Here is a 47,830-nt window from a genome sequence, read left to right as displayed (position 1 = left end):
CTCGGTGCGGCGACGGTAGGCGATCAGGTCGGCGATGGCGCCGATCTTCAGGCCATGAAGCTGGGCGAACGCCACCAGATCCGGGAGCCGGGCCATCGACCCGTCGTCCTTCATGATCTCGCAGATCACCCCGGCGGGGTTGAGGCCGGCCATGCGCGAGATGTCGACGGCCGCCTCGGTGTGGCCGGCACGGACCAGCACGCCGCCGTCCTTGGCCACCAACGGGAACACATGGCCGGGGGAGACCACGTCCTGCACGCCCTTGGTGGGGTCGACAGCCACGGCGATGGTGTGCGCCCGGTCGTGTGCGGAGATGCCGGTGGTGACGCCCTCGCGGGCCTCGATCGAGATGGTGAATGCGGTGCCGTGGCCCGACTGGTTGTCGGTGGACATGGGCGACAGGCGCAGCTGGCGGGCCCGCTCGGCGGTGATCGACAGGCAGATCAGGCCGCGAGCGTGCTTGGCCATGAAGTTGATCTGGTCCGGCGTGGCGAATTGCGCCGGGATGATCACGTCGCCTTCGTTCTCGCGGTCCTCAGCATCCACCAGGATGTAGGGCCGCCCATTGCGGGCGTCCTCGATGATCTCCTCGATGGGCGAGATGGCCGAGGAATCGCGGTCGCGGTCCAGGATCGTGGTGGTGTTGGGCGGGACGAGATAGGGGCGCTTCATCAGCCGGCTCGCATTCTGGCAAAGTCCATAATCTGGTCGGCGACGGTGGAGAGCTGCCAGGCGTCCTTGGCCTCGCAGGGGTCACCGGCCGCGTCGAACAGGTTGGTCGTCGCGTTGAGGGCCGCGCCGAACGGCGTCGGCCAGCCCCGCATGGCATGTATGATCGCCCGCAACGCCATCAAGGTGGCGCCCGCCGCCTGCCAACCGTCGCAAGTCACGATCGTCCCCACCGGGCGTCCCTGGAAATAGGGCGCGGCGTCGTCACGGGTGAGCTCCAGGGTGTCCAGGGCGTTCTTGATCACCCCGGAGAGCGAGCCGTGATAGCCGGGGGTGGCGACGATGACTCCATCGGCGCCACGGATAGCGTCGGCCAGTTCGGTCTGGGCCTCGGTGACGGCGCCAGGCCGGGGGTCGAAGATCGGCAGTCGGGCCAGGAACTCACCGCCCAGCAAGAGGGTGCGCGCGCCCGCCGCCTCGGCGGCGCGCAGGGAGACGGCCAAGGCCTTCTCGGTGGTGGAGCCCGGGCGGAAGGTGCCGCCGATCCCCACGATCAGGGGTCCGCTCACGTCGGCTCCGGGGCTGCGAAAATTTTCTTCAGCTCGGTCTTCACGATCTTCCCGTTGGCGTTGCGCGGCAGGGTCTCGGGCCAGAAGACCACCTTCACCGGCGCCTTGAACGCCGCCAGCCGGGTGCGGACGAAGGCGCGCAACTCGGCCTCCGTCGCCGTGCCGCCGGGCTTCAGGTGCACCACCGCGGCGGGCTCCTCGCCCAGGGTCTTGTGCGCAATGCCCACCAGCGCCGCGTCCATTACATCGGGATGGTCGTAGAGCACGTTCTCCACCTCCACGCAGTAGATGTTCTCCCCGCCGCGGATCAGCATGTCCTTGGCCCGGTCGATGATGAACAGGAAGCCTTCCTCGTCCAGCCGGGCCAGGTCGCCGGTGCGCAGCCAGCCATCGACGAAGGTCTCAGCGGTGGCCTCCGGCTTGTTCCAGTAGCCCTTCACCACCTGTGGGCCCTTGCACCAGAGCTCGCCCACCTCGCCAGTGGGAAGCTCGGTGAGGCCGTCCAGAGTCATGATCCGCATCTCGCCCACCGGGGCGGCGGGGCCGGCGCTGTCGGGGCGGTTCTCATAGTCGCGGCCCAGGTGCGAGGTGAAGGTGGCGGTGGTTTCGGTCATACCCCAGCCGTTGCCGGGCTGGGAGCCGGGGAACACCTCGGCGATCTTGCGCACCAGTTCCGGGGCCGACGGCGCGCCGCCATAGGTCACCGCCTGTAGCGAGGAGAGGTCGTACTTCGCCCGGGCCGGATGCTCGATGAGCTGCCAGGCGATGGTCGGCACCCCGCCGGTGGCGTTGATCCGCTCACGCTCAATCAGCCGCATGGCGGGCTCGGCGTCCCAGCGGCGCATCAGCACCAGCTTGCCGCCGGAATTCATCGTCGGGCCGAGCGTCGCCGAGAGGCCCGTGGCGTGGAACATGGGCACCACCAGCAGGGTGGTGCGCTGCGGCAGCTTGTGCGGATCGCTCTCCGGCAACGGCTGGCCGGCGCGCAGGAAGTTGCGGGCGGCGGAGATGCCCCCGGCGCCAATGTTCGAGACCATGTTGCGGTGGGTGCCCAGGGCGCCCTTGGGTTTTCCGGTGGTGCCGGAGGTGTAGAGGATGGTGGCGTCGTCCTCCGGACCCAGGGGCACGTCCGGCAGCGGCAGGTCCGGCAGGACGGCCCAGCCGTTCACCGGCCCGATCACCTCCTCCAGCCGGCGCACCCGCAGGTCGGTGGGGGTGTCCTTCAGCCGCGAGACGTAGACCCGGGTCAGCTGCGGGCAGGCGTCCATGTGCGCCGAGATGCGCTCCAGCCGCTCGTCGTCCACGAAGGCCACGGTGGTCCCGGAATCCGCCAGGCCGTACTCCAGCTCCGCCCCGGTCCACCAGGCGTTCAGCGGGGTGACGATGGCGCCTGCCAGGACGGCGGCCCAGAACACCACCGGCCACTCCGGCAGGTTGCGCATGATCACCGCCACGCGGTCGCCCTTCTTGACGCCGTCGGCCTGCAGCCGGTGAGCCAGCGTCAGGGTCGCGCGGGCGAAGGCCTCGTAGGTGGCGCGGTCGTCCTCATAGACCAGGAATTCACGATCGGCGAAGGCGCGGCCGTTGAGGAAGACGTGGCGCAGGGTGGGGGGCGCATTCTTCCACACCCGGGTGTCGATCCCGCAGATGGACAGCGTCTCCATCTCGAAGCGTGCGCCCGGCGCGGTGAGTTGCGCATGGGCCTGCGCGATCGACATGACCGGCCAGATGTCTGTCACTTGGTCAACTCCAACCCAACCCTCCGGCGCCCGACGCCGGACCTTCTCAGGCGGGCGCCCTGGCGTGGCCTCCGCCCGAGGCGGCGTAGGCCTGCTTAAGCTCCGCGAGCTCGGAGGCGTAGCGCTTCTCCGCCGCCTCGCGAAGCCTTGGGACGTGATAGGCCGGGAAAAGGTCGTTGTCGGGCCGGTAGTCCTTGAGGACCTGCTTTGCGACGGTGACCTTGTGCACCTCGGTCGGTCCGTCGGCGATGCCCATGACCAGGCTGGAGGTGACCATGTGCATGAACGGCATCTCGTTGGAGACCCCCAGCGCCCCGTGCAGGTGGGCGGCCTTGGTGGCGATGTCGTTGTAGACCCTGGGCATGGCCACCTTGATGGCGGCGATGTCCTTGCGGACCAGCTGGTAGTCCTTGTGCTTGTCGATCAGCCAGGCCGTGCGCATGACAAGCAGCCGGAACATCTCCAGCTGGATCCAGCTGTCGGCGATCTGCTCCTGCACCATCTGCAGGTCGGCCAGGCGGCCGTCGCGGGTGGTGCGCGAGACGGCGCGGCGGCACATAAGGTCCAGCGCATGCTTGCAGGCCCCCACCGTGCGCATGGCATGGTGCACCCGGCCGCCCCCCAGGCGGACCTGGGCGATGACGAAGGCCGCGCCGCGGTCGCCCAGCAGAGCGTCATAGGGCAGGCGCACGTCGGTGTAGCGGACGTAGCCCTCTGTGCCGTCGCCGATCTCGCCGCCGCCGCCCACCGCCACGTTGCGCAAGATCTCGACCCCGGGGCTGTCGGTGGGCACCAGGAAGATCGAGGTGCGCCGGTAGGGGTCCTTGGCGTCCGGATCGGTGACCGCGTAGAGCACCAGCACCTTGGAGTAGCGGGCGTTGGTGGAGAACCACTTCTCGCCGTTGATCACCCATTCGTCGCCGTCCAGCACCGCGCGGGTCTTGAAAGTGAGCGGGTCGGAGCCGCCGGTGGGCTCGGACATGGAGAAGGCCGAGCGGATGTCGCCGTTGAGCAGCGGCTGCAGCCAGCGTTCCTTCTGCGCGTCGGTGCCGTAGTGGGCGATGATCTCGGCGTTGCCGCTGTCGGGCGCCTGGCAGCCGAACACGGTGGGGGCCAGGCCATTGCGGCCCAGCTTCTCGTTCATCAGGGCTAGCTTCACCTGGCCAAAGCCCTGGCCGCCCAGCTCGGGGCCCAGGTGGCAGGCCCACAGGCCCTGGTCCTTCACCTTCTGCTGCAGCGGCTTGATGAACTTCTGCCGGCCGAGCTGGCCACGCACCGCCATGCCCAGGTGGGAGAGCGGCTCCACCTCCTCGCGCATGAACTCCTCGATCCAGTCGAGCTTCTTCTGGAATTCCGGATCGGTCTCGAAGTCCCAAGCCATGGCGTCCTCCCGGCGGCCCGTTGACGGGCCTTGTTCTTCGTAAGTCCGGTACGTTCGCCTCCGCTTTGGCCCGTGGCAAGCCCTTTCAAACGCGCGTTCGGACGCGACTAGAACGCCCCACCGCGGCCCTGGCCGGCGGCAAAGCGTCCGGCGCCTTGCCGAGCGGAACCGGAATGTAGGGTCTGCATCCCCACCTCGACCTCGTAGGCCTGGGCCTCATCCCAGCCGAGCGACCACTGTTTGAGGGCCGAGAGGCGGTCGTTGCGCAGGCACATCTGCGGGAAGGCCGCGATCTGGGCGGCCAGCTCCAGCGCCGCGTCCAACGCCCCGCCGCGGGGCGCCAGGCGGTTGGCGAGGCCGATGTCATAGGCCTCCTGGGCGCCCACCGGCCGGCCGGTGAGGATCAGGTCCATGGCCCGCGAGTGGCCGATCAGGCGCGGCAGGCGCACGGTGCCCAGGTCGATCAGCGGTACGCCGAAGCGACGGCAGAACACCCCGAACACCGCCCCCTCCGCCGCCACCCGCAGGTCGCACCAGGCCGCCACCTCGATGCCGCCGGCCACCGCATGGCCCTCCACCGCGGCGATCACCGGCTTGCCCAGCGCCAGGCGGGTGCAGCCCATGGGGCCGAAGTCGCCGTCGGGCTTGATGGGATTGCCGCCGCCCTCGCTGATCGCCTTCAGGTCGGCGCCCGCGCAGAACGCCCCGCCTCGCCCCTGCAACACCGCCACGTCGAGGCCCTCGTCGGCGTCGAACGCCTTGAAGGCGTCGTAGAGCTGCTGCGCGGTGGCCGCGTCCACGGCGTTGCGCCGCTCCGGCCGTTCGATGGTGACGATGAGGGTGCGGTCGCGCCGCTCGGCGCTCACGGTCGGCATGGCTAGGGTCCTTCGGTCAGGCTGGCGCATGGTCGGCCTTGCGACAGCGCGGAAGGCAAGGGCGAAAGGTGCGAGCGCCGGCGCCGGCGCCGGAGGATCGCGATGAGCAAGGCCAAGTCTCTGGGATTTTCCGCCGAGCGTCTGCAGCGGATCGACCGGTTCCTGCAGGACGGGTACGTCGGCCCCCGCCGCCTGGCCTGCGCCCAGTTCGTGCTCGCCCGGCAGGGCCAGGTGGTCCACCACAGCGTACAGGGCCAGCGGGACCTGGAGCGCGGCGCGGCGCTCACCAACGACACCGTCTTTCGCATCTATTCCATGAACAAGCCGGTCACCTGCGTGGCCCTGATGACCCGGGTGGAGGAGCCACCTATCCTATTCGGCGGGAGCTTCGGACCGTGGCCTACTCGGCCCTGACAGAGCCGAACGCCTGACCTCCTCGGCGACGCCGGCGGCGGTCTCGCTCTCCTCCACGCCCTGCGGCGGGCCCATGCCGGTGTCGGCCGCCTCGCCCCGGGGGTGGGTGACCAGCATGCGCGACTTGCGCCAGCCGCCCCAGCGGTAGTAGCCGGCCGCCAGCAGGCAGGAGACCAGGCTGCCGACCGGGAAACTGATCCAGATGGCGTCTGAGCCCAGGTAGGGGGTGAGCACGTTGGCCAGCGGCACCCGCACGCCCCACAGCGCGATGATCATGGCCAGCAGCGGCGGCCAGACCGCGCCGGTTGCCCGCACGATCCCGGAGAAGATGAACGCCATGCCGAAGGGGATGAAGCCCCACAGCACGATGGAGTTGATATGCACGGCGATGGGCAGCGACGGGCTGGAGGCCGGCAGGAAGGCGCGCAACACGAAGGGGTCGGCGAAATAGATGATGATGATCGGCGTGGCGGTGAAGACCGCCGCGTAGAACACCCCCGTGCGGGCGATCTGGGCCACCCGGTCCATGCGCCCTGCCCCGACGTTCTGGGCGGCCATGGAGGAGACCGCCGCCCCCAGGGCCATGGCCGGCATCTGCACATAGGTCCACAGCTGCACCGCCGCTCCATAGGCCGCGGCGGTCTGGGAGCCGTAGCCGTTGACCATGGTCATCATGGTCACCGCCGCCAGGCTGATGACCATCATCTGGAAGGCCATGGGCATGCCCTTGAAGACCAGGGTGCGGACGATGGTCAGGTCGGGGATCAGCAGGCGCCATTCGTTGGGCCGCAGCACCAAGATGCTGCCCGAGCGGTAGAGATAGACGAGCATGGCCGCCAGGGTGAGGGTCTGCGAGATCAGCGTCGCGGTGGCGGAGCCGGCGATGCCCATCCGCGGAAAGGGTCCGTAGCCGGTGATCAGCAAGGGGTTCAGGATGACGTCGAGGATCACCGCCATCAGCGAGAAGTAGAACGGTGTGCGCGAGTCGCCAGCGCCCCGCTGGGCCATCATCATGAACGAGAAGAAGTAGATGAACGGCATGGCTGCGAAGATAACCTGCAGGTAGGCGATCGCGTCGGCGCGGGCGTCCTGCGGCGTGCCCATGGCGCTGAGGATCGCCGGCGTCAGGGTGAAGCCCGCCACGCCTACGGCCAGGGACACCACGATGAAGAAGATGGTGGAGGTGCCCACCACCCGTTTGGCCAGCGCCTTGTCGTCCGCCCCGATCGCCTGGCCGATCATGATGTTGGCGGCCATGGTGATGCCGAACACCGCACCCAGCATGAGGAAGAAGATCTGGTTGGCGTTGGAGATGGCGGTAAGCGCCGCCTCGCCCAGCACGTGGCTGACCCAGATGGCGTTGGCCGAGCCGTTCACCGACTGCAGGATGTTGGCGCCCATCACCGGCAGGGCGAAGACGATCAGGGTCTTGCCGATGGGCCCGGTGGTCAGGTCCGGCCCACCGCGCCGGCCGGCCCACGCGCCGCCGGGGGGTTTCGCCGCCGTGTCTTTTTTGGCTTCCACGGCGAAGAGCTCCCTTCTGGCGCGCACTCGCGCCGACCGGCGAGACCTGCTCGCCCGGTGACAAATCAGCCCGGCTTCTCGGGGATATCCTCTTAAGTGTACGAGGCGCAAAGCGCCGCCTTCAAGCGGTGCGGCGGAAAATCGCGGGGCGTCCGCGGGGTTGAGCCCGCCGCGTTTCCTAGTATGAGGGCGCGGGGACGGGTGGACCATTGCGCGGCGCGACGCCGCCAACGCTTACGAAAGACCGCATGAAGATCCTGATTACGGGCGGCGCCGGCTTCATCGGATCGGCTGTGGTGCGCATGGCGGTCGCCGCCGGCCACGAGGTAGTGAACCTCGACGTCCTGACCTATTCCGCCAACCTCGAGAATGTCGCCAGCGTGGCGCAGAGCCCGCTCTACGCCTTTGCTCAGGCCGACATCTGTGACGCCGCCGCCGTTCAGTCGATCTTCGCCCGCCACCGCCCGGACGCGGTGATGCACCTGGCCGCGGAATCGCACAACGACCGGGCCATCGAGGGCCCGCTGGACTTCGTGCGCACCAATGTCATCGGCACCGCCATCCTGCTGGAAGCCGCCCGGGCGCACTGGTCCGAGCTGCCGGCCGAGCGGCAGGGGCAGTTCCGCTTCCACCACGTCTCCACCGACGAGGTGTTCGGCGCCCTGGGCGACGAGGGCGACTTCACCGAGGACACGCCCTATGACCCCAGCTCGCCCTACTCGGCGTCGAAGGCCGGGGCCGACCACTTGGTGCGCGCCTGGGGCCGGACCTATGGCCTGCCGGTGGTGCTGACCAACTGCGCCAACAACTACGGCCCTTTCCAGTTTCCCGAGAAGCTGATCCCGACGGTGATCACCCGGGCCCTGGAGGGCAAGTCGATCCCGGTCTATGGGGACGGTCGCCAGGTGCGTGACTGGCTGCACGTGGACGACCACGCCGACGCCCTGCTGCTGGTGCTGCAGAAGGGCCGGCTGAACGAGACCTACTGCATCGGCGGCGACTCCACGAAGCGTAACATCGAGGTGATCCGCACCCTTTGCGAGCACCTGGACCGGTTCGCCCCGGCCAACACGCCCCACGCCGACAAGATCGCCTTCGTCACCGACCGACCGGGCCACGACTTCCGCTACTCCATCGACGATTCGAAGCTGCAGGCCGAGCTCGGCTGGGCGCCGCGGCGCAACCTGGCTGAGGGGCTGGAGGACACCGTGCGCTGGTACGTCGACAACGGCGACTGGGTGGAGGGCATCCGCCAGCGGGGCTTCCACTCCGAGCGCCTGGGCCTGGTCAAGGCATGAGCGTGCGCATCCTGCAGTTCGGGACCACCGGCCAGGTCGCCCGCGAACTGCTGCGCAACGCGCCGGACTACGACGTGGCGATCACCGCCCTGTCCCGGGCCGAGTGCGACTTCACCGACCCTGAACTGGCCGCCCGGCTGGTCTTCCAGACGCGACCGGACCTGGTGATCGTGGCTGCGGCCTACACCGCCGTGGACCAGGCCGAGTCCGAGCGGGAGCTGGTCTACGAGATCAACGCCGAGACCCCGGCGGCCATCGCCGGCGTCTGTGGCGAGGACGGCCCGGCCCTGGTGCACTTCTCCACCGACTATGTGTTCGATGGCGACAAGGGCTCGCCCTACCTGGAAGACGATCCCACCAACCCGGTGAATTCCTACGGTGAATTCAAGCTCTCCGGCGAGCGCATGGTGCTGATCCGCCCGCGCACCCTGGTGCTGAGGACCTCCTGGGTGGTCTCCAGCCACGGCAAGAACTTCGTCAAGACCATGCTGCGGCTGGCCCAAGGCGATCAGCCGATCCGGGTGGTGGACGACCAGTTCGGGCGGCCCACCGCGGCCGCGGACTTGGCCCGGTTCGTGCTGTCGCAGGCCCAGCGCCTCAAGGACGCGAGGGCGGGCGACCCGGTGTTCGGCCTGTTTCACTTCGCCAACGCCGGCGAGGTGAGCTGGAAGGAGTTCGCGGAGGCGGTTTTCGACCAAGCCCTGGGCGACAAGGCGCCGAGCGTCGGGGCGATCACCACCGCCCAGCGCCCGACCCCGGCGCGGCGGCCGGTCCGCGGCACCCTGGACACCGGCAAACTCACGCGCGTCTTTGGCGTGGCGCCCAGGCCCTGGCGCGAAGCGCTAGCCGAGATCGTCGCCGACCTGAAGGCCGAGCAAGGGACCCCTGTGGCATGAGACGCGGCATCATCCTGGCCGGGGGCTCCGGCACCCGGCTGCACCCGTTGACCCTGGCGGTCTCAAAGCAGCTGCTGCCGGTCTACGACAAGCCGATGATCTACTACCCGCTGTCGGTGCTGCTGCTGGCCGGCATCCGCGAGATGCTGATCATCACCACGCCGGAGGACCAGTCTGGCTTCAAGCGCCTGTTGGGGGATGGGTCTCAGCTCGGCGTGCGGTTCGAGTACGTCATCCAGCCGACCCCCGGCGGCCTGGCCGAGGCCTATATCCTGGGCGAGGACTTCGTCGGCGGCGAGCCCAGCGTGATGATCCTGGGCGACAACATCTTCTTCGGCCAGAACTTCAGCCAGATGCTGCGCTCGGCCGACGCGCGCGAGGCCGGCGCCACGGTGTTCGGCTATCCGGTTCAGGACCCCGAGCGCTACGGGGTGGTGGAGCTGGGCCCCGATGGTCGCGCCATCGGCATTGAGGAAAAGCCCGCCAACCCGAAGTCCAACTACGCGGTCACCGGCCTCTATTTCTACGACGGCCGCGCCAGTCAGCTGGCCAAGACGCTGGTCCGCTCGGAGCGGGGCGAACTGGAGATCACCTCGCTGAACCAGCTCTATCTGGAGGCCGGCGAGCTGCATGTGGAGCTGCTGGGCCGCGGCTTCGCCTGGGAGGACGCCGGCACCCACGACAGTCTGATCCAGGCCGGGGAGTTGATCCGCACCTTCGAGCAGCGGCAGGGCCTGCGCATCGGCTGTCTGGAGGAGATCGCCTTCCACCACGGCTGGATCGACCGCGACCAGCTGCTCACCCTGGCCGCCGCCCAGGCCAAGAGCGGCTATGGCCAGTACCTGCTGGAACTGGCCGACCGGCCGCCGGGCTTCGACGAGCCCGCGGAATAACTCAGGCGCTGGCCAGCCGGCTCCTCGTGCGGCCATAGGCCAGGTAGACCAGCACCCCCAGGGCGTTCCAGACAAAGAAGCGGATGATGGTCGCGGCCGGCAGGCTGGCGAACAGGTAGAGGCAGCCGGCGATGGCCAGGGGCCCCACCAGCCACCACAGGGGCGTGCGGAACGGTCGGGCAAGGTCCGGGCTGCGCCGGCGCAGGATCATCATGCAGGCCGCCGTGGCGATGAAGGCCAGCAGGGTGCCGGCGTTGGCCAGAGCGGTGATCTCGCCCAGGGGCAGGACCCCGGCGATCAGGGCGGCGATCACCCCGGTGAGGATGGTCACCGGCGCCGGCACGCCCCGCGCCCCCACCGCCGACAGGCCCCGGGGCAGCAGGCCGTCGCGGGCCATGGCGAAGAAGATTCGGCTCTGGCCGTACATGAAGACCATGATCACGGTGGGCAGGGCGATCACCGCGGCGCCGGCGATCAAGGTGGCGGCCACCGGCTGGCCGAGGTCGCGCAGGATGAAGGCCAGGGGCTCGGCGCTCTTGGAGAACACCGCGAACGGGGAGGCGCCCAGGGCCGCGGCGGCGACCACCATGTAGATCGCCGTGCACGCCAGCATGGAGCCGATGATGCCGATGGTCAGGTCGCGGCTGGGATTCTTGGCCTCCTCCGCGGCGGTTGATATGGCGTCGAAGCCATAGAAGGCGAAGAAGATGATCGCGGCGGCCGCCATCACCCCGTGCTTGACCCCGTCGGCGCTGGCCTGGGCGCCGTAGCCGAAGGGCGCGAAGGGCTGGAAGTTGGCCGCATCGAAGTGCGGCAGGGTCAGCGCCACGAACCCGGCCAGGGCCACCAGCTTGACAATCACCAGCACGAAATTGACCGTGGCGCTTTCCCGGGTGCCCACCAGCAGCATGCCGGTGACGGCCAGGGCAATCACTACGGCGGGCAGGTTCACCAGGCCGCCGGCCTCGGGACCGGCCAAGAGGGCCGCGGGCACGCCCCAGCCGGCGCTCTGGATCAAGCCCGCCGCATAGCCCGCCCAACCCACCGAGACCGCCGCACAGACCACGGTGTATTCCAGGATCAGGCTCCAGCCGACGATCCAGGCCGCCAACTCGCCAAGCACCGCATAGGAGTAGGTGTAGGAACTGCCCGCCTGCGGGATCAGGGTGGCCATCTCCGCGTAGCAGAGGGCGGCGAAGGCGCAGACCGAACCGGCGATAGCGAAGGACAGGATCACCGCCGGGCCGGCGAGGCCCGAGGCCACCCCGGTCAGGGTGTAGATCCCAGTGCCGATGATCGCGCCGATGCCCAGGGCCATGAGGTGGGGCCAGCCGAGCGTCGCCTTCAGGCGCGCCTGGCCGTCGGCGCGGGCTCCGGCCTCGATGGGCCTTCGGCGTGTGGCGAAGCTCATGATCCCTCCGGGCTGCGAGCGCCACCATGGCCTGCTCCGCCTTGGCGGGACAAGCCTCGCGCCCTCTTGGCGTTCGGCACGGCATGGGCCAGCTTGGCCGCCGCCACCAAGCCGGAGAGCCCATGCGCCGCCTGATCCTCGCCGCCGTCCTCGCCCTGGCCGCCCCGCCCGCCCTGGCCGCCCCGCCCGCCCTGGCCCAGGACGCCGCCATGGCCAGTCTGGCCGCCGACTACGACGCCTTCGAGCGGGCCGAGAACCCCGGCCAGGCGGCCCGGGAGGGCGACCGCGCGGCGCTGGCCCGGCTGAGCGACATCAGCCTGGCTGGCGACCAACGGCGCATGGCCGCCCTGGAGGCCTTCCGCGGCCGGCTGGGCGCGGTGTCGACGGCCAGCCTGTCAACGGGCCAGCGGCTCAACCGCGACGTCCTGGCCTGGGAACTGGAAGGACGTCTGCGGGGTCTGGCGCTGGACGAGGCGCGCCTGGCCTTCTCCAGCGACAGCGGCTTCGACCAGGCGATCACTTACCTGGCGTCGACCACGTCGATCGACAGCGAGGCGGACGCTGTCGCCTGGATCACCCGGCTGCGCGCCGTGCCCGGCCACTACGCTGCGGGCATGGAGAACGCTCGCCGGGGCGCCAGACAGGGCTTCACCCAGGCGCGGATGACCAACGAGGCGGTGCTGGCGCGCGCCCGCGCCGCCGCCGCCCGGCCCGTCGACCGCGACCCCCTGCTGCAGCCCTTCGACGACGCCGCCGCGCGACTGCCGAAGGCGCGGCGGGATATTCTGCGCGGCCAGGCCGCCGGGGTGATCCGCGACCAGATCCGGCCGGTCCAGGGGCAGTTCGTCACCTTCCTGGAGCGCGAGGTGCTGCCCGCCAGCCGCAAGGGCCTGGGCGTGCGGTCCGCCACCGGCGGGGAGGCCTACTACCGCTGGGCGGTTCGCGACCACACCACCACCGACCTGACCCCGGCCCAGATCCACGCCCTGGGCCGATCCGAGGTGGCGCGCATCCGCGCGGAGATGGGCAAGGTGATGGCGGAGACCGGGTTCGCCGGGGACCTGGCGGCGTTCTTCGCCATGCTGCGCTCAGATCCGAGGTTCTACGCCAGGTCGCGGCAGGAACTGCTGGAGAAGGCGTCGGAAATCGCCAAGCGGGTGGACGACCGGCTGCCCCGCTACTTCGCCACCCTGCCCAGGCTCTCCTATGGCGTGCGGCCGGTGCCGGCGGAGATCGAGGAGGCCTACACCACCGGGCGCTACTTCTCCGGCAGCCCGAAGATGGGCGTCGCCGGCGGCTATATGGTCAACACCTCGCACCTGGACCAGCGGGCACTCTATGAGCTGCCGGCGTTGACGGTCCATGAGGCGGCGCCCGGCCACCACATCCAGATCGCCCTGGCTCAGGAGTTAAGTGACCTGCCGGCTTATCGGCGCAACGCCGGGGTCACCGCCTTCACCGAGGGCTGGGGACTCTATTCCGAGACCCTGGCCGGGGAGATGGGCATCTACCGCGACCCCTACGAGCGGTTCGGCAAGCTGTCGTACGAGATGTGGCGGGCCTGCCGGCTGGTCGCCGACACCGGCATCCACTGGCTGGGCTGGAGCCTGGAGGAGGCCCGCGCCTGCTTCACCGACAACACCGCGCTCAGCCCGCTCAACATCGAGGTGGAACTGGCCCGCTACGTCTCCTGGCCTGGCCAGGCGCTGGCCTACAAGGTGGGCGAACTGAAGATCCTGGCCTTGCGCCAGAAAGCCCGCGAAGCACTGGGCGAACGGTTCGATATCCGGCGGTTCCACGACGCCGTCCTGCTCAACGGCGCCCTGCCCCTGGCGCTACTTGAACAGCGCGTCGATGCCTGGATTGCAGCTGAACGAGCGTCGCCGCACAGCGCTCCCTGAACGTTGATCAGAAATAATCTGGCAACGTGGCCCTGATCAAGTATTTTGGGAATATCGCTTTTTTCGAGGGACCGGACACGGCCTTGGGGCGCGCACCGTTCGCGCCCGATTTTCGAAGGTCCAGGGGAGAATTTGACCATGAGTATCGCACGCTTTTCCGTGCTGGGCGCGCTGGCCAGCGCTAGCCTGCTCTACGGCTGCACCAGCGATGGCGCCGCGCCGAACGCGCTGCAGAACGCCTCGGTCGCGTCGACGACCGAGACCGCGACCGTGGCCATGCCGGCGACCGTCGACAACTTCATGCTGGTCGACCAGAACATGGAGGCCCATGAGCTCTATCGCCTGGCCGACGCCAAGGCGGTGGTGATCATCACCCACGGCAATGGCTGCCCCATCGTGCGCAACATGGGCCCGTCGCTGAAGACCCTGGAAGCCGCCTACGCTGGCAAGGGCGTCGAGTTCCTGATGCTGAATTCCAACCTCCAGGACAGCCGCGAGGCGGTCGCCAAGGAGGCCAAGGAGTTCGGCGTCACCATGCCAATCCTGATGGACCCCCACCAGCTGGTGGGTGAATCTCTGGGCGTGACCCGTACGGCGGAGATTTTCGTCATCGATCCGAAGACCTGGAAGGTCGCCTATCGCGGCCCGCTGGACGACCGGCTCGACTACGGGACGCAGAAGGCCAAGGCGACCCACACCTGGGGATCCGACGCCATCGAAGCGGTGCTGGCCGGCCGTATGGCCATGGCCGCCAACCGCGCCAGCCCCGGCTGCCTCGTCGACTTCCCCGAGCGGGCGAAGCAGGCGATGCACACCAAGATCAGCTACGCCAAGCAGGTGGCGCCGATCCTTGAGGCCAACTGCGTGGCCTGCCACCAGGAAGGCGGCATCGGCCCCTTCGCCATGACCAACTACGACATGGTCAAGGGCTTCTCGCCGATGATCCGCGAGGTGATCCGCACCGACCGGATGCCGCCCTACAACGCCGATCCGCACACCAACAAGTTCTCCGACAACAAGAACCTGACGGCGGCTGAGGTGAAGACCCTGGTCCACTGGATCGAGGCCGGCTCGCCGCGCGGCGAGGGCGCAGATCCCCTGGCCGCCAAGCGCCGGGTCGCCGAAGAGTGGCCCCTGGGCAAGCCCGACCTGATCCTCAACGTGCCGTCCTACACGATCCCGGCGTCGGGCGTGGTGGACTACCAGCGGCCGCACATCGTCAACCCGCTGACCGAAGGCAAGTGGATCCGCGCTTCCACCGTCAAGGTGAGCCAGCGCCAGGGCGTGCACCACCTGCTCACCGGCTACATGAAGGATATCCCCAAAGGCGCGGCCAACGAGAGCCGCTGGGGCTCCTCGGTCGGCGGCTATGCGGTGGGCTCGGAGTCCGAGATCGCCCCGAAGAACGCCGGCACCTACCTGCCCCCGGGCGGCGCCATCGGCGTCCAGGCGCACTACACGCCGTTCGGCAAGGAAGCGACGGACAAGAGCCAGATTGCGCTCTACTTCCACGACAAGAAGCCCGAGCTGGTCATGCGCAACTCGGTGATCGTGGACAACTCGATCGTCCTGCCGCCCGGCGAGGCGCGCCACAAGGAAGTCGCCTACGTCGAGTTCCCCAAGGACGCCCTGCTCTACTCGGCCTTCCCGCACGCCCACTACCGCGCCTATTCGTCGGACCTGTGGATCCAGTACCCGGACGGCAAGAAGAAAATGCTGCTGTCCCTGCCGCGTTACGATTTCAACTGGCAGCGTCACTACACCTTCGCCGAACCGGTCAAGATCCCGGCGGGCTCGAAGCTGATCGCGCACTACGTCTACGACAACTCCAAGCGCAACCCGGCCAACCCGGACCCGACCAAGCAGATCGTCTGGGGCGACCAGTCCTGGGAAGAGATGCTCTACACTGCCATCCGCTTCCGCTGGACCGACGAGACCTCCAACAGCCAGGTGGACTACGAACAGGCGCTGAACAGCGGTCGCATGATGGGCATGCTGGACGACAACATCGACAACAAGGTCCAGAAGGCCGAACTCAAGGGCCAGATGGGCGACGCGCTCGGCAAGTATTTCACCGTGCTCGACAAGAACAATGACGGCGGCATCGACAAGGTCGAACTGGCCGTGGCCCAGGCGATGATGGGCGGCGGTCGCCGCCGCGGCGGCGACACCGCCCAGGCGGCCCCTGCTCCGGCGGCGCCCGCCGCCGGCAAGGCGGGCGGCGGGCGCTAGACGCGCTCACGCTCTGGCGCTTCAGGTCGGTCCCCGGATACTCTGCGAGTGACCGGGGACCGACCGATGCGCCTGCTGATCTACGAACCTTCGTTCCGCCGGCTAGAGGCGGACATCGCGGCGCACCGCCCGGCGGTCGAGCCGCTGCTCATGAGTGCGGACGGCCAGATCACCCTGGGCGGCCAGCCGCTTGCGGTGGACGACGCCCGCCCCGACGCCGCCTGGATGAACGCCGACCTGTGGGCCGGCAAGGCTGGGCGCGACTTCGCCGTGGCGATCCTCAAGGCGCCGAGCGTCCGCTGGGTGCAGAGCGCCGCGGCCGGCTTCGACCACCCCATCTTCGGCCAGCTGGTCACCAAGGGCGTCACGCTCACCACCAGCCACGGCCAGGCCATCGGCATGGCGGAATATGTGCTGGCCGGGGTTCTCGACCATTTCCAGCATGGCCCCGAGCGGCGCGCCGCCCAGGCGCGGGCGGCGTGGCGCCGCGTGGCCTTTCGCGAGATCATCGGGTCGCGCTGGCTGATCATTGGCTTCGGCGCCATCGGCCAAGCCGTGGCCGAACGGGCGCGGGCGTTCGGCGCCCATGTCACCGGCGTTCGCCGCAACCCGGCCCCGCATCCGGCCGCCGAGGCCATCGCCGCCCTGTCCGATCTGCCTCGCCTGCTTCCCGACGCCGATGTGGTGGTGCTGTGCGCGCCGCTGACGCCGGAAACTCGGCACATGGCCGATGAGGCCTTCTTCGCGGCCATGAGGCCGGGATCGGTGCTGGTCAATGTGGGCCGCGGCGGGCTGGTGGACGAGCCGGCGCTGCTGGCCGCCCTTGACCGAGGCGTGCCCGAGCATGCGGTGCTGGATGTCTTCGAGACCGAGCCGCTGCCCGCCGACAGCCCGTTCTGGGGCCACCCCCGGGTCAGCTTGACGCCCCATGCCTCCGGGGTCGCCGACGGCCAGAACGTCCGCAACGACCAGCTCTTCCTGGAGAACCTACGGCGCTTTGTGGCTGGCGAGCCCTTGTTGAACCAGGCCGACCCCAAGGACGTGCTGAGCGGCTGAGGGCTACTCTGTCCAGAGCTCTTGGATGTCGCCCTTGCGGTTCAGCATGCGCACCGCGCGCTTGACGACCGCCAGCAGCCGAGCGCGCCGGGCCGGCTCGTCATAGGTCATGGCGCCCTTGGCCAGGCCCTCCAGCAGGAAGCGGCCCAGGTCGCGGCTGGCCTGGAAGCGCGGGTCGGCGCCGGCCTGCACCAGGGCCCCGAAACGGTCGCCGCCCAGCTGGGCGTGGTCGAAGGCGCTCTGCGCCGCGGCCAGCCGCTCGCGCAGCATCGGATCGGTGCGGGCGGCCGCCTCCAGTTCGGCGAAGGCCGCGAAGGGGCGGGTGTGCAGCAGCTTCCAGTAGGCGTCGATGGCGTGCTCGGCGGCGTCCATGCCGGCCGCGGCCGCGGGGTCGGCCGCGCGTTCGAACAGCCGGGCGCGCTCCACCTCGATATGGGTCACCGCAGCCTCCACCAGCTCCTCGCGGCTGGCGAAATGGTAGAGCATGGCGCCGCGGGTCAGTTTGGCCTGGTCGGCGATCATGGCGTTGGTGGCGGCGTGGTAGCCCACCTCGGCGAACAGCCGCATGGCCGCGTCGAGGATGCGTGCGCGCGTTCTCAGCGACTTCGGCGTCGCCTTCGCCGGATAGGTTCGGGCGTCCATCGGACCCAATGTTGCGAACGGCCTGGGGAGGCGCGCTCTGGCTTCAATGTCTAACAGGACAAGGGAAGGCCGCGCCAGCCGCGCAAGGGCCTTCACGGAACTGACATGCAATCACCCTAGCCAGTTGGTGGAAATATAGGCTTCGAGGGCGCCCAGTGACCGACCCGGGACTCCGCCGTTATCGCAGCGTCTTCATCTCCGACATTCACCTGGGGACCCGCGGCTGCCAGGCGGAGCTGCTCCTCGACTTCATCCGCCACATCGAGTGCGACCATCTCTACCTGGTGGGCGACATCATCGACGGCTGGAAGATGAAAGGCGGTTGGTTCTGGCCGCAGAGCCACAACGACGTGGTGCAGAAGTTCCTCAGGCTGGCGCGCAAGGGCGTGGCGGTGACCTATGTGCCCGGCAACCACGATGACCGCATCCGCGACTTCTGCGGCGTCCACTTCGGCGGCGTGGTGGTCGCCCGCGACTGCATCCACGAGACCGCCGACGGCCGGCGTTTCCTGGTCACCCACGGCGACGAGTTCGACGGGGTGGTGCAGCACGCCCGCTGGCTGGCCCTGCTGGGCGACTGGGCCTATCGCTCGATCCTGGCGGCCAACACCCTGATGAACCGCGTCCGGCGACGGCTGGGCTTCGGCTACTGGAGCCTGTCGGCCTTCCTCAAGACCCGGGTGAAGAACGCCCTGCACTTCATCGAGAATTTCGAGGGGGCGGTGGCCGAGGAAGCCCGCCGGCGCGGGGTCGACGGGGTGATCTGCGGCCACATCCACAAGGCCGAGATGCGCGAGATCGACGGGATCACCTACATCAACGACGGCGACTGGGTGGAGAGCTGCACCGCGCTGGTCGAACACCCGGATGGCCGGCTGGAGATCCTGGAGTGGGCCAAGCTGCGCTCCTGGTCGGCCATCGACCGGACGGTGGAGGCGCCCAGGCCGCTGGCCGAGCCCCTGGCCGCCTGAGCCTCCACCTCGATTGACTTGGCCCGAGAAATTGTGACGGTGCGGCTGTCATGAAAACCCCGGCCACCACCCCCAACCTGCGCGACCGGCAGCGGGAGGAGACCCGCGAACAGATCCTGCGCGCCGTCGCCCGCCAGCTCGAGACCCGTTCGCTGGAGGACCTGGGCTTCGCCGAGATCGCCAAGGAAGCGGGCCTGGGGGAGCGGACGGTCTATCGTCACTTCCCCACCAAGGAGGCCCTGCTGGGGTCCTTCTGGGCCTGGATGCAGAACCAGGCGGTGGCGGCGCCTGGGCGGCCGCGGGCGCCGCGCTCCCCAGCGCGGCTGCGCGACGCCCTAACCGCGCCGCGCGACACCAAGCGGCCCATGCGCATCCTGCTGGCCACCGACGCCTGGGAGCCGCAGGTCAACGGTGTGGTGCGCACGCTCACCCGGGTGGTCGCGGAGCTGCGCGGCATGGGCCACTCCGTCGAGGTGATCAGCCCCGACCAGTTCAAGACCTTCCCGCTGCCCACATACCCTGAGATCAAGGTGGCCATCGGCGTCTATGAGCCGGTGCAGGAGCGCTTCAAGGCCTTCGAGCCCGAGGCCATCCACATCGCCACCGAAGGCCCCATCGGCCTGGCGGCGCGGCGCATCTGCGTGGAATGGAAGCTGCCCTTCACCACCAGCTACCACACCCGGTTCCCGGAATATGTCTCGGCCCGCCTGCCGTTGCCGCTGGCCGCGGGCTATGCCTACATGAAGTGGTTCCACAAGCCTTCGGGGCGCTTGATGGTGGCCACGCCCACCATGCGCGACGAGCTGGAGCAGCACGGCTTCCGCAACATCTCGGCTTGGTCGCGGGGCGTCGACACCGAGGTGTTCGGCGCCCGTCGCAAGGGTGACGCCGATGTCTTCGAGGGGCTGGCGCGGCCGGTCTTCCTCTATGTCGGCCGCGTGGCCGTGGAGAAGAACATCGAGGCCTTCCTGGGCCTGGACCTGCCAGGCACCAAGGTGATCGTCGGGCCGGGGCCTCAAAAGGAGGAGCTGCAGTCGAAGTACCGCGACGCGAAGTTCGTGGGCTCCAAGTCCGGCGAGGAGCTCTCGGCCCACTACGCCTGCGCCGACGTGTTCGTGTTTCCCTCGCTCACTGACACCTTCGGACTGGTGATCCTGGAGGCCATGTCGGCAGGCACGCCGGTGGCGGCCTATCCTGCGCCCGGGCCCATCGATATCATCCCTGGGTCACAGGCGGGCGTGCTGGCGGGCAGCGCCACCGAAGGCCTGCGCGAAGCCTGCCTGGACGCCCTGAAACTGGACCGCAAGCGGGTGCGCGCCTTCGCCGAGACCTTCTCCTGGCGGGCCTGCGCCGAGGACTTCGTGCGCAACCTGCAGCCCTATCCAGAGCCGGAAAAGACGCGGTTCTGGCGCCGGCTGCGCCGCCTGGCCCGGGTGCGCCGCCGCCGGCCGGAAGCCTAAGTGTCCAAAGAAAAGCGCCGCAGCCCGGGGGAAGGCGCGGCGCGAGTTGGGGGGTTTGGACGATGTCCGACCCGGACTAGGCCGCTCGAGCAACAGCCACGCCACGGTTTGAATATCCTCTTGTGACAGCCGGGTCCGCCCTGCGGCGACCCGACGGTTTACAGGGCGCGCGCATCCGCTTAGGGCGTGGCGAGATGATCAGTGTTCTGAGGACATTTCCCCCGTCGAACCCGCGCGCTGGGGGCTGAGGCGATGCCGAAGCACAACCGCGACCGCCCCGCCGAACCGGACCGCGAGCCCCGCGCCCAGTACGCCGCCCTGCCCTGGCGGCGGACCGCGGACGGGGTTGTCGAGATCCTGCTGATCACCTCGCGGGAGACCCGGCGCTGGGTGATCCCCAAGGGCTGGCCGATCAAGGGGCTGAAGTCCGGCCCCTCTGCCGCCCGCGAGGCGATGGAGGAGGCCGGCGTCGAGGGCGCGCTGAGCAAGAAGCCGATCGGCGTGTTCCACTACGACAAGCGCCTGCGCAGTGGCCGGCTGCAGCATGTGCGGGTGTCGGTCTATGCCTTGGAGGTCGCCCGTGAGCGCGACCAATGGCCGGAAAAAGCCCAGCGCGAGAAACAATGGACCAATGCCCCCGCAGCCTTGGAGCTGGTTGAGGAGCCGGAACTGCGCGCCCTGCTGGCCGCGTTCAAGCCCTAGCAGTGGGTCAGAGCAGCCGGCTGCGGATGGTCTGCGACAGGAGGTCGATCAGGCTGACCGCGACGATGATCACGATGACGATGGCTGCGACGCGGGAGTAGGCGAAGCTGTTCAGGCTGTCGAACAGGATCTGGCCGATGCCGCCGGCCCCGATCAGGCCCAGCACCGTGGCGCTGCGGCTGTTGGATTCGAACCGGTAGAGCGCATAGGAGGTCCACAGCGGCGCAACCTGTGGGATCACCCCCCACATCACCTCGTGCAGCCGGGTGGCGCCAGTGGCTCGCACGCCCTCGACCGGGCCCTTGTCGATGGACTCCACGGCTTCAGAGAACAGCTTGGCCAGGACGCCTGAGGTGTTGACGGTGAGCGCCATGACGCCGGCGAAGGGGCCCAGACCCACCGCCACGATGAAGACAGTACCGATGACCAGGTCGGGCGCCGAGCGGATCACGTCGAGGATCCGGCGCACGGGAAGCTGGATGAAGGTCGGCGAGGTGTTGCGCGCCGCCAGCAAGCCCAATGGAATGGCCAGCACGATGGCCAGGGATGTGCCCCACATGGCGATCTGCACCGTCAGCCACATCTGGGCGACGTAGAGCCGCCACTCGGCGAAGTCCGGGCGCATGAAGTCGCGACCGAACTGGCGCATGTTCTCGGAGTTGGAGAACAGCTTCGGCACCTTGTCGATCTCGGCGGGCCCGAAGGCGGCCACCAGCATCACAGCGATGCCGCCCCACAGGAGGATGTCGAACACCCGTTGCGACAGGGGCCGGGTCGGCGGCTTCATCAGGTCAGGCGGGGCGACGGTCACGGGCTTACTGGACCGGTTGGCCGGTCTTGGCGTCGAGGCGGGCCCGCTCGGCGCGGATGTCGTCCAGCGCCTTCTGGGCCGGGCCGACCTTGGCCTGGTCGCCGGCGTTCTTGGCCAGTTCCAGGGCCTCTGTCGCCTCCATCTCGCGCACCGGGAGGAGATGGTTGGCGTCGGCCGGCTTGAAGCCGCCGATGGAGATCTGCTTGAGCAGCTTGCGTTGGCGGTCCGCCTCCGCGCCCTCGCCCGTGCCGTAGGTGAGGAAGAACTGGCGCAGCTTCTCCTTGACCGCGGGGTCCAGGTCCTTGCGCCAAACGATCGGGTCCTCCGGCAGCTTGGGGGATTCCCAGACCACCCGGATCTGGTCGGCCACCGGCGAGCCGCGTTCTCGCTGCAGGCGGATGGCGGTGGAATTGTTGGTGGATGCGTCCAGCACCCCCTTCGCCACAGCGAACAGGTTCGACTGGTGATTGCCCTGGCGCACCGTGCTGAAGCAGTTGGCGACCTGGATGTTGCGCGGCGTGAACAGGTAGGTCATCGGCGCCAGGGTGCCGGAGGTCGACTTGGCGTCACCCATGCCGAAGGTGAGCTTGCGGTCGCAGCGCAGGAGGTCTTCCAGGGTGGTCTTGCTGGCGGCCGGCACGATGATCACCGAGCGGTAGCCGTCGTCACCGGAGGGATCGAAGGTGCGGGCGAACACCTCGCCGTTGGCCCGGCGGATGGCTTCCAGGCCGGAGAGGTTGGAGAACCAGCCCACATCGGTCTGGCCGAACCGCATGGCCTCGATGAGGGCCGTGTAGTTGGAGCCGTAGAACGGCTTCACCGGGATGCCGATCGACGTCTCCATGTCGGCGAGCACCGGCTTCCACAGGGTTTCCAGGCTGGTGGAGTTCTCGGTCGCCAGGATCGAGAAGTTGATCACCTTGGGAGCCTCGCCGGAGGCGGGGGCGTCCGCCTTGCCGCAGCCGGCAAGGGCAAGCGCCGCGAACAGGGCGGCGCCGATGAGGGGGCGGCGGATCATTTGGGCGCTCCTTCCCAGAAGACGTCCTCGAACTCGGGTCCGTAGATGTCCACCAGTTGTGCTTGCTCGAGCCCGCTGGCGGGCCCGTCGTAGACGATCTTGCCGGCCTTCAGCGCCACCACGCGGTCGCAATAGCGCAGGGCGTAGTCCACCTGGTGCAGGGTGACCAAGACGGTGAGGCCGTCAGTGCGGTTGAGCTCGCGCAGGATGTCCATCACCTTGCGCGCCGCGACGGGGTCGAGGGAGGCCACCGGCTCGTCCGCCAGGATGACCTTGGCCTTCTGCACCAGGGCGCGGGCGATGGCGGCGCGCTGTTGCTGGCCGCCGGAGAGCGTGTTGGCGCGCTGCGCGGCGTACTCGGCCACGCCGACCCGGCCCATGGCCGCCATAGCCGCCATCTTGGTCTCGTCGGGCCACAGACCCAGGAAGCCGCGGATCGGGTTGATCCGGCCCAGGGACCCCAGCACCACATTGTTGAACAGGGTCAGACGCCCGACCAGATTGAACTGCTGGAAGATCATGCCGATGCGGGTGCGGGTCTTGCGCACGTCGCCGGCGATGCGACCGTTCTGCTGCACCGAGCCGCCGAACGCATCGATGCGGCCCTCGCCGCCGTCGATGGTCTGCAGGCCGCTGATCGAGCGCAGCAGGGTCGACTTGCCGGACCCCGACGGGCCGATCAGGGCGATCATCTCGCCCTTGCGGACCTCAAGCGAGACCTGGTCCAGGGCGCGGCGCTGGCCGAAGGTCTTCGAGGCGTTCCGTATGGACAGAACGGCGGCGTCGGACATGGAGAGTTTCGGCTTTCCCGATCAGGCACGCGCGAGGCGGCGAACCCCCTTGTTCGCCGAGCCCTGCGACGGCTTCATGACACGCGGGCCTAGGCGCGGTCCAGCGCCCAGCCCGCGACGCGCCGCAGCAACACGATCACTTTACATTCGGACCATTAGTCCCTATCTCGCTGCGTTCCGGCGGACCCGATGTCCTCAAAAGCGCTGCTAACGCCGGATTGGGTTCAACAATCCGTTGGGGGCTGCGTGAGGTGCAAACGTACCATACGCCCCTGGACCTGGTCCGTGAGCGGTCACCGGAGCGTCCTGTCGCCTTTGCGCGGCCGGATGCGGTGGCCCTAGCGGCCCGCTGGTTCCAGGACAAGTTTAAGGGCGACGTCTTCTACGCTGTCAAAGCGAACCCCTCGCCGTGGGTGATCGAAACCCTCGCGGCGAGCGGTGTGACGTCCTTCGATGTGGCCTCGATCCCCGAGATCGAGCTGGTCGCGCAATTCGCCGCGGGCTCGCGCATGGCCTTCATGCACCCGGTGAAGAGCCGGCGTGCGATCGCCACCGCCTATTTCGACCACGGCGTGAAGACCTTCGCACTGGACACCCATGACGAGCTGCAAAAGATCCTCGAGGCCACCGGCGGGGCCGACGACCTGGACCTGATCGTGCGCCTGGCGGTGCACACCGAGGGCGCCGCCTATTCGCTGTCCGGCAAGTTCGGCGTCGAGGCTCATGACGCGCCCTCCCTGCTGCTGGCGGCGCGCCGGTCCACCCAGGACCGCATGGGCGTCTCCTTCCACGTCGGCAGCCAGTGCATGCGGCCGACCGCCTTCCAGGCGGCCATGGCGCAGGCGTCGCGGGCTCTGGTCCGGGCCGGCGTACTGGCCGACGTGGTCGACGTGGGCGGCGGCTTCCCCTCCGTCTATCCGGGCATGGTCCCGCCCGACCTGGCCGACTACATCGACTCCATCGACCGCGGCTTCGCCGACATGATGGTCCACGAGACCACCGAGCTGTGGTGCGAGCCCGGCCGGGCGCTGGTGGCGGAAGCCTCCTCGATCCTCACCAAGGTCGAGCTGAAGAAGGGCGACGCGCTTTATCTGAACGATGGCAGCTACGGCAGCCTGTTCGACGCAGCCCACACCAAGTGGCCCTTTCCAGTGAAGCTGCTCCGCACCGAGGAAGGCGAGGCTTCGGAAGTTGAAGGCAACCTGCGGCCCTTTCGTTTCTATGGGCCCACCTGCGACAGCCTCGACCACATGCCCGGGCCGTTCTGGCTGCCGGGTGACGTCCGCGAGGGCGACTATGTGGAGATCGGCATGCTGGGCGCCTATGGCGTGGCCATGAACACCCGCTTCAACGGCTTCGGCGACGCCGAGACCGTGATCGTCCAGGACGCGCCGATGGCCTCCATGTTCGGCCTGGCGGGCCGCGCCATCCGCCTGCCGCGCGAGCAGCAGGAGGAGGACCGCAAGGTCGTTCGCCTGTCACGCCCCAAGGGCCGGGCCGGCAAAAGTCGCCGCCGGAGGTAACAAGACCCACGGGTCATTCGTTTAAGGCGCGGCCGGTCGCTCCGTCCCGGTCGCGCTTCACCTATGGACGGGCGATCACCCTCAGAAGGGAACTTCCGAAGATGAACGCTGACGTTCAGAAGACCAACCGCAAGGCCGAACTCCTGGCCAACACCGTCGAGCACGTGGCGATCGACCAGTACGACGCCCGGCCGATCATCGACGCCATGCGCAAGATGAGCTTCACCAGCCGCGACACCGCCCGCGCCGCCGACATCTGGTCGATGTCGCTGGAGGATGCGTCGTGCTCCACCTGGCTGACCCTGGCCGGCTCCACCAGCGCCGGCGGCTGCATGCACATCTACCGCGACATGGTGAAGTACGGGATGATCGACGTGATCGTCGCCACCGGCGCTTCCATCGTCGACATGGATTTCTTCGAGGCCCTGGGCTTCAAGCACTATCAGGCCCAATCCAACGTCGACGACCGCGACCTGCGCGACCTCTACATCGACCGGATCTACGACACCTACATCGACGAGGAAGAGCTGCAGAACTGCGACGGCACCATCTATGAGATCTGCGCGCTGCTGGAGCCGCGCCCCTATTCCAGCCGCGAGTTCATCCACGAGATGGGCAAGTGGCTGGCGGCGGGCAACGCCAAGAAGCCCGACTCGCTGATCGAGGTGGCCTATCGCGAAGGCGTGCCGATCTTCTGCCCGGCGTTCGTGGATTCGTCCGCGGGCTTCGGCCTGGTGAAGCACCAGGTGGAGCGGATGAAGGCCGGCAAGCCGTACCTGACCATCGACGCGGTGGCCGACTTCCGCGAGCTCACCGATATCAAGCTGGCGGCGGGGACCACCGGCCTGTTCATGGTCGGCGGCGGCGTGCCGAAGAACTTCGCCCAGGACACCGTGGTCTGCGCCGAAATCCTCGGTCACGAGGCGGAGATGCACAAGTACGCCGTGCAGATCACCGTGGCCGACGTCCGCGACGGGGCGTGCTCGTCCTCCACGCTCAAGGAGGCCTGTTCCTGGGGCAAGGTGGACGTGACCTGGGAGCAGATGGTGTTCGCCGAGGCCACCACGGTGATCCCGCTGATCGCCTCCGACGCCTGGCACCGCGGCTCGTGGAAGACCCGCAAAAAGCCCCGCTGGGCGAGGCTGTTCGAGAAGCAGTCGTCGCAGATGATCTCCTCATCCCCGGGCGGGGGATGAGGACCTCTCGCGGTGGGGAAACCCTCCTGGTGGGCCTGACCGGCCACGTGGGTTAAACTGCCCGCTGTCTCTGCAACACGTTGGTGTGGATGTGGGATTGGGAAAATTATGCGGACCCTGACGATCGCTGTGCTCGCGGCGCTAATGGGCGGGGCCGCACCGGCCCAGGTGGCGCCCGCTCCGGCGCTCCCCAGGGCCTATCTGACGCCGCAGACCTGGCCGGATGCAGCGCAGATCCTGCCGCCGGCGCCAGCCACCGGCTCGGCGCAGGAGCGGGCCGAGCTGGCGGTTTTCACCGCCACCCGCAGTCTGAAGGACACGCCCCGCTGGGCGCTGGCCCAGAACGACGTGCCCACGGGCGTGCCCAACATGATGACCAACTTCTCCTGCGCGCTGGGGGTCGCTCTGACGCCCGCGGCGGCGCCGAAGCTCACCAGCCTGATGAGCCGCGTCGGCCTGACGGTGGGCGCCCAGGTGGCCAGCGTGAAGGACGTCTTCAAGCGCCAGCGGCCCTACCTCCTGACCAAGGGCGAGATCTGCGTGCCGCAGGCCAAGGCGCTGGACGAGAGCCCGGACTATCCCTCGGGCCATTCCACCTGGGGCTGGGCGTTCGGCCTGGTGCTGGCCGAGCTGGCGCCCGACCGGGCGACGCCGCTGCTGGTGCGCGGCCGGGCCTACGGCGAGAGCCGGGTGGTCTGCGGCGTGCATACCGCCGGCGCCGTGACAGCCGGGCGGACCAACGGCGCGGCGGTTTTGGCGGGCCTGCACGGCGACGCGCAGTTCCGCGCCGACCTGGAGGCCGCCAGGGCGGAACTGGCGGCGGTGCGGGCCTCAAGCTCCGCGCCGGTTCCCGCGGCCTGCGCCACCGAAGCCGGGCTGACCGCCAGGACGCCCTACTAGATCCCGGCGTACCACTCGTAGCCGCGGTCTTCCCAGAAGCCGCCGCGGCCGCGGCCGATCTGGCTGAAGTCGTCCACCGCCTCGATGCGCATGACGTACTTGGCGTGCTTGTAGCCGAGCTGGCGCTCCACCCGCAGGCGCACCGGCGCACCGTGCTTCACCGGCACCGCGGCGTCGTTCATGTCGTAGGCCAGGATAGTCTGCGGGTGATAGGCGTCGATCAGGTCGATGCTCTCGTAATACTGACCGGTGCCGTCGAGGGTCATCTCCAGGCTGTCGGCGCAGTGGAAGACGATGTAGCGCGCCTGCGGCTTGAGGCCGGCCTGGTCGAGCAGCGGCCCGAGCCTGGCGCCCGTCCACTTGCCGATTGAGGACCAGCCCTCCACGCAGTCGTGGCGGGTGATCTGGCTGCGCGCGGGCTGGGCGCGAAGCTGGGCCATGGTCAGCGACAGGGGCCGCTCCACCAGCCCGTCCACCACCAGGCGCCAATCCGCGAAGCCTCCGGCGGCCAGGCTCACATAGGCCTCATCACTGGGGTTGGTGGTGCCGTTGGCGCGGAAGTCGGGCGAGATGTCGGAGGCCGGGAATTCCCGGGCCAGGGCCTTGCGGTCGGTGACCAGCCGCTGGGCGCGCAGGGTGAGGCCCTCGGCGCTCTGCAGCACCTTGGTGACCTGCGGGTTGGCGTTCAGCCTGTCGCAAGCGGCCAGGAAGAGGCCCCCCAGGGTGGCGCCAGCCCCGGCTAGCCAGCGGCGTCGGTCCGTGCTCATGGGCGGGTCTCCTCGACCTCGATAGCGTAGCGCCCGGTGATCATCGAGCGGATGTTGTTCCAGAAGCCCGACAGCACCACCAGGGCCACATGGACGATGATGAAGGTCACGATCAGACCGGCGGAAATGAAGTGCAGAGTGCGGCCGGACTGGCGCCCACCGAACAGGTCCAGCAGCCACGGCGCGGTGGCGTTGAATCCGGGCGACATGGACAGGCCGGTCAGCAGCATCAGCGGCAGCAGGATGAGGATCACCAGCAGGTAGCTGGCCTTCTGGATGACGTTGTAGACCCGCGCCTCATCACCCTTGGGGAACCTGAGCTGGGCGTGGGTGACGATCTCATGCCAGACGCGGCGCGGCGCCAGCTGGGCGCGGGTGGGCAACAGGTCGCGGCGGATGTGGCCGCCGATCAGGCCCATGGCCAGGTAGACCAGGCCATTGATCACGAACAGCCAGGCGAAGAAGAAGTGCCAGCGACGGCCGCTGGCCAGGTCGCGATAGCTGGGGATGGTGGCCCAGGCGGGAAAACCGCGGGGCTCGCGGGCCCCGGCCTTGCCGGAATAGCCCAGCACGCCGGTGGTCTCGATGGACTGGCCGGCAAGGGTGGTCAGGCCAATGGGCTCGCCGCCCCGTTCGGCCGCGGTCATGGACAGCCAGGGCGCCGCGAAGGTCGATTTCTGGCCCCAGTAGAGCGCCGGATGGGCATTGAAGATCTGCAGGCCACTCATCAGGAGCATGCTGATCGCCAGCACGTTGATCCAGTGGGTCGCCCGGGTGACCGCGGCGTGGCGGTAGACCATCACCTTGGCCGGCCGTTGCTTGTCCGCCATCGCCATGCTCCTCGTCCCCGCGCAGTCTGCCACAGCGGAGCTACGGGCGCGAGACGCGGGCGACGCGCCGGAACGCGAAGGCTGGCTCGGCGCTACCCTTCTGACCAGCACGTATGAAAGAGGAGCCGACCGATGGCGGAAGACCGCGAGGACAAGCTGCAGACCCCGGGCCGCGAGGCCAACGCCGCCCAGCCCCTGGACGCCCCCAAGGACCAGGGCGGCGTCGAGCGCTATCCCACCGTGCGCCGGGACGATGGGGTGGCTGGGGAGAAGCGTAGCTTCGATCCCCCCCTGAAGCAGGGCGCCGGTGATGGCTCGGCGCCGCCCAAGGCCGCCGCCGACGGCCACCTGGGCCCAGGCGGCGACCCAGCGGAAGGCAAGCGCTAGCCGATCGATCGCCGCGCCCCTAAGCTCGCACCGTCGTGCGGGGGTGTTCGGGTGAGCGGAACAGGCGTGGAAGTCTGGCGGGGCAGCGTTGCCACCTGGGAATGCGACGCCATGGGCCACCTGAACGTGGGTTTCTACGTGGCCAAGTCCATGGAGGCGCTGGCTGGCCTGGCCGCGGAGCTGGGCATGCCCGCCGCCTTCGCCCCCGACGCCCAGGCGACCCTGATCGTGCGCGAACAGCACATCCGCTTCGTCCGCGAGGCCCGCCCCAACGCGCCGCTTTCCATCACCGGCGGCGTGGTGGAGATGGGCGACAGCGAGGCGCGCCTGCTTCTGCTCATGCACCACCAGGATGGCGCGCTGGCGGCCAGCTTCCAGACCGTGGTCGCCCACGCCACCGCCCGCGAGGGCCGCGCCTTTCCCTGGCCGGACCGGGTCCGCGCCCGCGCCGAAGAGCTGACCGTCGAAATCCCCGAACAGGCCCGCGCCCGCAGCCTCAGCCTAGAGCCCGTGGAGAGCCAAGCGAGCCTGGCGCGGGCCGATGAGCTCGGCCTGAAGCGCACCGGCCTTGGCGCCGTGCGGTCTGGCGACTGCGACGCCTTCGGCCGCATGCGCACCGAGCTGATGATGGCCCGCATCTCCGACGGCATCCCGCACTTCTTCGAAGGCCGCCGACCGGGCGACGAGAGCCGGCCCAAGGTCGGCGGGGCCGCCCTGGAGTACCGTCTGATTCACGTCGACTGGCCACGGGCGGGGGACCGGATCGAGCTGCGGTCCGGCGCCGCCGGCGGCGACGCGCGGTTCCGCAAGCTGGTGCACTGGCTGCTCAATCCTACCACCGGTAAGCCCTGGGGCGTGGCCGAGGCGATCGCCGTTTCCTTCGACCTGGAGACCCGCAAGATCATCACCCTGGAAGGCGACGAACTGGCCGCGGTGGAGGCCGCCGCGGTCAAGGGTCTGGGGCTGTAGCCGATCCCGGACCGCGCCACGCGGTATCCAAGCTTTCGCGGTTGTAACTTGGCGTTGTGGCGTTCGGAACCAGTGTAGGTGCACAGGACGCAGGGGCATGCGGCGCCCGGTACTCGCCGGCCTCCGCAAGGCTTGCGGCCAACGCCAACGCCAGCAGTCCCGACGGAAGACGCATCACGGCCTCCGACCACAGGCGAGCTGGAGTGTCGTGGATACGTCGGGCCGGGAGCATGACGCCACGCCCCAGAAACATGATCGACGGCGCCATTGCGTCCGCGGCTTTGCGGCCGGTCGATGGGGGGCTAGATCAAGACCCGTCGCTGACCCTTTCGCCGAGGCCCCCGTGTCCAGGATTGAGCTCGACAACCCCACCCGCGAGATGCTGTCGCGCCTGCTGAGGCGGCATCTGAAGGCCGAGCTGGACGTGGAGATCGAGCCGTTTGACGGCCTCGACCTGCTGGACTTCCTCGCCGAGACGCTGGGGCCCTACTACTACAATCAGGGGCTCCATGACGCCCAGGCCATCGTGCAGAAGCGCGTCGACGAGATCATCGAAGCCGTCCACCAGATCGAAAAGCCGCTCAAAACCTGACGCGGCTCACCGCACCGCGACGACTTCCAACGTCTCCCCGTTCAGCAGGGCCACATCGCCAACCCGCTTGCCCAGCAGGGCTCGCGCCAGCGGCGAGGCGTAGGAGACGCTGCCCTTCGCGGGGTCGGCCTCATCCTCGCCGACGATGCGGTAGGTCTGCCGCCTGCCATCGTCGCGCACGAACTCCACGGCGCGGCCGAACTGGACGGCGTCCGGCTCGGCGGCGGGCTCGGTGAGCTGGGCGCTGCCGCGACGCACCGACCAGTAGCGCAGGTCGCGGGTGGCCCTGGCCATGGCGGTGCGGTCGGCGCTGACCCCGCCCTTCGCCTGGGCAGCGGAGTAGGCGGCGCGGGCGGCGGCGAGCTCCGCCTCGATGGTGGCCAAGCCGCTGGCGGTGACCAGATTGGGGTGCGGCGAGACGGGGCGGTCCGGCAGGTCGGCGGCCTGGGATTCGTAGTCTTCCTCGCGGGTGAAGGCGACGGCCATGGCTCAGGCCCGCCTGACGCGGGGACCACCGCGCAAAGCCACGATCGCCCGCCAGACCACGAAACCCGCCACCAGCAGGACCACCGGCACCAGGATCGGGGCCACCATCGCCAGGAGGGCGGTGAAGAAGGCCGCCACGTCCTCGGCGAGGGACACCAGGGGGTTCGCGAACCCGCCGGTGGTCGCCGTGCTGGTGATCCGCGCGCCGCTCTGGGCGGTGTGGACGGCGAGCGCCGTAGGGGCGCCGATGATCAGGCCGGCCACCGCCGCAGCGCCCGGGTCCAGGGTGTTGAAGGCGGCCGCCGCGGCCAGGGCGCCGGCAGCGGGCCGGGCCACCACGCCGAACAGGCTGAGCGCATGGTCGACGAAGGGCACCTTGTCGGCGACGAACTCGGTGGCCGTGGCGATGCTGAGCGCCGCAAGGGCGGTGAGCGAACCCAGCCAGGCGAAGGGGCCGGAAAGCTCGATGCCGAACAGGTGGAAACGCGCCGCCACGGCCAGCATCAGGAGCGGCAGGAAGGTCTTCAGGCCCGTCGAGGCGGCGAGCCCGAGGCCCAGCAAGGCCGGCAGCAACCAGGTTTCCATGTTCGCCTCAACGCGCGGCGGGCCGCCTGGTCTCGCGCCAAGCGGCTAGAACCGCAGGAAGCCGTACGCCAGAGGGAGCTTCACCACCAGGGCGATCATCGGGGCTTGCCGCCCGCCGCCGAGGGCGTCGAGCCGGCGCAATCGCCGCGATGCTCACGCCATCGCCCGCAGGGTCGCGCGGACCAGGTCTGGGCGTTCCATGGGCAGGAAGTGGGTCGTGCCGGGCACGGTCTCAATAGTGACGCGGCCGGTGGCGGCGAGCCCGGCTTCACGGCCCTCCACGCGGGCGGTGGAGGCGGTCTCGGCCTTGAGGATCCGGATCGGGCAGCGGGTCTGCGCGAAAGCCGCCCACGGATCGTAGTTGTGCGAGCGGAAGTTGGAGGCTTCCCACTGCGGCGTGCAGGTGAGCGTGACCTGGCCGTCGCCGGTCTCGCGAAAGCCGGCGTCCACGTAGTCGGCCAGTTGCTCGGGGCTCCAGCTCGCGAAGGCCCCGCGGCCTGAGTAGGCGGCCACCGCGGCGGCCTTGTCCGGGAAGGTGGCGCGGCGGCGCAGGGCGCCCTGCGCCAGGGGAGACTCGGCGATCTGCGGCTGGTCCTCGGATCGGCCCGCCAGCATGGCCAGCGGCATCAGCACGGGATCGAACAGGACCAGCGCCCGAACCCGCGCCGGCGCCTGGGCCGCCGCCAGCAGGCTGGAGGTGCCGCCCATGGAGTGGCCCGCCAGCACCACCGGGCCATCCGTGGCGGCGGCCAGCAGGGCCAACAGGTCCTCGCGGAACTCCGACCAGCCGTCGCGGCCCTCGATCACCGTGGGCAGGGTCGATGCGCCGTGGCCGCGCAGATCGACGGCCAGGATGCGCAGGTCCGTGGCCAACGGCTGCAGGATCGAGCGGTAGGTGGCGGCGTTGAAGCCGTTGGCGTGAGAGAAGACGATGTCCACCGGACGGCGCCGCGGCCCGAAGTCGAGCACCGCCATGGCGCCGCCCCGGGTCGGCAGGGGGACAAGCCGGAGCTGCGGCGTCGGGTCGATCTTGGCGGCCATGGAACCTCCCTTGGGAGCCCCCATATAGCCGGCCATGACTTCTGGAGAACAGACGATGCGCCTGGCCACCATCGGTTACGAGCGCGCGCTGCAGGCCGCCGTGATCGAGCAGCTGACGCAGGCCGGGGTGGAGGTGCTGATCGACGTGCGCGCCGTGGCGTCCTCGCGCCGGGCCGGCTTCTCCAAGACCCTGCTGGCCGCCAGCCTGAACGCGGCCGGCATCGACTACCTGCATTTCCGCCAACTCGGCACGCCCAAGCCCGGCCGCGACGCGGCGCGTAAGGGCCGCATCGCCGAGATGCGGCGGATATTTGAGGACCACCTGGCCGAGCCCGCGGCGCAACTGGAGCTGGCCAAGGCGGTGGAGGTGGCGCGGGAGCACAAGGCGGCCCTGCTCTGCTACGAGGCCGACCACGCGGGTTGCCACCGGGCCATCGTCGCGGAGCGGATCCGCGAGGAACTGGGCTGTGAGGTGGTGAACCTCTAGGGTGCTGGTTCTGAAGTTCGTCCGCCACACGCGTAGACGAACTTCTGAATCGCCACCCTAGACCGTCGGCAGTTCGGCGCCGGACAGATCGCACCCGGCGATCTTGGCGCCGCCCATGTCGGCCTCGATGAACCGGGCGCGGGTGGCGTAGGCGCCGCGCAGGTCGGCGCTGCGCAGGCCCGCGCGGGTGAAGTCGGTGCGCACGAAGCGGCCCTCGGCGATCTTCAGCGGCCCCATCTTGGCGCCGCGCAGGTCGGCGCGGGTGAGTTGGGCGTCGGTGAACTTGGCCCCGCGAAGATCGGCCTCGCGCAGGATCGCGCCGCGGAAGTCGCAGCCGGAGAGGTCAGCGCCCTGTAGCTGGGCGCCTTCCAGGTCCATGCCGAAGAAGATCGAACCCGGCGCGGCGAGCGCCGTCAGCCTGCGTCGCTTGAGGCTGCGCAGCGGCCGGAAGTCCACCTCAGCCAGGCGCATCACCGCGCCGCGGGACCCCTCGCTGTCGCAGTAGGCCTCATGCTCGGCGAGCACCTCATCCAGGGCCTTGTCGTCGATGTAGACGATGGGCGGCGGGGCGCGAAGGACGTTGGTCAGGTCCACGTCGTCGAGGCGGGCCTGTTCAAGGTTCACCCCGGTGAGCACAGTGCGCTTCATGGAGGCGCCGGTGAGGTCGGCTCCGCCGAGGTCTGCGCCCGACAGGTCCGCCCCATCCAGCACCGCGCGCATCAGCCGCGCGCCTGACAGGATCACGCCGGTCATGTTGGCGTCGGTGAAGTCGCAGGCCATGGCCACGGCGCCGGCCATCTGCGCCCCGGCCAGGTTGGCCCCGGCCAGCACGGCGTAGTTCAGCTCGCCCGGGCGGTGCTCGTGACGCAGGATGCGGAAGCCGTCCAGCTTGTCCTGCAGGGCGATGCGGCCCTCGCGCAGATCGCATCCGGCCATTTCGGCGTTCGACAGATTGGCCCCGCGCAGGCAGGCGCCGCGCAGGTCGGCGCGCTTGAGGTTAGCGTTGCGCAGGTCGGCTTCGCGCAGATCGGCGCCGAACAGGATGGCCCGCGACAGGTTGGCCCGGGAGAGCATGGCGCCCTCCAGCTTGGCGCCGGCCAGGTCCGCGTCGCGCAGGTCGACGCCCTCAAGGGAGCAGTTCGACAGGTCGGCATAGGTCAGGCTGAGCCGGCGCCCGCCGGAGCGGCCGGCCAGGTAGCGCTGGTGCGCCTCCACCGCCTCGCGCAGGGTCGGAGCGTCGAGGCTCAGGTGGTGGGGTTGGGCTTGCGACGGCATGACAGACCTTCAGGACGGGCGAGCGTGCGCCTTCGCCGCTTAAGGAACGGTTGCGTGACAGGCCTAATGCGGGACTACAGCCAGCCGCGCCGCTTGAACCACAACAGGGGCAGGACCGCGGAGGCGACCATCATCGCGATCGCCATGGGGTAGCCCAGCTTCCAGTCGAGCTCAGGCATGTGGTGGAAGTTCATCCCGTAGACTGAGGCCACCAGAGTGGGCGGCAGGAACACCACCGCCACCACCGAGAAGAACTTGATGATGCCGTTCTGCTCGATGTTGATCAGCCCCAGCGCGGCATCCAGCAGGAAGGCGATGTGGCTCGACTGGAAGCTGGCGTGCTCGGTGAGCGACTGGGTGTCGCGCTGTAGCGACGCCAGGTGGGCCTGGCAGTCCGGGTCGCCGGCGATCTCCGGGGCGAGCGTCGCGTAGCTGAGCAAGCGAGAGAAGCTGACCAGGCTGTTGCGGGTCATCGAGGTCACCGACTGGGTGCGCGCGAGCTGGGTCAGCAGCGGCTTGAAGTCACCCGCCGCCGGGCGCTCGAAAATCCCCACCGACGCCTCACCCACCGCATCGCCCATCTGGTCGAGGATTTCCGACAACCGTTCGACGATGGCGTCCAACAGACCCAGCAGGGCTGCCGTGCCGCTCCCGACGTCGCCTTCCGGCGCCCGCTCAGAGAAGACGCTGAAGGCGCGCAGCTCTTCGTATCGGAGGGTGACCAGCAGGCCCCTGGACAGGACGAAGGTGACCGGCGTCGCGGTCGGCACGCCATCCTGGCTGTGGGCCAGGAGGGTGGCAGTCATGAAGGTCGCGCCGTTCTCCTGGTAAAGCCGGCTGGAGGGCTCCAGGGCGGCCATCTCCTGCGGGGTCGGCAGGTCGATGCCGAGCGCGGCCTCGACCGCAAGCTCCTCGTCGCGAGTGGGCTTCAGCAGGTCGATCCAGATGACCTCCGGATCGGGCCGCCAGCCGGGGGCCAGGGGTTCGGCTTGGAAGCAGCGCACACCGCGCCGCAGGAGATTGACCATGGCGCCTCCGCTGGAAGCCCTAGATGCGGGCGCGGGCGAAGGGCGTCAATCGCCCGTACGCAGGGGTCAGTCCTCGGAACCGCCGTCGCCGCGGGTAGCGGCCGCGATCAGGGCGGCGATCCGGTCGGTGGAGTCGGCGGCCTGGCTAAGCATGCTGAGCGGGCCTGCGCCGGGACGCACGGCATTGTTGATCTGGCTGGCGGCCGACTGGGCCATGGCGACGGCCCCGTTCTGCACCTTGGAGAGGCCCGAGGCGGCGATCACCCGGGCCGAGGTGTCCTGGTAGATAAAGCCGTGGGTGTTGTAGGTGGAGCCGCCGAGGTCGCGCAGGGGGTCGTACCAGACCTTCACCTGGCTCCAGTCGCCGGCCTGGGAGACGTCGATCAGGGTGACGTCCTTTTCCACCTTGCCGCGAGAGCCGTCGATGGGCGACCAGTTGGCGTGGGTGATCTGCACGACGCGGTCGGTGAGCACCTGGCTGACCACGGCCACGTGGCCCAGCTTCATGCGCGCGGTGGGCTTGAAGCAGAGCACCGCGCCGGCCTTGGGCTGGACACCGGTCTCGTACTTGCCAACCGCCTGCTGCCACCAGGTCCGCGCGTCGCCGAAAATCTGAATGCCGGAAATCAGCCGGGCGAACGGGACGCACTGCCAGTAGGTATCAGCCACCGCGCCCGCGGGCGCCGCAAACGTCATGACAGCCGCGGCCGCCAGGGATCCCAGCAGGGTCTTCGTCCGTTTGGTCATGTCACGGCTACTCCCCCGACGCTTACAGTCGTAAGGGATAACCCTATCCTGCCTTAAGTGAAAAGAGGGTTTACGCGCCTGCGACCGTGCGTCGCCCTGCCAATTGGCATGACCCACCGGGTGGGTAGGGTAAAAGAACCTGCCTCTCAACGAGTAAAAACCGCAATTCTCGTTGTCAAAAATTGCGTTTCCAACAAACTAACCCATGCCTCCGCCAAGGATTGCCCTAGCCAGCTGAAATCGATCTCTAATGGGGCGGTCGGAGACTTGATCACCTGTTGCGAAGACCGAATCTCACAAGACTGTAACGATCCGAAATAAGAGCTCGGCCCTTCGGCTCCGGTGTTCGCGGAGCGACCCCCAAGAACAGCGCAGCCCTGCGCCACAATCTCGCCTTCCGGCCCGGGCGCCTGGAAAAAAGGCGGCCGCAAGGGACTTAGGCCACGCGCCACGATGCGCTAGACAAGGCGTCGACGAACAAATGGGAGCGCACTGGCGACATGGACGGCATCACGGCTCTGATGAGCGACCCCGCGGCCTGGCTGGCGCTGGCCACCCTGATTGTCATGGAAGTGGTGCTGGGGATCGACAATCTGATCTTCATCTCGATCCTCTCCAACAAGCTGCCGGAGGCCCAGCGCGCCCGCGCCCGGCGCATCGGCATCGCACTGGCGCTGATCATGCGCCTGGGACTGCTTTCCACCCTGGCCTTCATCGTGGGCCTCACCCAGCCGGTGTTCACCCTGCCCTGGCAGGGGCCCCTGGACGCTGAGGGGCACGCGGCTTTCGAGTTGGCGTTCTCCTGGCGCGACCTGATCCTGATCGCCGGCGGCATATTCCTGGTGTGGAAGGCCACCACAGAAATCCACGAGAAGGTCGATCCGGGCGAGATCCACAGCGTCATGGACACCAAGGGCGCCGTGGCGGTGAACTTCGGCTCCGCCATCGTCCAGATCCTGTTGCTGGACATCGTCTTCTCGATCGACTCGATCCTCACTGCCGTGGGCATGACCGACCACCTGCCGATCATGATGACGGCGGTGATCGTAGCGGTGGGGGTGATGCTTTTGGCCGCCGACCCGCTGGCCACCTTCATCAACAACAACCCGACCGTGGTGATGCTGGCCCTGGGCTTCCTGCTGATGATCGGCGCCGTGCTGATCGCCGACGGCTTCGGGGTGCATGTGCCCAAGGGCTACATCTACGCCGCCATGGCTTTCTCCGCCGTGGTTGAAGGGCTGAACATGGCCGCGCGCCGGCGCAAGCACCCGGCGGGCTCCGGCGAGACCCATCACTAGGGCGCTAGAGGAAGCTGTAGGGGTCGATGTCGATGGCCAGGCGGACGCTGCCCGGCGGCTTCACCCGGGCGCGCCAGGTGGCCATGTAGGCCGAGAGGTCCACGGCGCGGTCGGCGCGCACCAGGAAGCGCTTGCGCCGACGCCCGCGGATCAAGCCCAGCGGGGCGTCGGCCGGACCATAGACCTCCACCCCGTCGGCGTTGGGGGCGGCCTGGGCCATGGCGCGGACGAAGGCGTCGAGGGCGCCCGGATCGAGGCTTGAGACGATCACCGCGGCCAGCCGGCCGAACGGCGGCAGGCCGGCCATGTCGCGCTCAGCCAGCTCGGCGGCCGTGAAGGCGTCGCGGTCCTGGGCCTTCAACGCCTGCATGACGGCGTGCTCGGGGGCGTAGGTCTGCAACAGCGCGCGGCCCGGCCGGTCGCGGCGCCCGGCCCGGCCGGTGGCCTGGGCCAGGAGCTGGTAGGTCCGCTCGGCGGCCCGCAGGTCGCCGCCTCGAAGGCCCAGGTCGGCGTCCACCACCCCCACCAGGGTCAGCTTGGGGAAGTTATGGCCCTTGGCGGCGGCCTGGGTCGCCACAAGGATGTCGATCTGGCCGTCGGCCATGGCCTCCACCATGCGCCTGGCTTCGCGGGCGTCGAACACCGTGTCGGAGGAGAACACCGAGACCCGGGCGTCGGGGAACAGGCCCCGCGCCTCCTCTTCCACCCGCTCCACCCCCGGGCCGATGGAGACCAAGCTGTCCCTGGCCCCGCAGTGGGGGCAGGCAGCGGGCTTGGGCATCGAAAAGCCGGTCAAGTGGCAGACCAGCCGGCCGGAATAGCGGTGCTCAACCAGCCAGGACTCGGTGTCCGGGGCGGTAAGCTTCTCACCGCAGGCCTTGCACAGCACCAGGGGGGCATAGCCTCGGCGGTTGAGGAACAGGAGCGTCTGCTCGCCCCTGGCCCACGTCTCCCCCATGGCCGCCACCAGAGGCGGCGACAGCCAGCGTCCGGGCTCCGGCGGCGTCAGGCGCAGATCGACCAATTCGATGTCCGGTAGGGTGGCCGCGCCATGACGGGTGGCCAAACGCAGCCAGCGGTAGCGGCCCTGTTCAGCGTTGCGCAGAGTCTCCAGCGACGGCGTGGCTGAGGCCAGGACCACCGCGGCGTCCTCGATCTTGCCCCGCACCACCGCCAGGTCGCGGGCCTGGTAGATAAACCCCTCTTCCTGCTTGAAGGAAGCGTCGTGCTCCTCGTCCACCACGATCAGGGCGAGGTTGGTGAACGGCAGGAAGAGCGCCGAGCGGGCGCCCACCACAATGTGGCAGTTTCCGGTGGCCACCGCTTCCCAGACCCGGCGGCGCGCCGGGGGCGCCACGTCGGAATGCCATTCGCCGGGGGTGGCGCCGAAGCGTTCGGCGACGCGGGCGATCACCGCCTGGGTGAGCGCGATCTCCGGCAGCAGGATCAGCACCTGGGCGGTGGTATCGGCGGCCAGCGCCGCCGCCGCGGCCTCCAGATAGACCTCGGTCTTGCCCGAGCCGGTGACCCCGTCCAGCAGGGCGACGTTGAAGCCGCCCTCGGCCAGCATGGCCTTCAGCGCATCGGCGGCGGCGGCCTGGCTGGGGTTGAGCTGCGCGCCTGGCAGGGTCGGGTCAGGGTGGTCGAAGCGGGCTTCGGCGGTGACCAGGCGCAGGGACAGCGCACCTTCGTCCAGCAGCGCCTTGACCACCCCGGACGAGACGCCGGCGGCGCGGGCGAGGTCGGCGGGGGCGAGGCTGGCGGACGCCGCGGCCTCCAGCACCCGGGTGCGGGCCGGCGTCGGGCGCCGCGGCAGGGATCCGGTGGGCTCGACGAGGCGGACCGGCCGCGGCTTGGGCGCGCGGGCGCCGCGAAGCGCGATACCCAGAGCCGCGCCCGGGGCGTCCACGGCGTAGCGCGCCGCCCACTGCACGAACTCCAGGGTGTTGGGCGGCAGGCGGGGTTCGTCCAGGCGCCCGGCGATGGGCTTCAGGGGGCGGTTGCCCCCGGCGGCCTCGCGCAACGCCACCACCACGCCGCGGATCAGCCGAGGCCCCAGCGGTGCGGCCACCTGGTCGCCGACTTCCAGCGCCAGACCGTCGGGTTCCGCATAGTCGAAGGCTTCCGGCAGGGGCATGGGCAACAGGACGGAGGCGATGCGGCTCATCGGGATGCTTTTGCGCTGGCCCTGCGGACGGCTACAAGCGGCGTCAGCAAACTCAAGGTCCCTACGATGCAGCTCTTCCTCGACACCACCGACGTCGCCGTCCTGAAGGACCTCGCCGCCACCGGCCTGGTGGATGGCGTGACCACCAATCCGACGCTGATCGCCAAGTCCGGCCGCCCCATGCTGGAGGTCATCGCCGAGATTTGCGAGGCCGTCGAGGGTCCGGTGAGCGCCGAGGTGGCGGCGACCACCTGGCAGGCCATGCTGGACGAGGGCCGCAAGCTGGCCGGCGTCGCCCCCAACGTGGTGGTCAAGGTGCCGCTGACCCGCGATGGCCTGATGGCCACGGCCCAGTTCGCCCGCGAGGGCGTTCAGACCAACGTCACCCTGTGCTTCTCGGCGGCCCAGGCGTTGCTGGCCGCCAAGGCCGGCGCCACCTACGTGAGCCCGTTCATCGGCCGGCTGGACGACCACGGCGCCCAGGGCATGGACCTGATCGGCGAAATCCGAGCGATCTACGACACCTATGACTTCGACACCGAGATCCTGGCCGCCTCGATCCGCAGCCCCGCCCACGTGACCCAGGCGGCGCTCTCCGGGGCCGACTGCGCGACCATTCCGCCGGAGGTGTTCGCCGCCCTCTTCAAGCACCCGTTAACCGAAAAGGGTCTTGAACAGTTCATGAGCGATTGGGCGAAGACCGGCCAATCTATCCTGTAGGACAAAGGGGCGGACATGGACGGGTCGCAGGGCAGCCTCGAAGAAGCCCCGCTGGGGCCCGCCGCCGTCCGCCGGTTCCTGGCCGACAATCCGGCCTTCCTGCGCGAGGACGACGGCCTGCTCGACGAGCTGGGCCTCAAGGTCGCCGCCGGCAACGTGGTGGACTTCGGGCCCGCAGTCATGGCCCGGGTGCACGCCGCCCACCAGCGCGAAGCTACCCAGCGCCAGCAGGTGGAGGAGACCGCGCGAGCCAACTTCTCCGCCCAGGCGCAGACCCACGGCGCGGTGGTGGACCTCCTGGAAAGCCGCAACCCCTCTGACCTGGCGCGGCGGGTCGACAACCTGGCCCAGCACCGCTTCGGCCTGGCCGCCGGGGTCATCGCCCTGGAGACCGGGGGCTTGCCCCCCGCCGGCTGGCGCGGGCTGGTGGAAGGCCAGGTGGACATGATCCTGGACGGGCCGCAGCGGCTGGCGCGGATGGGCTTCGCCCCCACGGCGCTGGGCCTGTTCGGTGAGCGCGGCGAGAGGGTCCGGTCGATGGCCATGGTCCGGCTGGCCATGTGGGAGCCGTCGCGGCAGGGCCTGCTGGCCTTCGGCTCGGCCGACCCGGAAGGCTTCACCCCGGACATGGGCGCCGAACTGGTGGCCTTCCTCGCCCGAGTGGTGGAACGCACGGCGGAGCGGTGGCCCCTGCTGTGACCGCCCAGGAGGCCCGCGCGCTCTGGCTGCAGCACCTGGCCCAGGAGCGGCGCGCCTCACCCAGGACCCTGGAGGCCTATGGCTTCGCGGCGACCCGCTACGTCGCCTTCCTCGAACAGCACCAGGGCGAGCGCCTGACGGTCAACGGCCTGGCCGGCGTAACGCCTGCGGAGGTGCGCGCCTGGCTGGCGCACCTGCGGTCCGGCGAGCGCCCGCTGTCGCCCCGCTCCCTCAGCCAGGCCCTGTCGGCGATCCGCACCTTCCACCGCTTCCTCGACCGGCGCCTGGACGCCCCTAACGCCGCCATCGCCCTGGTGCGGGGCCCGCGCGTACGGCCAGGCGCGCCCCGGCCGGTGAGCGAGGACCAGGCCCGGGGCCTGATCGCCGAACCGGCGCTGGACCCTGACCGGCAAGGCTGGGAAGTGGCCCGCGACCAGGCGGTGCTGACGCTGCTCTACGGCTGCGGGCTGCGAATCTCCGAGGCGCTTTCGCTGAAGCGCCGCGACGCGCCCATGGGTCCTGAGCTGCGGATCACCGGCAAGGGCTCGAAGATGCGGATCGTGCCGGTGCTGCCCGCCGTGCGGGAAGCGGCCGACGCCTATGTGGGCGAGATGCCGTTCGCCCTTGGCCCCGACGAGCCCCTGTTCCGGGCCAAGCGCGGCGGACCGTTGAGCCCGCGCCACGTGCAGGCCACCGTGCAGCTGTTGCGGGGCCGGCTTGGCCTGCCCGCCAGCGCCACGCCGCATGCGCTGCGCCACTCCTTCGCCACCCACCTGCTGGGCGCAGGCGCGGACCTGCGCTCCATCCAGGAACTGCTGGGCCACGCGTCGCTATCGACGACCCAACGCTATACCGAGGTGGATGCGGCGGCCCTGCTCAGCGCCTACGCCAAGGCCCACCCGCACGCCTGAGCGCTAGACCCTTTCCGGTTCAAGTGGAATCACTTGAACCGGATAAAAAGGGTCTATCTTCAAAGTTTAGAGCCTGACGGACGCTTCAACCGGTAGCCACTTGAAGCTGTCAGGCTCTAGTTGCGCGGGGCGCGCCCGTCCTGGTCGACGCCGTAGCGGACGATGGTCGGGACCGGGCAGCCATCGGGTCGAACCGTCTTCTGATAGGTGCGGCACCGCTCCGCCAAGTGAAGTTTCAGCCACGCACCAGCCGCAGCCAGGCCACGTCGCCGTCCTCCCCGCGCTCGATACAGCGGAAGCCCTCCCGGGCGTAGAAGGCCTGGGCGCGGACGTTGGGGGCTTGGACCTTCAGCGAAACCGGCCCGTCGGCCAGGGCGGTCACATGGTCGAGCAGCGCCTTTCCGACCCCGGCGCCGCGGGCCTCCACATAGAGGGAGTGGAGGAAGTTCTGTGGACGGAAGAAAGCGGCGACACCCAGCAGGCGGCCGTCCTCCAGGGCCACATAGATTTCCTCGTCCCGGGCCGCGCCGAAGAAGTCCTCGGCCTGGTGCCGCTCGGGCGCCTGCCAGTGAAAGGTGTCGCGCAGCACGCGGACATAGAGGTCGGCGCAGTCCGGCAGCTCCTCCGGCCACGCCCGGCGGATTTCGCGCCTGGGGCTCAAGCCTGCATCGTCCACCCCTCGACGCCCATGGCGGCCTGACGCAGGGCCTCCGACAGGGTGGGGTGCGGGTGGCTGGTGCGGGCGACATCTTCCGACGCGGCCCGGAACTCCATGGCCACGCAGTACTCGGCGATCATCTCGCCCACATGAGGGCCGATCATGTGGACGCCGAGGATCTCGTCGGTGACGGCGTCGGCCAGCACCTTCACGAAGCCCTCCGCCTCGTGGTTCACCTTAGCCCGGGAGTTGGCGGAGAACGGGAACTTGCCGGCCTTGTAGGCGCGGCCCTCGTCCTTCAGCTCTTCCTCGGTCTTGCCCACCCAGGCGACCTCGGGGAAGGTGTAGACCACGCTGGGGATGATCCCATAGTTCACGTGGCCCGCCTGGCCGGCGATGGTCTCGATGCAGGCCACCGCCTCGTCCTCGGCCTTGTGGGCCAGCATGGGACCGTGGGTGACATCGCCGATCGCCCATACGCCGGGGGCGGACGTCTTCCAGTGGTCGGTCTCGATGAAGCCGTGCTTGTCCGCGGTGATGCCGACGCTCTCCAGGCCCAGGCCCTCGGTCACCGGGCGACGGCCGATGGCCAGCAGCACATAGTCGGCCTTCAGGGTCTCCGCGGGGCCGCCGGCCACCGGCTCGACGGTGAGCTCGACCCCGGCGTCGCCGGCCTTGGCCCCGGTCACTTTCGACCCGAGCTTGAACACCATCCCCTGTTTGGTCAGGGAGCGCTGGAAGGTCTTCGCGGTCTCTGCGTCCATGCCAGGGGTGATCCGGTCCAGGAACTCCACCACCGTGACCTGGGCGCCCAGCCGGCGCCACACCGAGCCCAGCTCCAGGCCGATGATGCCGGCCCCGATGACGATCAGGCTCTTGGGGACGTCGGCCAACTCCAGGGCGCCGGTGGAATCGACGATGCGCTTCTGGTCGACCGTGACGCCGGGCAGGGTCGAGGGCTCCGAGCCGGTCGCGATGACGATGTTCCTGGCCTCCAGCGTGGTGACCGCGCCGTCCTCGGCGGTCACCTCCACCTTGCCCGGGCCGGCCAGCTTGCCGGTTCCCTTGATCCAGTCGGCCTTGTTCTTCTTGAACAGGAACTCGATGCCCTTGGTGAGCGCGGTGACGCTCTCGGCCTTCTGCTTCATCATCTGCGGCAGGTTGAGCTTGGGCGTCACGTCGATGCCGAGGCCGGCGAAGTCCTTGCTGGCCAGCTCGAACATCTCCGAGGCGTGCAGCAGCGCCTTGGACGGGATGCAGCCCACGTTGAGGCAAACACCCCCCAGCGTGACGCGCTTTTCCACGCACGCGGCTTTGAGGCCAAGCTGGCCCGCCCGGATCGCGGCGTTATAGCCGCCGGGACCGCCGCCGATGATCACCACGTCGTAGGGGATTGCGCTGTCAGCCATGGGTTCGCCCGCCGTTCAGATTGGGCGCACCCTAGGCATGGGAAGACTGAGGTCAACCGGCCCGGAGCTCAGGCCGGCGCGGGTTGGGCGCGCCGTCGTTCGCCCAGCCAGAGCAGCACCCCGCAGGCCACCATGAAGGCCAGGATGTAGTTGTCCGACCGCAGCTCCGCCGGAGTGAACACCTGACCATAGGCCGGCAGGGTCTTCATGGTCGCCCACAGCGCCATATCGAGGATGAAGGCGGCCGCGTAGGGGGCCATTGCACGTCCGCCGCGCAGCAGCCGCCAGGCGGCGACCAGGAACAGGGCCACCACCACCAGCCACAGCGCCAGATGCCACCAGGCGGTGGCCTGCCAGAGCGGGATCATCAGGGCGACCTCGCCGGTGGGGTTGTCGAACATCCCCAGCTTGAAAGCCGCGTCGGTGGCGATGGGAAACAGGCTGAACAGGGCGTAGGCGCCGATCAGGGCGCCCAGCAGGTAGCGAAGGATCGGCATGGTCACTCCCCCGCAATGGCCCCGATAACCGGGGCGTCCGCCGGAAAGCTGCGCTCGCCTAACGCCGTTGTCTAGACGTCCAGCAGCAAGCGCTGGGGATCTTCGATGGCTTCCTTCACGTGGACCAGGAAGGTCACCGCGCCCTTGCCGTCGACGATGCGATGATCGTAGCTCAGGGCCAGGTACATCATCGGCCGGATCACCACCTGTCCGTCGATGGCCATTGGCCGCTCCTGGATCTTGTGCATCCCCAGAATGCCCGACTGTGGGGCGTTGAGGATCGGCGTCGACATCAGCGAGCCATAGACCCCGCCGTTGGAGATGGTGAAGGTGCCGCCCTGCAGGTCCTCCAGGGCGAGATGGCCGTCGCGGGCCTTCTTGCCCACCGCGGCGATGGCCTTCTCGATCTCGGCCAGGCCCATGGCGTCGGCGTCGCGGACCACCGGCACCACCAGGCCCTTCTCGGTGCCGACAGCGACCCCAATGTCGTAGTGGTTCTTGTAGATGATGTCCGTGCCGTCGATCTCGGCGTTGACGTCGGGCACCTGCTTCAGGCCGTGGATCACCGCCTTCACGAAGAAGCTCATGAAGCCCAGCTTCACCCCATGGCGCTTCTCGAAGGCGTCCTTGTATTCGTTGCGCAGCGCCATGACGTTCGTCATGTCCACCTCGTTGAAGGTGGTCAGCATAGCCGCGGCGTTCTGCGCCTCCTTCAGCCGGCGCGCGATGGTCTGGCGAAGCCGGGTCATGCGGACCCGCTCCTCGCGCTCGTGAACCTCGCGCGGGGCGGCCGGGGCGGCGGGCGCGGCCGGGGCCTGGCTACGGGCTTCCAGGGCGGCCAGCGCATCGCCCTTGGTGATGCGGCCGTCCTTGCCGGAGCCGGCGATGGCTGCGGCGTCTAGCTTGTTCTCCGTCATCACGCGCTGCGCCGATGGCGCCAGCACCTTCTCCGCCTTGGGGGCGGTCATGTCGGGGAGCGGACCTGAGGTCGGCGGCGCCTTGCCTGGGGTGGCTTCGGGCTGCAGCTCGCCGGCCGGAACAGGCGCAGGCGTCGAAGACGGTGCGGCGGTCGCGGGGTCGGTCGCGGGTTGGGGCACAGGCGCGGCCGCGGGCTCCGGCTTGGCGGCCGGGGCGGCCTTGGCGGCGGCGGCGCCTTCGGTGATCCGGCCAAGCACGGCGCCCGGCTCGACGGTGGCGCCTTCCTCGGCGGAGATCTCCGCCAGGACACCATCCGAGGGCGCGGCCACTTCCAGGCTGACCTTGTCGGTTTCCAGCTCCACCAGGATCTCATCCTTGCGGACCGCGTCTCCGGCCTTCTTCGTCCAGCGCGCCACCGTGGCTTCGGTGACGGACTCGCCCAGCGCTGGCGTCATGATGTCGGCCATAGGGGAAGCGCTCCTTGGTGCTCTTTACGGGTCGTATACGATCAGGCGAAGGCTTCGGCGAGGAAGGTCTCGAGTTCCTTCAGGTGGCGGCTCATCAGCCCCGCCGCCGTGGAGGCCGAAGCCGGCCGGCCCACGTAGCGGGCGCGCTTGGCCTTGACCGCCAAGCGCTCGAGGGTCAGTTCCAGCCAGGGGTCGACAAAGGTCCAACCGCCCATGTTCTTCGGCTCTTCCTGGACCCAGACCAGCTCGGCGTTCTTGAAGCGCTTCAGCTCGTTGGTCAGGGACTTCAGCGGCCACGGATAGAACTGTTCGAGTCTGAGGATATAGACATCGTCGCGGCCGACCTTGGCGCGCTGCTCGATCAGGTCGAAATAGACCTTGCCCGAGCACAAGACGATGCGGGCGATCTGGTCGTCGGGCTTCAGGGCCACGCCGCCCACGTCGCAACCGACCTCGGCCCCATCGATCATCACCCGGTGGAAGCCCGAGCCCCCGGCCATGTCGGCGAGGTTGGAGACCGCGCGCTTGTGGCGGAGCAACGACTTGGGCGTCATCACCACCAGAGGTTTTCGGAACTCGCGCAGCACCTGACGGCGCAGCGCATGGAAATAGTTGGCCGGGGTGGTCGGATTGACCACCTGGAGATTGTCCTCGGCGCAGGCCTGCAGGAAGCGCTCAAGACGGGCGGAGGAGTGCTCCGGCCCCTGACCCTCGTAGCCGTGCGGCAGGAGCAGAACCAGGCCGCTCATCCGCAGCCACTTGCGCTCGCCCGACGAGATGAACTGGTCGATGACCACCTGGGCGCCGTTCACGAAGTCTCCGAACTGGGCTTCCCACATGGTCAGCGTGTCGGGATCGGTGAGCGAGAAGCCGTACTCGAAGCCCAGAACCGCCTCTTCCGACAGGGCCGAATCCAGCGCCTCAAAGTGGGCCTGGTTCGGGCCCAGGTTACGCAGCGGGAAGTAGATCTCCTCCGTGACCTGGTCGATGACGCCAGTGTGGCGCTGGGTGAAGGTGCCGCGCACGCTGTCCTGGCCGGAGAGGCGCACGGGATAGCCCTGGTCCAGCAGGGTTGCGAAGGCCAGGTGCTCGCCGGTGGCCCAGTCCAGGCCCTCGCCCTTCTCGATGGCATCGCGGCGGTTCTGGATCACCCGCTCGACGGTCTTGTGGACGACGATCCGCTCCGGGATCGTGGTGATGAGGCGTCCCAGGTCGAGCAGCTTCTGCTTCGACACCCCGGTGGTGAACCGCTCGTCGCCGGCCGGCAGCTTGAAGCCCGACCACTTGCCGTCCAGCCAGTCGGCCTTGTTGGCCTTGTAGCCCTTTCCGGAATCGAACTCTGCGTCGAGGAAGGCGTCGAACTCGGCGATCCAGCCGTCCACCTCGGGCTGGGTCGCCACGCCCTCGGCCACCAGCCGGCCGGCGTAGAGGTCGCGCACCCCCGGGTGCTGCTTGATCTTGGCGTACATCAGGGGCTGGGTCATCGTCGGGTCGTCGCCCTCGTTGTGACCGAACCGGCGATAGCAGAACATGTCGACGACCACGTCCTTGCCGAACTGCTGGCGGTACTCGGTGGCGACCTTGGCGGCGAACACCACGGCCTCGGGATCGTCGCCGTTGGCGTGGAAGATCGGCGCCTCCACCATCAGGGCCACGTCCGACGGATAGGGCGAGGAGCGGCTGTTCTTGGGGCTGGTGGTGAAGCCGATCTGGTTGTTGACCACGAAGTGCATGGTCCCGCCGACGCCATAGCCGCGCAGGCCCGAGAGCGCGAAGCACTCGGCCACCACGCCTTGGCCCGCGAAGGCCGCGTCGCCGTGCAGCAGCAGCGGCATCGCGTGGCCGCGCCCGGCGGTGGGCCGTTCGCGCAGGGTGAAGGCCTGCTTGGCGCGGACCTTGCCGATCACCACGGGGTTGACGATTTCGAGGTGCGACGGGTTGGCGGTCAGCGACAGGTGCACCGAGTTGCCGTCGAACTCGCGGTCCGACGAGGCGCCCAGGTGGTACTTCACGTCGCCGG

General features: G+C 69.1%; 46 protein-coding genes and 1 pseudogene. 22 read left to right on the top strand and 25 right to left on the bottom strand.

What is annotated here, in order from left to right; all coding sequences use genetic code 11:
* The 5 genes from ribB to ACLL81_RS07125 all read right to left on the bottom strand — a co-directional run.
* On the bottom strand, positions 1-672 hold a 672-nt coding region (gene ribB / locus ACLL81_RS07145; RefSeq protein WP_411287652.1), incomplete at its 3' end, for a 3,4-dihydroxy-2-butanone-4-phosphate synthase.
* Positions 672-1,238, bottom strand: a complete 567-nt coding sequence (locus ACLL81_RS07140; protein WP_411287651.1) for an NADPH-dependent FMN reductase — start codon at positions 1,236-1,238, stop codon at positions 672-674. The genes ribB and ACLL81_RS07140, both read right to left, overlap by 1 nt.
* Positions 1,235-2,956 carry a class I adenylate-forming enzyme family protein gene (locus ACLL81_RS07135; protein ID WP_411287656.1) on the bottom strand — a complete coding sequence of 574 codons (1,722 nt, stop codon included), beginning with the start codon at positions 2,954-2,956 and terminating at the stop codon, positions 1,235-1,237. Before ACLL81_RS07135 ends, ACLL81_RS07140 begins: the two co-directional genes overlap by 4 nt.
* 67 nt (positions 2,957-3,023) lie before the next feature.
* Positions 3,024-4,358, bottom strand: coding sequence for an acyl-CoA dehydrogenase family protein (locus ACLL81_RS07130; RefSeq protein ID WP_411287650.1), 1,335 nt, complete (start codon positions 4,356-4,358; stop codon positions 3,024-3,026).
* A gap of 107 nt (positions 4,359-4,465) precedes the next feature.
* On the bottom strand, positions 4,466-5,233 hold the full coding sequence (locus tag ACLL81_RS07125; RefSeq protein WP_411287649.1) for a crotonase/enoyl-CoA hydratase family protein: 768 nt from the start codon (positions 5,231-5,233) through the stop codon (positions 4,466-4,468).
* A 102-nt stretch (positions 5,234-5,335) separates the two neighbouring features.
* On the opposite strand from ACLL81_RS07125, the gene ACLL81_RS07120 reads away from it, so the two are divergent.
* Entirely contained in the window at positions 5,336-5,647 is a 312-nt protein-coding gene (locus tag ACLL81_RS07120) for a serine hydrolase (RefSeq protein WP_411287648.1), read from the top strand.
* Here the strand turns inward: ACLL81_RS07120 and ACLL81_RS07115 are convergent.
* Positions 5,606-7,171: an MATE family efflux transporter gene (locus ACLL81_RS07115; RefSeq protein WP_411287647.1), complete on the bottom strand. Its 1,566-nt coding sequence runs from the start codon at positions 7,169-7,171 to the stop codon at positions 5,606-5,608. The two genes, ACLL81_RS07120 and ACLL81_RS07115, sit on opposite strands and share 42 nt — an antisense overlap.
* A gap of 248 nt (positions 7,172-7,419) precedes the next feature.
* On the opposite strand from ACLL81_RS07115, the gene rfbB reads away from it, so the two are divergent.
* Genes rfbB through rfbA form a run of 3 tightly spaced genes read left to right on the top strand, consistent with a single transcriptional unit; the run spans position 7,420 to position 10,258 of the window.
* Positions 7,420-8,469 (top strand): dTDP-glucose 4,6-dehydratase, encoded by a 1,050-nt coding sequence (rfbB, locus tag ACLL81_RS07110; protein ID WP_411287646.1) that lies wholly within the window; start codon positions 7,420-7,422, stop codon positions 8,467-8,469.
* Positions 8,466-9,365: a dTDP-4-dehydrorhamnose reductase gene (rfbD, locus tag ACLL81_RS07105; protein ID WP_411287645.1), complete on the top strand. Its 900-nt coding sequence runs from the start codon at positions 8,466-8,468 to the stop codon at positions 9,363-9,365. Before rfbB ends, rfbD begins: the two co-directional genes overlap by 4 nt.
* Positions 9,362-10,258, top strand: a complete 897-nt coding sequence (gene rfbA, locus ACLL81_RS07100) for a glucose-1-phosphate thymidylyltransferase RfbA (protein WP_411287644.1) — start codon at positions 9,362-9,364, stop codon at positions 10,256-10,258. Before rfbD ends, rfbA begins: the two co-directional genes overlap by 4 nt.
* A gap of 1 nt (position 10,259) precedes the next feature.
* On the opposite strand, the gene ACLL81_RS07095 is transcribed toward rfbA, so the two are convergent.
* Complete coding sequence (locus ACLL81_RS07095; RefSeq protein WP_411287643.1) at positions 10,260-11,669, bottom strand: amino acid permease; 1,410 nt, start codon at positions 11,667-11,669, stop codon at positions 10,260-10,262.
* A 122-nt stretch (positions 11,670-11,791) separates the two neighbouring features.
* Between ACLL81_RS07095 and ACLL81_RS07090 the strand changes: the two genes are divergently transcribed.
* The 3 genes from ACLL81_RS07090 (at position 11,792) to ACLL81_RS07080 (ending at position 16,858) form a co-directional block, all read left to right on the top strand.
* Positions 11,792-13,570, top strand: a complete 1,779-nt coding sequence (locus tag ACLL81_RS07090; protein ID WP_411287642.1) for a DUF885 domain-containing protein — start codon at positions 11,792-11,794, stop codon at positions 13,568-13,570.
* Positions 13,571-13,708: 138 nt separating this feature from the next.
* Positions 13,709-15,802 carry a redoxin family protein gene (locus ACLL81_RS07085; protein WP_411287641.1) on the top strand — a complete coding sequence of 698 codons (2,094 nt, stop codon included), beginning with the start codon at positions 13,709-13,711 and terminating at the stop codon, positions 15,800-15,802.
* A gap of 66 nt (positions 15,803-15,868) precedes the next feature.
* Positions 15,869-16,858, top strand: coding sequence for a D-2-hydroxyacid dehydrogenase (locus ACLL81_RS07080; protein ID WP_411287640.1), 990 nt, complete (start codon positions 15,869-15,871; stop codon positions 16,856-16,858).
* 3 nt (positions 16,859-16,861) lie between these two features.
* Here ACLL81_RS07080 and ACLL81_RS07075 read toward each other — a convergent pair whose 3' ends face one another.
* Positions 16,862-17,500 (bottom strand): TetR family transcriptional regulator, encoded by a 639-nt coding sequence (locus ACLL81_RS07075; protein WP_411287639.1) that lies wholly within the window; start codon positions 17,498-17,500, stop codon positions 16,862-16,864.
* Between the two features lie 155 nt (positions 17,501-17,655).
* Between ACLL81_RS07075 and ACLL81_RS07070 the strand changes: the two genes are divergently transcribed.
* The 4 genes and pseudogenes from ACLL81_RS07070 to ACLL81_RS07055 all read left to right on the top strand — a co-directional run bounded on the left by ACLL81_RS07070 (position 17,656) and on the right by ACLL81_RS07055 (position 20,633).
* On the top strand, positions 17,656-18,471 hold the full coding sequence (locus ACLL81_RS07070; RefSeq protein ID WP_411287638.1) for a UDP-2,3-diacylglucosamine diphosphatase: 816 nt from the start codon (positions 17,656-17,658) through the stop codon (positions 18,469-18,471).
* 50 nt (positions 18,472-18,521) lie between these two features.
* Positions 18,522-18,704 (top strand): annotated as a pseudogene (locus tag ACLL81_RS07065) (TetR/AcrR family transcriptional regulator); the annotation flags it as partial.
* A 132-nt stretch (positions 18,705-18,836) separates the two neighbouring features.
* On the top strand, positions 18,837-19,931 hold the full coding sequence (locus ACLL81_RS07060) for a glycosyltransferase family 4 protein (protein ID WP_411287655.1): 1,095 nt from the start codon (positions 18,837-18,839) through the stop codon (positions 19,929-19,931).
* 252 nt (positions 19,932-20,183) lie between these two features.
* Positions 20,184-20,633 (top strand): NUDIX hydrolase, encoded by a 450-nt coding sequence (locus ACLL81_RS07055; protein WP_411287637.1) that lies wholly within the window; start codon positions 20,184-20,186, stop codon positions 20,631-20,633.
* Between the two features lie 7 nt (positions 20,634-20,640).
* On the opposite strand, the gene phnE is transcribed toward ACLL81_RS07055, so the two are convergent.
* The 3 genes from phnE to phnC are packed head-to-tail and all read right to left on the bottom strand — an operon-like array spanning position 20,641 to position 23,253.
* Positions 20,641-21,420 carry a phosphonate ABC transporter, permease protein PhnE gene (gene phnE / locus ACLL81_RS07050; RefSeq protein ID WP_411287654.1) on the bottom strand — a complete coding sequence of 260 codons (780 nt, stop codon included), beginning with the start codon at positions 21,418-21,420 and terminating at the stop codon, positions 20,641-20,643.
* Positions 21,421-21,448: 28 nt separating this feature from the next.
* Positions 21,449-22,462 carry a phosphate/phosphite/phosphonate ABC transporter substrate-binding protein gene (gene phnD / locus ACLL81_RS07045; protein WP_411287636.1) on the bottom strand — a complete coding sequence of 338 codons (1,014 nt, stop codon included), beginning with the start codon at positions 22,460-22,462 and terminating at the stop codon, positions 21,449-21,451.
* Entirely contained in the window at positions 22,459-23,253 is a 795-nt protein-coding gene (gene phnC, locus ACLL81_RS07040; protein ID WP_411287635.1) for a phosphonate ABC transporter ATP-binding protein, read from the bottom strand. Before phnC ends, phnD begins: the two co-directional genes overlap by 4 nt.
* A 251-nt stretch (positions 23,254-23,504) precedes the next feature.
* On the opposite strand from phnC, the gene ACLL81_RS07035 reads away from it, so the two are divergent.
* From ACLL81_RS07035 to ACLL81_RS07025, 3 genes are all read left to right on the top strand, one after another.
* Complete coding sequence (locus tag ACLL81_RS07035) at positions 23,505-24,776, top strand: type III PLP-dependent enzyme (RefSeq protein ID WP_411287634.1); 1,272 nt, start codon at positions 23,505-23,507, stop codon at positions 24,774-24,776.
* A 101-nt stretch (positions 24,777-24,877) separates the two neighbouring features.
* Positions 24,878-25,972: a 1,9-bis(guanidino)-5-aza-nonane synthase gene (locus tag ACLL81_RS07030; protein ID WP_411287633.1), complete on the top strand. Its 1,095-nt coding sequence runs from the start codon at positions 24,878-24,880 to the stop codon at positions 25,970-25,972.
* Between the two features lie 108 nt (positions 25,973-26,080).
* Positions 26,081-26,872, top strand: coding sequence for an acid phosphatase (locus ACLL81_RS07025; RefSeq protein ID WP_411287632.1), 792 nt, complete (start codon positions 26,081-26,083; stop codon positions 26,870-26,872).
* On the opposite strand, the gene ACLL81_RS07020 is transcribed toward ACLL81_RS07025, so the two are convergent.
* Positions 26,869-27,639, bottom strand: a complete 771-nt coding sequence (locus ACLL81_RS07020) for a molybdopterin-binding protein (protein ID WP_411287631.1) — start codon at positions 27,637-27,639, stop codon at positions 26,869-26,871. The genes ACLL81_RS07025 and ACLL81_RS07020 overlap by 4 nt on opposite strands.
* The gene (locus tag ACLL81_RS07015) at positions 27,636-28,469 is read right to left on the bottom strand and encodes a cytochrome b/b6 domain-containing protein (RefSeq protein ID WP_411287630.1); all 834 of its coding nucleotides are present in this window, start codon (positions 28,467-28,469) and stop codon (positions 27,636-27,638) included. Before ACLL81_RS07015 ends, ACLL81_RS07020 begins: the two co-directional genes overlap by 4 nt.
* A gap of 132 nt (positions 28,470-28,601) precedes the next feature.
* On the opposite strand from ACLL81_RS07015, the gene ACLL81_RS07010 reads away from it, so the two are divergent.
* From ACLL81_RS07010 to ACLL81_RS07000, 3 genes are all read left to right on the top strand, one after another.
* A complete protein-coding gene (locus ACLL81_RS07010; protein WP_411287629.1) occupies positions 28,602-28,856 on the top strand; it encodes a hypothetical protein in 255 nt (84 codons plus the stop codon).
* Between the two features lie 51 nt (positions 28,857-28,907).
* The gene (locus ACLL81_RS07005; RefSeq protein WP_411287628.1) at positions 28,908-29,825 is read left to right on the top strand and encodes a thioesterase family protein; all 918 of its coding nucleotides are present in this window, start codon (positions 28,908-28,910) and stop codon (positions 29,823-29,825) included.
* 343 nt (positions 29,826-30,168) lie between these two features.
* On the top strand, positions 30,169-30,417 hold the full coding sequence (locus tag ACLL81_RS07000; protein WP_411287627.1) for a DUF2164 domain-containing protein: 249 nt from the start codon (positions 30,169-30,171) through the stop codon (positions 30,415-30,417).
* Between the two features lie 6 nt (positions 30,418-30,423).
* Here the strand turns inward: ACLL81_RS07000 and greA are convergent, their stop codons facing one another.
* From greA to ACLL81_RS06985, 3 genes are all read right to left on the bottom strand, one after another.
* Complete coding sequence (greA, locus tag ACLL81_RS06995; protein WP_411287626.1) at positions 30,424-30,903, bottom strand: transcription elongation factor GreA; 480 nt, start codon at positions 30,901-30,903, stop codon at positions 30,424-30,426.
* A 3-nt stretch (positions 30,904-30,906) separates the two neighbouring features.
* Positions 30,907-31,488, bottom strand: coding sequence for a DUF4126 domain-containing protein (locus ACLL81_RS06990; protein ID WP_411287625.1), 582 nt, complete (start codon positions 31,486-31,488; stop codon positions 30,907-30,909).
* Between the two features lie 153 nt (positions 31,489-31,641).
* On the bottom strand, positions 31,642-32,529 hold the full coding sequence (locus tag ACLL81_RS06985; protein ID WP_411287624.1) for an alpha/beta fold hydrolase: 888 nt from the start codon (positions 32,527-32,529) through the stop codon (positions 31,642-31,644).
* Positions 32,530-32,584: 55 nt separating this feature from the next.
* On the opposite strand from ACLL81_RS06985, the gene ACLL81_RS06980 reads away from it, so the two are divergent.
* Complete coding sequence (locus ACLL81_RS06980) at positions 32,585-33,016, top strand: DUF488 family protein (RefSeq protein WP_411287623.1); 432 nt, start codon at positions 32,585-32,587, stop codon at positions 33,014-33,016.
* A gap of 57 nt (positions 33,017-33,073) precedes the next feature.
* Here the strand turns inward: ACLL81_RS06980 and ACLL81_RS06975 are convergent, their stop codons facing one another.
* The 3 genes from ACLL81_RS06975 to ACLL81_RS06965 all read right to left on the bottom strand — a co-directional run bounded on the left by ACLL81_RS06975 (position 33,074) and on the right by ACLL81_RS06965 (position 36,066).
* Positions 33,074-34,291, bottom strand: coding sequence for a pentapeptide repeat-containing protein (locus tag ACLL81_RS06975; RefSeq protein WP_411287622.1), 1,218 nt, complete (start codon positions 34,289-34,291; stop codon positions 33,074-33,076).
* Between the two features lie 74 nt (positions 34,292-34,365).
* The gene (locus tag ACLL81_RS06970) at positions 34,366-35,319 is read right to left on the bottom strand and encodes a magnesium transporter CorA family protein (RefSeq protein WP_411287621.1); all 954 of its coding nucleotides are present in this window, start codon (positions 35,317-35,319) and stop codon (positions 34,366-34,368) included.
* Positions 35,320-35,385: 66 nt separating this feature from the next.
* A complete protein-coding gene (locus ACLL81_RS06965) occupies positions 35,386-36,066 on the bottom strand; it encodes a CHAP domain-containing protein (protein WP_411287620.1) in 681 nt (226 codons plus the stop codon).
* A 500-nt stretch (positions 36,067-36,566) separates the two neighbouring features.
* Here ACLL81_RS06965 and ACLL81_RS06960 point away from each other — a divergent pair, with 500 nt between their 5' ends.
* Complete coding sequence (locus tag ACLL81_RS06960; RefSeq protein ID WP_411287619.1) at positions 36,567-37,364, top strand: TerC family protein; 798 nt, start codon at positions 36,567-36,569, stop codon at positions 37,362-37,364.
* A gap of 4 nt (positions 37,365-37,368) precedes the next feature.
* Here the strand turns inward: ACLL81_RS06960 and ACLL81_RS06955 are convergent, their stop codons facing one another.
* Complete coding sequence (locus ACLL81_RS06955) at positions 37,369-39,531, bottom strand: primosomal protein N' (protein WP_411287618.1); 2,163 nt, start codon at positions 39,529-39,531, stop codon at positions 37,369-37,371.
* A gap of 66 nt (positions 39,532-39,597) precedes the next feature.
* Here ACLL81_RS06955 and fsa point away from each other — a divergent pair, with 66 nt between their 5' ends.
* The 3 genes from fsa to ACLL81_RS06940 are packed head-to-tail and all read left to right on the top strand — an operon-like array spanning position 39,598 to position 41,861.
* Positions 39,598-40,251, top strand: a complete 654-nt coding sequence (gene fsa, locus ACLL81_RS06950; protein ID WP_411287617.1) for a fructose-6-phosphate aldolase — start codon at positions 39,598-39,600, stop codon at positions 40,249-40,251.
* A 15-nt stretch (positions 40,252-40,266) separates the two neighbouring features.
* Complete coding sequence (locus tag ACLL81_RS06945; RefSeq protein ID WP_411287616.1) at positions 40,267-40,950, top strand: DUF484 family protein; 684 nt, start codon at positions 40,267-40,269, stop codon at positions 40,948-40,950.
* Positions 40,947-41,861 carry a tyrosine recombinase XerC gene (locus ACLL81_RS06940; protein WP_411287653.1) on the top strand — a complete coding sequence of 305 codons (915 nt, stop codon included), beginning with the start codon at positions 40,947-40,949 and terminating at the stop codon, positions 41,859-41,861. The genes ACLL81_RS06945 and ACLL81_RS06940 overlap by 4 nt, the downstream gene beginning before the upstream one ends.
* Before the next feature lie 235 nt (positions 41,862-42,096).
* On the opposite strand, the gene ACLL81_RS06935 is transcribed toward ACLL81_RS06940, so the two are convergent.
* From ACLL81_RS06935 to ACLL81_RS06915, 5 genes are all read right to left on the bottom strand, one after another.
* Positions 42,097-42,522 (bottom strand): GNAT family N-acetyltransferase, encoded by a 426-nt coding sequence (locus ACLL81_RS06935; protein WP_411287615.1) that lies wholly within the window; start codon positions 42,520-42,522, stop codon positions 42,097-42,099.
* Positions 42,519-43,928, bottom strand: coding sequence for a dihydrolipoyl dehydrogenase (gene lpdA / locus ACLL81_RS06930; protein ID WP_411287614.1), 1,410 nt, complete (start codon positions 43,926-43,928; stop codon positions 42,519-42,521). The genes ACLL81_RS06935 and lpdA overlap by 4 nt, the downstream gene beginning before the upstream one ends.
* Positions 43,929-43,996: 68 nt before the next feature.
* On the bottom strand, positions 43,997-44,425 hold the full coding sequence (locus ACLL81_RS06925) for a hypothetical protein (protein ID WP_411287613.1): 429 nt from the start codon (positions 44,423-44,425) through the stop codon (positions 43,997-43,999).
* Positions 44,426-44,496: 71 nt separating this feature from the next.
* Complete coding sequence (gene odhB / locus ACLL81_RS06920; protein ID WP_411287612.1) at positions 44,497-45,810, bottom strand: 2-oxoglutarate dehydrogenase complex dihydrolipoyllysine-residue succinyltransferase; 1,314 nt, start codon at positions 45,808-45,810, stop codon at positions 44,497-44,499.
* Between the two features lie 41 nt (positions 45,811-45,851).
* Positions 45,852-47,830 (bottom strand): 2-oxoglutarate dehydrogenase E1 component (locus tag ACLL81_RS06915; protein WP_411287611.1); only part of this gene is annotated, 1,979 nt, incomplete at its 5' end.

It is taken from the genome of Phenylobacterium sp. (assembly GCF_046590535.1).
Taxonomy (GTDB): Bacteria; Pseudomonadota; Alphaproteobacteria; order Caulobacterales; family Caulobacteraceae; genus Phenylobacterium.
Note: the sequence above shows the minus strand (reverse complement) of the source record. Positions and strands in the feature narration are given on the sequence as shown.

What these genes read in the sequence shown, in the direction of transcription:
- ACLL81_RS07135 (WP_411287656.1), bottom strand. Translation starts at nt 2,956, where the DNA reads ATGTCGATCGCGCAGGCCCATGCGCAACTCACCGCGCCGGGCGCACGC.
- rfbA (WP_411287644.1), top strand. Translation starts at nt 9,362, where the DNA reads ATGAGACGCGGCATCATCCTGGCCGGGGGCTCCGGCACCCGGCTGCAC.
- ACLL81_RS06990 (WP_411287625.1), bottom strand. Translation starts at nt 31,488, where the DNA reads ATGGAAACCTGGTTGCTGCCGGCCTTGCTGGGCCTCGGGCTCGCCGCC.
- ACLL81_RS06925 (WP_411287613.1), bottom strand. Translation starts at nt 44,425, where the DNA reads ATGCCGATCCTTCGCTACCTGCTGGGCGCCCTGATCGGCGCCTACGCC.
- rfbD (WP_411287645.1), top strand. Translation starts at nt 8,466, where the DNA reads ATGAGCGTGCGCATCCTGCAGTTCGGGACCACCGGCCAGGTCGCCCGC.
- ACLL81_RS06970 (WP_411287621.1), bottom strand. Translation starts at nt 35,319, where the DNA reads ATGGTCAATCTCCTGCGGCGCGGTGTGCGCTGCTTCCAAGCCGAACCC.
- ACLL81_RS07060 (WP_411287655.1), top strand. Translation starts at nt 18,837, where the DNA reads ATGCGCATCCTGCTGGCCACCGACGCCTGGGAGCCGCAGGTCAACGGT.
- ACLL81_RS07130 (WP_411287650.1), bottom strand. Translation starts at nt 4,358, where the DNA reads ATGGCTTGGGACTTCGAGACCGATCCGGAATTCCAGAAGAAGCTCGAC.
- ACLL81_RS07075 (WP_411287639.1), bottom strand. Translation starts at nt 17,500, where the DNA reads ATGGACGCCCGAACCTATCCGGCGAAGGCGACGCCGAAGTCGCTGAGA.
- ACLL81_RS07020 (WP_411287631.1), bottom strand. Translation starts at nt 27,639, where the DNA reads ATGAGCACGGACCGACGCCGCTGGCTAGCCGGGGCTGGCGCCACCCTG.
- phnC (WP_411287635.1), bottom strand. Translation starts at nt 23,253, where the DNA reads ATGTCCGACGCCGCCGTTCTGTCCATACGGAACGCCTCGAAGACCTTC.
- ACLL81_RS07055 (WP_411287637.1), top strand. Translation starts at nt 20,184, where the DNA reads ATGCCGAAGCACAACCGCGACCGCCCCGCCGAACCGGACCGCGAGCCC.
- ACLL81_RS06980 (WP_411287623.1), top strand. Translation starts at nt 32,585, where the DNA reads ATGCGCCTGGCCACCATCGGTTACGAGCGCGCGCTGCAGGCCGCCGTG.
- ACLL81_RS07080 (WP_411287640.1), top strand. Translation starts at nt 15,869, where the DNA reads ATGCGCCTGCTGATCTACGAACCTTCGTTCCGCCGGCTAGAGGCGGAC.
- ACLL81_RS06945 (WP_411287616.1), top strand. Translation starts at nt 40,267, where the DNA reads ATGGACGGGTCGCAGGGCAGCCTCGAAGAAGCCCCGCTGGGGCCCGCC.
- odhB (WP_411287612.1), bottom strand. Translation starts at nt 45,810, where the DNA reads ATGGCCGACATCATGACGCCAGCGCTGGGCGAGTCCGTCACCGAAGCC.
- phnD (WP_411287636.1), bottom strand. Translation starts at nt 22,462, where the DNA reads ATGATCCGCCGCCCCCTCATCGGCGCCGCCCTGTTCGCGGCGCTTGCC.
- lpdA (WP_411287614.1), bottom strand. Translation starts at nt 43,928, where the DNA reads ATGGCTGACAGCGCAATCCCCTACGACGTGGTGATCATCGGCGGCGGT.
- ACLL81_RS07095 (WP_411287643.1), bottom strand. Translation starts at nt 11,669, where the DNA reads ATGAGCTTCGCCACACGCCGAAGGCCCATCGAGGCCGGAGCCCGCGCC.
- phnE (WP_411287654.1), bottom strand. Translation starts at nt 21,420, where the DNA reads ATGAAGCCGCCGACCCGGCCCCTGTCGCAACGGGTGTTCGACATCCTC.
- ACLL81_RS07125 (WP_411287649.1), bottom strand. Translation starts at nt 5,233, where the DNA reads ATGCCGACCGTGAGCGCCGAGCGGCGCGACCGCACCCTCATCGTCACC.
- ACLL81_RS06975 (WP_411287622.1), bottom strand. Translation starts at nt 34,291, where the DNA reads ATGCCGTCGCAAGCCCAACCCCACCACCTGAGCCTCGACGCTCCGACC.
- ACLL81_RS06965 (WP_411287620.1), bottom strand. Translation starts at nt 36,066, where the DNA reads ATGACCAAACGGACGAAGACCCTGCTGGGATCCCTGGCGGCCGCGGCT.
- greA (WP_411287626.1), bottom strand. Translation starts at nt 30,903, where the DNA reads ATGGCCGTCGCCTTCACCCGCGAGGAAGACTACGAATCCCAGGCCGCC.
- ACLL81_RS07120 (WP_411287648.1), top strand. Translation starts at nt 5,336, where the DNA reads ATGAGCAAGGCCAAGTCTCTGGGATTTTCCGCCGAGCGTCTGCAGCGG.
- ACLL81_RS07010 (WP_411287629.1), top strand. Translation starts at nt 28,602, where the DNA reads ATGGCGGAAGACCGCGAGGACAAGCTGCAGACCCCGGGCCGCGAGGCC.
- fsa (WP_411287617.1), top strand. Translation starts at nt 39,598, where the DNA reads ATGCAGCTCTTCCTCGACACCACCGACGTCGCCGTCCTGAAGGACCTC.
- ACLL81_RS06985 (WP_411287624.1), bottom strand. Translation starts at nt 32,529, where the DNA reads ATGGCCGCCAAGATCGACCCGACGCCGCAGCTCCGGCTTGTCCCCCTG.
- ACLL81_RS06955 (WP_411287618.1), bottom strand. Translation starts at nt 39,531, where the DNA reads ATGAGCCGCATCGCCTCCGTCCTGTTGCCCATGCCCCTGCCGGAAGCC.
- ACLL81_RS07085 (WP_411287641.1), top strand. Translation starts at nt 13,709, where the DNA reads ATGAGTATCGCACGCTTTTCCGTGCTGGGCGCGCTGGCCAGCGCTAGC.
- rfbB (WP_411287646.1), top strand. Translation starts at nt 7,420, where the DNA reads ATGAAGATCCTGATTACGGGCGGCGCCGGCTTCATCGGATCGGCTGTG.
- ACLL81_RS07030 (WP_411287633.1), top strand. Translation starts at nt 24,878, where the DNA reads ATGAACGCTGACGTTCAGAAGACCAACCGCAAGGCCGAACTCCTGGCC.
- ACLL81_RS06960 (WP_411287619.1), top strand. Translation starts at nt 36,567, where the DNA reads ATGGACGGCATCACGGCTCTGATGAGCGACCCCGCGGCCTGGCTGGCG.
- ACLL81_RS07015 (WP_411287630.1), bottom strand. Translation starts at nt 28,469, where the DNA reads ATGGCGGACAAGCAACGGCCGGCCAAGGTGATGGTCTACCGCCACGCC.
- ACLL81_RS07090 (WP_411287642.1), top strand. Translation starts at nt 11,792, where the DNA reads ATGCGCCGCCTGATCCTCGCCGCCGTCCTCGCCCTGGCCGCCCCGCCC.
- ACLL81_RS07025 (WP_411287632.1), top strand. Translation starts at nt 26,081, where the DNA reads ATGCGGACCCTGACGATCGCTGTGCTCGCGGCGCTAATGGGCGGGGCC.